The following is a 57,671-nucleotide window of genomic DNA, read 5'->3' on the forward strand; positions in this document are numbered from 1 at the left end:
TAAACGAGCTTTCTCGCTGTCGTCGCGCGACAGCGACGTTGTGTATAACGACATGCCCTTAAGAACGCTGTGCTGGCATGCCAATTGATTTGAATCCAGTTCGATTGCCACGCGATCTGGTCTATCCCCATGTTTTCCCAATAATGGCCACTCGCCGCACTTCGGCGGTGCATCCGTATATTCCGGTTTATTACTTTCTTGCTGAAAGTAATTGCTGGAACTTACCGCTTGGCGTAAATCCTCATAATTGAGGATTCGCTGTTGGCGAAGTCACGGTAATGTCGGTTGCTTTGTTAGTGGAGCATGAGCCGTGAGCTTTGACCAGATCGTCCCCTCAGCCCCCCGACATCCCTTATTGATCGAACAGGAGATCGCGCACCTGGCGCGGATCGTTCCACGCTGGACTGACGAAAGGAATTGTTCGGTTCTCGGGCAGGCTTACTGGCGCAAGCGCGTGGTCGATCTGGCGCGTTCTCCCGAACTTACGCCAATCCAGCACGCCAGCGTGCAGCGAATGCTCGAATGTGTGAACACGGCCGTTTGATCATGGCGCCATGAATTCAATTATTCGGGGTTTGGTTTCACGTTTCGGAATATTGATCTGGATGCGCTGCGATCGATAACTCGACAGCTAAAAGGTTTCTGATTCCTTACATCGACTTCCATTGTCTCAAACTGAACAGGGAGAGCTGAATATGGAAATGCAATACCGAGGATCCACGATACAACCGATGGTTGCGCCTTCGCACGGCACCTTTGATTCATCCGTGATTATCCGGGACCCCTATGGAAATCAACGCTCGCACGGCACGCTCGGACGCTTCGCGTCGCATAATGCCGCCACGAATTTTGCCGTCGTCTGGGCCATAGCCTGCCTTGATGGGGACGCAGTACCGCGAGCGCCGTTCGAGGTGGTTGGAAGCTACCGTGATCATCGCGGCCTGGACGAGGTGCGGGTTGCCGGCTCGATTCTACGAATCCGCAGCCAGGCGCTGAGCCCGGTGGCGTAAATAGAGGTTGTTGAGAATCAGGGCCGTGCCCGTCTTCGCCTTGAGATGAGCGAGATGTTGAGAAAGTCTTCAGGAATTGTCTTGCGAGCGTGGAGGAACTGCGTGTGTTCCCCGACGCTCCGCGTCCGCAAACATCTCGCGTAGCCTCTGTCGCTCGTTGTCGGTCAGATGTGAGACCGCGGCCGGCATCGTGAGCACCAGTTGCAGTGTCAGGTCGCCGCGCAAGCCGTTGCGGTCCGTGAGCCCATGCCTGAGCAGACGGATCGTGCTGCCCGGCTGCGCGTTCGGCGGAATCGTCATCCGCAGCGCGCGGCCCAGGATTTGCGCTTCGAAGCTGCCGCCGAGCGTGGCCGTCACGAAATCAACCTGAACCTCGCAAGTGAGATTCAGCCCGTTGCGACGAAAGGCCGAGCCGCACGCAATCACGACCGAGAAGGTAGCGTCGCCGGGCGGACCGCCATTGGGCCCGGCATGGCCAGCGCCTTTGACGACGAGACGCTGACCGTCCCACGCACCCGGGGGAATCCTGACTGTCTCGGACTTCCGATAGGTCATGACAGCCGTGCCGAGACACGTTGGACACCAGTCACTCGCCAGCGGGCGCCCGGTGCCGACACAGGCGGCGCAGCGCATACCCGAGACCGACTGGCCGCTGCCCCAGCAGCGCGCGCACTGCGAGACTCTCTCCTGACATTGGCGACACGGCCCGTTTACCGGGTAGCTCACTTCGACTTCGCCGCCATGGATTGCAGCTTCGAGCGGCACAAAGAGTCTGATCAGACAACTCGCGCCGCGCGTTGGCGGCGGGCCACGGTGTTCGCGTGACGGGGCTTCTTTGCCGCGGCTCCCGGCCGACGCCGACGCGGCCACCGGGTCGGACACCCGCGGCTCACGCTTGCCAATCAGAATCTCGAACGCCTCCTGAACGCGCTTGAACACCGGCTCGACTATTGATTCGCGCCCCTTGTTGCGGTCCGGGTGGTACTTTGCTCTCAGCCGTCGGTATGCGCGTGTGACGTCTGCCAGCGACGCAGTGTCTGGTAGTTCCAGTAGCCTGTAGTATTCGTCGAGGCTCACGCGTTTCCCCCGGTTTCTTTCTGAAAGCGCAAGTCTATCAAGACGGAAACAAAAGGACTGCTGTCGATGACGGGAGATTGTCAGCGCCGATGTGCTCCCAAATGCCGGGGAGTTTGAGACTGCAAAGATAGACCGGCAAACAAACTTTCGCTTTTGAGGCGCACCTTGTCGCGCCACATGACGGGCGCAAAAACAGGATTGCGGCATACCGCAAGATTATGTCTCCCGTATCAAACCGCTGGAAAGGATCGAGCGTCGAACTCATGCATGGACTGGCGGGAGCGCCGAAGTAATCTCATCGTGGCCCGGAACGCTCCTGCGTCAAACCGCTCTGCGAGCCTGGAAGGTCAGCATTCCTGTTCACTTGCCCGACGTTGCTCACCGCCGCAACACCGCGCAAACAGACCCGGCGAACTGCACAGTGACGGTTTGCTCATTGCGCGTGTTGCGCTGAACCAAGCCAATTTCACGCGTGAAGGTCTCGTCGCCAAGAGACAGCGCGCTCACGGTTTCCGGCATGTGCAGCGCGGCCGCCTGCGGGACGAGCGCAACGCCCACCCCGTGGGCCACGAGTCCGACGATTCCCTGCAGTTCGTCGAGTTCGACCACGTCCTGCACCGTGACGCGAATTCGCCTGAGAAAGCGGTCGACAAGGCGGCCTCCAAAAGAACTCCGGTCGTAGCGAATAAACGGTTCCGATTTGAGCAGCGAGCGCCACGGCCGGTCTGCCAGCTTGCGCGGGACCAGCAGGACGAAAGACTCGGTGAGCAGCGTGCGCCAGTGCAATTCGGCGGGCAACGCGAAAGGGGGTTTGATGATCACAGCGACATCGACCTCGCCGGAGTCAACCTGCGCGAGCAGGTTGAGCGACACGCCGGGCACCACGCGGATCCGCCACCCCGGCGAAGTCTGCCGGAACAGTTCGATGGCACTGACGAGAAACGACGCCTGCGCCGAAGCGATAGCACCCACCCGAAGCAGACCGGACTTTTCGGCCTCACCACCGCGGTCTGCCATACGGGCGTAGACGGACAACACTTCTTCAGCCAGATCGACAGTCTGCGTGCCTGCCGCGTTGAGCGTGGCCGAGCGGCCGGTGCGGTCGAATAGCGGGAAACCCAGGTCCTCCTCCAGCCGCTGGATCTGCGCACTGACAGCCGATTGCGTCAGTCCGATATGCGCCCCGGCACTCGCGAACGTGCCGAAACGCACAACGGCCAGAAAGGTTTTCAGCTCTCGCATCATGACTGGATTGATCAATCTCATTGGTTTGAATTGATCGATTTTATTGATGCTGAGCTAGAAAAACTATCATTATTCAACTATTCTCGTTGCCCCTAAACTGTCTTTCGTCGAGTACGACCCATTCAACCGAAATCCGGGCCTTCCCATGAGCGATACCACTGTTGCCATTTCCCCTTTCCATCTCGCCTTTCCGGTTCATGACATTGCAGCTGCCCGGGAGTTTTATGGCGATCTGCTTGGCTGTCCGGAGGGCCGCAGTGCCCCCGACTGGGTGGACTTCAACTTCTACGGCCACCAGATCGTGGCCCACTTGGCGCCGGACGAGATCGGCCATCGCAAGACGAGTACGGTAGATGGCGATGCGGTCCCGGTCCGGCATTTCGGCGTCGTGCTGCCAATGGATCAGTGGCAAGCGGCGTCGGACAAACTCACGGCGGCCGGGGTGGAATTCATCATCGAGCCGCATGTGCGCTTCAAGGGCGAAGTCGGGGAGCAGGCCACCATGTTCTTCCTGGACCCGTCGGGCAATGCACTGGAAATCAAGGCGTTCGCGAATATCGCTTCGCTGTTTGCAAAATAGGCCCCGCAATAATCACGTCGGCCCGTAATGAATAAACGCTGAGCAATGGCGCCCGTCGGGTTATCCGGCCGGCGGGCGCTGCCGTTGGCGCACTTCACTCATCTATCCGTGGATGTGGTCCAGCAGGCATACCGGCGCACCTGTATCGCGGCAATCTACCGCCATTACCGGATGCAGCGCCTGGTTCGCGTTTTCCACGGTCGTTACCCAACATCGCCCAGCACGCCATTCCCGGCGAACCGACCCGACAACAAGCGCCCAAGCGCGGCGAACCGCAGGATCGAGCCTGCGAATACAGGGTATCCGTGAACCGGGGAGCAAGACATGAATAACGAAAGCACCCGCAAGCTGTTTCGGGAGGCCATGGCGTACCTGTCGGCGGCCGTGAACATCATCACGACCGACGGCCCGCGCGGCCGCTGCGGCATGACGGCAAGCGCGGTGTGTTCGGTCACCGACACACCGCCCACCATGCTCGTCTGCGTGAACCAGTCGAGCTCGGCGCATGCGGTGCTCGCTGGAAACGGTAACGTCTGCATCAACGTGCTGCCCGCTGATCACCAGGAACTGGCGCGCCATTTTGCCGGCATGACCAACTTGCCGATGAGCGCACGCTTCGAGCAGCAGACCTGGACGGCTGGCCGCCTGGGTCTGCCCGTTCTCGCTGATGCACTCGCGAGTCTCGAAGGTCGTATTGTCGATACAAAGACGGTGGGCTCGCACTCGGTGATGTTCGTGGAAGTGGCGGACATCGTGGTGCGCGGCGACGGCGACAGCCTGATCTATTTCGGTCGCCACTTTCATCGGCTGGCGCGTACGGTACCGGAGCTTTGCTGAGTTCTATTGAGTCTCGCAGACCACGCTGAACCTGACCAGCGTGGTCGTGCCGAAGGTATTGCTCAACGCGACATCGGCGGCATCGCGGCCTCGCGCGATCAATACGCGGCCGGTACGCGGCGCGTTGTTACGCGGATCGAATGTCTGCCATGTGTTGCCCAGATAAACCTCGATCCAGGCGCAGAAGTCCATAGGTGCGTAGGGCGGCGGCAAACCGACGTCGCTGATATAACCCGTGCAATAACGCGCCGGAATGTTCATCGCGCGGCACAACGCGACGGCGAGATGCGCGAAGTCGCGGCAAACACCCACGCCTTCCCGATACGCTTCGAACGCCGTCCTGGTCGGACGCGCGCAGTTGTAGTCGAACCGTATGTGCCGATGAACAAAGTCGCAGATGGCCTGCACCCGGGGTCGTCCCAGCGGCGTGGAGCCGAACATCTGCCAGGCGGCTTCGGACAACAGGTCGGTCTCGCAGTAGCGGCTGCCGAGCAGGAACTGCATGCACTCGTCAGGCAGTTCTTCAACAGCGTGCTGATAACCGTTGGGCTCCGGCACCTCATGATAAGCCGGTACTTCGACCAACCCTTGCGAGGACAGCGTGAGCCAGCCCTGCGGTGCAACCAGCCGGCTGCACAGGTTGCCGAAGGAATCGTGATATTGCGAGAAGGGCACCCGCGGGTTGACCCTCAGAAGGTCGGGGACAAGAATGTCCTTTGCTCGCGAGGCGTGCATGTTCAGCATCAGCAGCATGGGGGTCGGCTGCACGCATTCATAGACCAGTTCGTAACCAACGCGGAGCTTCATCGGACTGACCTTTTTGGTTGAGCGGACGTGGAAATCCGGACGTGGAAATTGGGCTTGAAACATCGAACTCCTGATGAATCCCTGGTTCAACCAGCAGCGACCGCCTGCGGGCCCTGCGGATCTTGCTCGTGTTGCTGAACTCCGCCTTCCGCTTGTTTCGGGGCATTCGCGTTCGCGATCACGTTATGCACGAAACGCAGCTTCGCCACGACCTTCGGCGACAGCGTGAACGGGTATGCATCGGCCAGACCCAGGCTCCGATTCAAGCTGTTCAATGCATACATCAGTGGAAACCATTGCTCCATGAGGTTATCGAAGCTCGTGCTCTCGATCGGCTCGACCTCGGTAAGCGAAGGTTCGTTGGGCGCTTTCGGATCGAGCTTGAATCCGCATGCGGCGGCGGTGTCGACTGTATCGACGATGTGCAGATAATGTGCCCAGGTCTCCGCCCAGTCCTCCCACGGATGCGTCGTGGCGTAGGCGCTCACATAAGACTCTTCCCAATTGGCCGGCGGCCCATTCTTGTAATGCGCCTGAAGCGCCCGGGCGTAGTCGACGCGCTCATCGCCGAACATTTCGCGGAACGACTCTTCCCAGTGTGAATGAGCCACGAGCCGGTCAAAATAATAATGGCCAATTTCATGCCGGAAATGCCCGAGCAAGGTCCGGTATGGTTCACCCATTTCCGCGCGCGCGCGTTCGCGCAGGGCGTCGTCGGCTTCGGCTATGTTCATCGTAATGAGGCCGTTGTCGTGGCCGGTCAGGACCTTTGGCCCCACGTTGCCGTCTTCGAGGAACTCGAACTGTAAGCCGCTTTCGGGGTTGGTCCTCCTCGAATCCGTGTTTAGTCCCAGCGCCCACAACGCATACAGCAAGCGCCGCTTGGCCATTTCCAACCGATACCAGTAGACGCGGTTTTCTGGCTGGGTGAGATTGGGAATGGTCCGCGTCAAGCTGCATGCGGGGCACAATACGTCGGGCGAGTCGGCCGGGATCATCCAGTTGCAGACATTCTCGAGCGCGTAGTTGTTGCACTGCCGGAACACCGCGCCGTTTGCGGATGGATGCAGGGCGCGCCAAAGCCCCTCGCCGGCCGGTTCGAATGCGCATACCTCGGACAGGTCAGGCACGAAGCCGAGGAGCGCCGCACAGGATTCGCATTTCACGTTTTCGAAAAAAACGTGATGCTGACAACGGCCGCAGTGGAATGTTTTCATATTGAAGAGATAGGCTGGAATGCAGTACGTGGTGGCGTTGAAGCAAGCCACGTGCCGCTGCGGAAACGCGCCAGTCTTGAGGTGGGGGCGGTTTACGCGCCATTTCGGTGCATGACCGAATGGCGCAAGCGGTTCAAACGCAGCATCGAGTGCATTGAAATAGCCGTCAGCCTTGCCCTATGGTCAGTTCGGCCAAAGGGCATAGAGCTTGCTTTTAAAAACTGCCAAAATTCGTCCAGGAGTCAGGTGTGTCAATCCGCGTCGCGTTGAACCATGTCACGCACTACCGTTATGACCGCCTCGTCGGCCTTTCACCGCAGGTCGTGCGCTTGCGGCCCGCGCCGCATTGCCGTACCCCGATCGTCTCGTATTCGATGCGGGTCGAGCCAGTCGAGCATTTCATCAACTGGCAGCAGGACGCGTTCGCCAACTATCAGGCGCGGCTCGTCTTTCCCGAGAAGACGCGGGAATTCAAAATAACAATCGATCTGGTCGCCGAGATGGCGGTCTACAACCCCTTCGACTTCTTCCTCGAACCGTACGCCGAGAAATTCCCGTTCGAGTACGAACCCCAGCTCGTGGCTGAGCTTGCGCCGTATCTGATCAAGCGTGAGCCCACGCCGTTGCTGGCCAAGTTTGTCGACAGCATCGACAAGACGGCTAAAGTAACGGCCGATTTCCTGGTCGAGCTGAACCAGCGGCTGCAGCACGACATTGGCTACGTGATTCGCATGGAACCCGGCGTGCAGACGCCGGAGGAGACGCTCGAAAAAGCGTTGGGATCGTGTCGCGATACCGGTTGGCTGCTCGTCGAAACCTTGCGTCAGCTCGGGCTGGCAGCGCGGTTCGTTTCAGGTTATCTGATCCAGCTCACCCCGGATCAGAAGTCCCTCGATGGCCCGAGCGGCACCGAAGTCGACTTCACCGACCTGCACGCGTGGTGCGAGGTCTTCCTGCCCGGCGCGGGCTGGATCGGGCTCGACCCGACCTCCGGGCTGCTGGCCGGCGAGGGGCATATCCCCGTTGCCTGCACGCCTGAGCCGGGCAGCGCGGCGCCTATTTCCGGCGCTGTCGACGAAAGCGAAGTCGAGTTCGAGCACATCATGCAAGTCCAGCGCGTGCTCGAAACGCCGCGCGTGACGAAACCCTACACGGAAGAAGTGTGGTCCGCGGTCCAGACGATGGGCGCACAGGTCGACCAGCAACTCAACGACATGGACGTGCGCCTGACGATGGGCGGCGAGCCCACGTTCGTCGCCGTGACCGACCGCGACGCGGCGGAATGGAACACGGATGCACTGGGACCGACGAAGCGCGGTTACGCGGTGTCGCTGATGGACAAGCTGCGAGCGCGCTATGGCGTGGGCGGCTTCCTGCATCTGGGGCAAGGTAAGTGGTATCCCGGCGAACAGTTGCCGCGTTGGGCCATGTCGCTCTTCTGGCGCGCGGATGGCGAGCCGATCTGGGAAGACCCGACGCTCTTTGCCGATGAACGCGATCCCGGCCATTACACCGCTGAAGATGCACGTCGTTTCATCGAGCATCTGGCGGACAAGGTCTCGCTGGATCCCTCGTATATCCAGCCCGGCTACGAGGACACTTTCTACTATCTGTGGCGTGAACGCCGCTTGCCGGTGAACGTGGACCCGTTCGAATCGGAACTCGAAGACGAGATGGAGCGTATGCGGTTGCGCCGCGTGTTCGACGCGGGTTTATCGCAGGTGACGGGTTATGTGCTGCCTATCGCGCGGGAACGCGATATCCCGATGCAGGCGCCGACTTGGGTCAGCGGCCCATGGTTCTTCCGCGATGGACGCATGTACCTGATTCCCGGCGACTCGCCGATGGGTTACCGCTTGCCGCTCGAATCGCTGCCGTGGGTGAGCGCCGGGGACTATCCGTATCAACACCCGCACGATCCGTTCGCACCGCCCGTGCCCTTGCGCGAGGCGATGGAATTGCGCATGCAGTATCGCGGCGGCGTGGTGCCTGGGATCGGTAGTGAAGGTCGAGCCGAGGGTGAAGGCGCAACGGGCGCTGGCGCCGGCGCGGCTGCAGGCACAGGACAGCGGCCTGCTACCTCTGCTATGTCCACCCGCGAACCATCGCGCGGCGAGTCCGCTTCGTGGATCCGGCGTACGGCGCTGTGCGTCGAAGCGCGCGATCCGGCGCGTGCGGCGGGACCGGACGTTGAAGAGAAGTCGTTTGGGAGCGGCAAGAGCCTGCTGCATGTGTTCATGCCGCCGCTGACCGAACTCGACGACTACCTCGACCTGCTTGCCGCCATCGAGGCAACGGCCGCCGATCTGCACATGAAGGTGGTGATAGAAGGGTACCCGCCGCCACGCGATGCCCGTCTGAAGATGCTTCAGGTGACGCCTGACCCGGGCGTGATCGAAGTGAACATCCATCCGGCTTCGAGCTGGGATCAACTTGTCGATCACACCGAGTACCTGTATCAGTCGGCGCATGAAAGTTATCTGAGCACCGAGAAGTTCATGACCGACGGGCGTCACACCGGGACGGGCGGCGGCAATCACTTCGTGCTCGGCGGTGCGACGCCCGCGGACAGCCCGTTCCTGCGGCGTCCCGACTTGCTGGCGAGCTTGATCGCGTACTTCATCAACCATCCGTCGATGTCGTATCTGTTCTCGGGATTGTTTCTCGGACCGACGAGCCAGGCGCCCCGCGTGGACGAGGCGCGCAACGACCAGCTTTACGAACTGGAGATTGCTTTCAAGGAGATCGAGCATCAGCTCGAACGTCTGGGCGGGCGCGACAGTGCGCAGTTGCCGCCCTGGCTGATCGACCGTACCTTACGCAATCTTCTTATCGATGTGACGGGCAATACGCATCGCGCGGAGTTTTGCATCGACAAGCTGTATTCCCCCGATGGCCCGACCGGCCGGCTCGGCCTGCTCGAACTGCGAGGCTTCGAAATGCCGCCGCACGCGCGCATGAGCCTTGTCCAGCAATTGCTGCTGCGTGCGCTGGTCGCGCGGTTCTGGGACAAGCCGTACACCACGCGCCTCACGCGCTGGGGCACTGAGCTGCATGACCGTTTCCTGCTTGGCACTTTCATTGAAATGGATTTCCACGATGTCATCGCGGATCTCAATGAAGCCGGTTATGCTTTCGATGCCGCATGGTTCGCGCCGCATTTCGAGTTCCGTTTTCCGCTGGTCGGCGCGGTCCAGACGAACGGTATCGAACTGGTGGTGCGCAGCGCGCTCGAACCGTGGCACGTCATGGGCGAGCAGGGGTCGCCCGGCGGCACGGTGCGTTACGTCGATTCGTCGGTGGAGCGGCTCGAAGTGCGGGTGCTGGGACTCAACGACAATCGGCATGTGGTGACGGTCAACGGCGTGCCTTTACCGTTGCAACCCACGGGCCGGGTGAGCGAGCACGTGGCCGGGGTGCGTTTCCGGGCGTGGTCCCAGCCGACGGCGCTGCATCCGTCGATTGGCGTGGATGCGCCGCTCACGTTCGACATCGTGGACACCTGGAGCAACCGGTCCATCGGCGGATGCCGGTATCATGTAGCCCATCCGGGTGGCCGCAATTATGTGACCTATCCGGTCAACGCATACGAGGCGGAAAGCCGGCGGCGTTCGCGCTTTTTCAGAATCGGCCATACGCCTGGGCGCATGGTCGTGGAGGAACCGAAGCGGAGCCTGGAGTTTCCGTTCACACTCGATCTGCGCCGACGGTAGCCTCATCAACGAAAACAGCTCAATTTGGCCTTCCAATCAACGCTTCCGTTTGAAGCAATCACGAACCGCGCGAGTGTGTCGTCACACCTTCGCGCGGTACCGGCCCGGGAGGGCCATTGGGACGAACTGCGCGACGCGTCCGGCCAGTTGCGCGCCCCCTGGCAGCAATTCTTCGACCTGCTCGGCGACGACGGCATAGCCGATCTCGACCGGGCGACCGCTTCCATTGCGCAGCAGGTCCGCGACAACGACATCAGCTACAACGTCTATGCGGACAAGGGCGAACCTCGTCCGTGGGCGCTGGACCTGCTGCCGTTTCTCATCGACGAGGGCGAGTGGTCGGTGATCGAACGCGCCGTGACGCAGCGCGCCAAGTTGCTCAATGCCATCGTCGCCGATATCTACGGGCCGCAGACGCTGCTGCACGACGGCCTGCTGCCGCCGGCGCTGGTCTTCGGGCATCAAGGCTATCTACGCTCGGTGAAGGGGTTCGTGCCGCCCGGCGCGCAGTATCTGCAGCTTGTTGCCGTGGACCTGACGCGCGCGCCCAACGGCACATGGACCGTGATGGCGCACCGGACGGAAGCGCCGTCCGGACTCGGTTATGCGCTGGAAAATCGCCTGATTGTCTCGGACGTGTTCGCCGAACCGTTCCGCTCGATGAAGGTCCAGAGGCTTGCCCCGTTTTATTCGCAACTGATCGCTGCGCTGGTTCAAGGCGGCCGGGCCACGATGTCGGGCGAGGGCTCGCCGCACATCGCGCTGCTGACGCCGGGGCCTTTCAGCGAAACCTTCTTCGAGCATGCGTTCCTTGCTCGTTATCTCGGCGTTACGCTCGTTGAAGGCAAGGACCTGACCGTACGCGACGACATGCTGTTCCTGAAGACATTCGCGGGACTGGAACGGGTTCATGTACTGATGCGGCGTCTGGACGATGCATTCTGCGATCCGGTCGAATTGCGCGCCGATTCCAGCATCGGCGTGCCCGGCCTGTTGCAGGTGATGCGGGCCGGCAACGTGATGGTGTCGAACGTGCCGGGCTCGGGGTTTGTCGAATCGCCGGCGTTGCATGGTTTCCTGCCGGCCATCTCGCGTGCGTTGCTGAACGAACCCCTGGAGCTCGCTAGCGTACCGACGTGGTGGTGCGGTGAAGAGGCCGCGCGCGAAGCGGTGCTGGGGCGCCTGGACAAGGCATTCGTGATTCCCACCTGGCCCGGCGTGGAACTCAACGGCGGCAGCCCGCGCGGTTTTGGTGACGGCCTGCAATCCCTGGCCGGCTGGCGCGCGCGGATCGAGACCATGCCGGACGCGTTCACTATCCAGAACCTGTTTCCGAGTTCGCACGCGGCGCGTTACGAAGACAACACGTTGACAGGCCGGCCGTCGGTGCTGCGGGTGTATGCGATTGCGAATATCGATGGCGGCTGGTCCGTGATGCCGGGCGGATTCACTCGGCTTGGGGCCGAGCGCCAACCGTCGGTGTCGATGCAATACGGCAGCAGCAGCGTTGACACCTGGGTGTTGTCGAGCAAGCCGGCTTCGAGCCTCTCGCTGCTCCCCACGCCGATGAAACCCGCCGATCTTGCCCGCAAGCATCGGACCGTGTCGAGCCGCGCCGCTGAAAATCTGTTCTGGGCCGGACGCTACGGAGAGCGTGCTGAAAACAACGTGCGGCTGATGCGCGTGATCCTTTCTTCGATCGACAGCAACGACTCCGAGAGCATGCTGGAGACTATGGTGGATCTCGCGTGGCAGTGTGGGCTGCTGCCGCCGGGAACGCCGCTCCAGGGGCATACCGCGCGGGGGCTGGAACGCCTGCTGGTTGCCAACATAGGCGAGAACGGCTCGGCGGCGAGCATCGGCCAGAATCTCGCCAGCCAGGTGCGCGCGAGCGGTGAAATTCGCGGACGTCTTTCGACCGATCACTGGCGCACGATCCTTGCCGCTAGAAACGATTTCCGCGACGCCATCCAGATCTTCAAGCCGGGACCGGGGGTGGAGCGTTATGACCGCGTGAAACTCACGCGCACGCTCGAGACGCTGGGAACACAGCTGCTCTCGATCAGCGGCGCACAGGGCGACCGCATGACACGCGACGAAGCGTGGAAGCTGGTGTTCGCGGGAAGGCACATCGAACGTGTCTGGACCATGACCACCTTTCTGCGGGTCATCGCCGAGCATGGGCAGATGGCCACGCCGGCCGGTTTCGATTTGCTGCTGCAACTGTTCGACAGCACGCTCACGTATCGATCTCTGTATCCGGGGCGCTTCGAGGTGCCTGCGTTGATCGACTTGCTGGTGGTCGAGCCGACCAATCCGCGCGGGCTGTACGGTGTGTACTCGCGGCTGTGCACGAAGCTCAACGAGATTTCGATTGCCGCCGGCAACACAACCCACGGCGCGTTCAGCGACGCGACGCTGCTGCTGAAGTCGTTGCGAGGACTTGAACAACTATGCACGACTGATGAAGAAGGCAACTATGGCGAACTCATTCAGGCTTGCGAGGAACTGGGCGATCACGTGAGCGCCGCTGCACATGAAATCAGCGCGCGCTACTTCAGCCATGCGAATACGCAGGCATTGCAGGTGTCGTCGTGAAGATTCCGAAAACCGTGTTGTGGGTGTCTCATCGGACGACGTACCGCTATTCCACTTATGTGGAGACGGCCCAGCATCTCGCGACTATCCGGCCGCAGAACTGCGCGTGGCAGCGTGTGATTTCCCACAGCGAAAGCATCGAGCCGAAGCCGCTGTACATCAATAATCGCGTCGATACCTTCGGCAACGACGTGCTGTATTTTTCGCTCGAGTCGCCGCACCGGTCATTGCAGATGATCAGCGAAACGACCGTTGAACTGACGCCGCGATGGGCCTCGCTCGATCCGGCCGCGACCCCGGCATGGGACGAGGTCGCGAAGAGCATGCGCTTCAGCGCCCGCGCGCCGTTCCACCCGGAGACGGAGTTCTGCTTCGCGTCGCCGAATATCAGTCTCGGGCAGGACCTGCGGGACTATGCGCTGAAGAGTTTTCCGGCGGGGATGCCGCTGGCGCAGGGAGCGATCGACTTGATGCACCGGATTCATGGCGACTTCAAGTACAAGCCTTTGGCAACGTCCTATGACACGCCGGCGCATCGCGCGTTTGAAATGCGCCGTGGTGTTTGTCAGGACTTTGCGCAGGTGATGATCGGATGCATGCGCGCGCTTGGGTTGCCGGCGCGGTACGTGAGCGGGTATCTGCGCAATGATCCGGCGCCGGGGCAGGAGCGCTTGATTGGCGCGGATGCGTCGCATGCGTGGGTGTCGGTGTTCTGCCCGGGGAGCGGGTGGATCGATCTGGATCCGACCAACGATGTGCTCGCCGATCTGGAGCATGTGACGCTTGCCACAGGGCGGGACTATAGCGATGTGTCGCTGCTGCGAGGGATGATTCTCGGCGGCGGGTCGCATCGGGTCGATGTGGGTGTGAGTGTGCTGGCGCTGGACGCGGATCCTGAGTAATTGAGTGCTTTTCGTTCGCGCCGGCAGTAGTCCAATCCGTCTGTCGACGCGGGCGTGTCGAGTACATTTACTCGTTCGGTTTTCTCGAAAGCGGGTCTTCCGAATTACTCTGGATATTAACGATCCAGTAACGACTTTATGTCAGCGCGTGAGTGTCGTCCGCGACCCACTGCCAGGCGCCATCACGTTGACGACACAATTGCCTGATATGACGCGATAAAAAAATTAGAAGTCGACATTACCCAATCAAGACACCTCTACTGTGCGACGGAATAGGCGATTTGTTTCTGTAGACAAACAAAAACAATTATGCGAAAGTTTCATCAGCACTTACGGGAACTTACCTTGTCTTACTGCGCCACGGAAATCCACGTCGACGCGAACATTTCTCGGTCATCAGTTCACATAGTGCGCAAAACGTCGCTGAAACAGAAATATGACACTTGCAGCGCGGCATAGAGCGTTTGCCATGCCGCGCCGAGAGCACGATCGCAGCACTTCATTCGGGGGCCGGTAATTATGAGTATTCCGGGCAAGACAGTGCAAAGCAAACGTTTGGCACACCAACAATCGCCTTTAGGTAGGCAACTAGCGCTCTTTTGCGCAATGGGCATCGATATGCCGTGGCCCTTCGGCCCTTCATAAGCCAACGGCCCGCTGCAGTCTGCGCGGCCAGGATGCCAGAAAATAGAAACGGTCCAGCCGCCCCTCATCGATACCTTCCTCATGTGAATCCTCCCGGCAGGAGGATGGCGCACGTTCACATTAAGGATGTCTAAGTATCGATGTCGGGCGCAAGGAAATGCAGTTCTCCCGCAATAGATAAATGCACTGCCAATCCTTTCCTTCTGACATATATGTATAGTTATCCTTATGAAAGATTAGGGGTAGGCGCTAGCAATATAGAACAGGAAAAAACATGAACAAGGTATATCGGTCGATCTGGAATAAGGCGCTAGGTGCCTTTGTGGCTGTATCTGAGTTATGTGTGGCGCGGAGTAAAGGCAGGGGTGGGGCGACGCTGGTTTCTTCCGGGGCACATTCACGCAAGGACCACAGTGGAAGTTTCGGTGATCGTGGGTTGAAGCGCGTCCCTAAAAAACATCTCGCTGTTTTGTTGACGTGTATTTTTGTTACCGATGCGTGGGCACAACTCGCTGGCGGGACTGCGACAGGATCTGGTTCATTAGCGGCTGGCCCGGGATCGACAGCGTCAAATACACGCTCCGTGGCTTACGGCAATACCGCAACTGCAAGTGGCGTGGATGCCGTCTCTATGGGGGTCTTTTCAGTGGCTTCCGGAGGTCTGGCAACTGCAATCGGGCAGGCCGCTACTGCGTCAGCAACTAATTCACTCGCCCTGGGCTGGACTGCGGTGGCGTCCGGTTCTAACGCAATATCGATTGGTGAGTTCTCGTTTGCAGGCAATAGCGGCGCTGTTTCCGTTGGACCGGGCGCCTCCGCATCTGGCTTGCTTGCTGTTGCGCTGGGCGACCTTGCCCTCTCCACCGGCACGTCTTCGACAGCTTTGGGCCCGGGCGCCACCGCCTCCGCCGATAATGCAGTGGCACTTGGTCTAAATACCCATGCCTCCGGCGTTTCCGCGACGGCTTTAGGCGCTGGCAGCTCCGCCACAACAAATGCAACGGCCGTTGGCATCAATGCTTTCGCGTCGGGTTCTAACAGCGTGTCAATCGGTGCGGGCGCGAATACGACCGGCGCGCAAAGCTCGGTATTGGGTCAAGGTGCAACGGCAAATCAGGCTAATACGACGGCAATAGGCAGCGGTGCAAGCACGACTGCAGCGGGGGCATCAGCTTTGGGCGTTTCAGCCCAGGCAACCGGTGCCAGTTCCCTGGCGCTCGGTAGTGCCGACTCGACCGCTGAGGGCGGTGCAGGGACGCCGGTTGCGGCCGCTGCTCCAACTGCCTCAGGTATTCGCGCCATCGCAATCGGGGCAGGTGCGAGCGCCACCGGGAGCTCGTCGATCGCCGAAGGCGACGGTGCGTCGACAGGTGCCAACATCAACACAATAGCGATCGGGACTACGGCGAAGACGGCTAGTGCCGACGCCATCGCGATTGGCCTGGGTGCCTCCGCCTCGGGAGGGCAGGCGGTTTCGCTTGGTACCAACAATGTCGCTGGAGGCCTCAACTCCGTGGGTGTTGGCGCGTCGTCAACAGCAAATGGGCAAAGTGCAATCGCTGTCGGCACCAGTAACAGCGCTAATGGAGTCAGTGCTGTTGCCATAGGTACTCTTGCCACCGCATCGAGCTTTGCTTCTATCGCGATTGGTGGAAATGGCTCAGGTGGCCCTGTCGTCTCATCGGGTGTCGGCTCGATCGCGTTGGGTTCCAGTGCATCTGCGTTTAACAATTCCGACGCTGCGTTGGGGCTCGGCGCTATCGCGGGAGTATCCGGATCGACGACGGTAACCAGGGATACGGCTGTTGGCGTATCGGCACAAGCGACGGGCGGTCAGGCATTCGCCGGCGGTAATGCTGCCACGGCATCGGGAGCGTCTGCGGTTGCCTTGGGTAACGGAGCCCAGGCCACGGGCGGCAATTCGATAGCCCAGGGCAGCGGAGCCAAGGCAAATTCGGCCGGCGCGGTAGCGATCGGCCAGACGGCAACGGCGACGGGAGGCCAGGCTGTGTCGATCGGTGTTGCCAATACTGCTAGCGGCAATGGTGCAGTAGCCATCGGCGATCCGAACTCGGCGACCGGTACCGGTGCCATAGCGATGGGCGCGAACAATACGTCCAACGGCCAGGGCGCAATTGCGCTTGGCAATGCCAACACATCGACCGGTCAGGGCTCCGTCGCACTTGGCAACACGAGCAACGCGGCGGCAGCCGGTGCAGTGGCCCTGGGCGATACTGCGGTGGCCAATAACACCAACGACATAGCGCTGGGTTCGCATTCGACTACGGCAGCGCCACACACGGGGACGACTGCCCAGTTCGGCGGGACAGCAGCCGGTGTAGAGGCGGCTGCTTCGACCAATGGTGTGGTGTCGGTGGGTGCGGCGGGCACTGAACGCCAGATCCAGAACGTGGCGGCAGGCGTGATTTCGGCTACCAGCACCGATGCGATCAATGGGTCGCAGTTGAACTCGGTAGTCACCGGCGTCAACAGCTTAGGTGCGTCAACGGCGGCAACGCTGGGCGGCAGCGCCACCTACAGTTCGGCCACAGGCAGCATCACCGGCTTCAGCCAGCCAATCAACAGTGTCAGCAGCACGGGTGCGGTGGGCGCAACCAGTGCGCAGACCACAGTGTCCGGTGCGCTTTCAGCGCTCAACACGAATGTCGACAACACCGCGAATATCGCGGTCAAGTACGACGCAGCAGGCGGTAACACGATTACCTTGGGGGCGACCGGCGGTGCAGGCGCGCCGGCGGGCGGCGTCACGATCACCAACCTGGCCGCGGGAGTCAATCCAACCGATGCGGTGAACGTCAGCCAGTTGACCAGCTCGACCACCTCGGCGGCAAATAGGTGGATCACCGGTAACCCGAGCACATACACGGCGCCGGCGGCTGCCGGTACGAACAGCACTGCGGTGGGTTCGGGTGCGGTCGCCAACGGCGCGGGCGATGTCGCGCTCGGTAACGGCACCACCAGCAACGGCGCGGACGCGACCACCACCTACACGACGGCCAATGCCGTAGTGAACGGCCAGACTTTCACCGTGAACCAGGCTCCGGCCAATGGTGCGGTGGCGGTCGGGCAGCGCCAGATTACCCAACTGGCCGATGGTGAGGTGAGCGCCACCAGCACCGATGCGGTGAACGGCAGCCAGTTGTACAACGTGGGCCATACGCTGAGCGGGCAGGTGACCAACCTGGGCAACAGTGTGGCCTCCAGCCTGGGTGGTGGCAGCACCTATGACACCACGACCGGTACGGTAGCCACCAGCCTGAGCTATGGCGGTAACACCTATACCTCAGTGCAGAACCTGGTCAACGCCGTGACCGGTGGTGGTACCGAACTGGGAATCAAGTACTTCCACGCCAATTCCACCGCCGCCGACAGCCAGGCTACGGGTGCCGACAGCGTTGCGATTGGCCCTCTCGCGGTCGCCAGCGGAGCGAGCAGTCTCGCAGCGGGTAATGGCGCAAGCGCGCAGCTGGCTAACTCCCTCGCTCTTGGCGCGCAGTCCAGCGTCTTGGTAGCGGGAGCCGTGGCCATTGGCTCCGGATCGGTGTCCGACCGCGCGGTTCTCTCCGGGGTTGGCTCCATCGCCAATGGCAGCCACGCGATTCCCTTCAACACGTCGGATCGAACCTTGCTCGGCGCAGTGTCTTTCGGCAGTGCGACCGCCAACACATATCGCCAGCTGACAAACGTCGCGGACGGCACGCAGGCGCAAGATGCGGTCACCATCAGGCAGCTTGCTGGTGCGCTGTCATCTTTCGCCGTTACCGGACAGCTGTACTTTCACGCGAATTCGACTGCGGCCGATTCGTTGGCCGTGGGAGCGCAGTCGATCGCAGTCGGGCCGACGACCGTCGTCAACGGTGACAACGGCGTAGGTATCGGCAACGGGGCAGTGGTCGATGCGACGGCGCCCGGCGGCGTCGCCATGGGGGAGCTGGCGCATTCGGCGCAAGCGGACGCAATCGCGATCGGTAGCGGCGCGGTCGCAAGCGGCGCGCAGTCACTCGCGCAAGGCGTGAACGCGAGCGCGGCTAACGCAGGCGGCATTGCCTTGGGCTCAGGTGCGCAGAGCAGCGCCACGGACGCCGTGGCGCTTGGCGCAGGGGCGAGTTCGACGTTCGCCAATAGCGTGGCGCTGGGCAGCGCTTCGACCACGGCTGCGGCGGTAGCGACCACCGGCGACACCATCAACGGCACGGCATACACGTACGCCGGTACGGCCCCGACGAGCACGGTAAGCGTGGGCAGCGTGGGCAACGAGCGCACGGTGACCAACGTGGCGGCAGGCCGGGTGAGCGCCACCAGCACCGATGCAGTGAACGGCTCGCAGTTGTATGCGACCGATCAGGCGGTCAACAATCTGTCCACGACCGTAACCGCCAATAAGGCGCACTACTACAGCGTCAACGATGGCGGTACCCAGAGTGCTAACTACGCCAACGACGGTGCTACCGGCACCAACGCACTTGCGGCAGGCGTGGCCGCCAGCGCGGCAGGTGCCAGCAGCACGGCCCTGGGTCAGGGCGCGGTGGCAAATAACGTCAATGCCGTTGCGCTCGGCAGCGGTTCGACCACGGCCGCGGCGGTGGCGACCACTGGCGACACCATCAACGGCACCGCATACACGTACGCGGGTACGGCACCGACCAGCACGGTAAGCGTGGGCAGCGCGGGTAGCGAGCGCACGGTGACCAACGTGGCAGCAGGCCGGGTGAGCGCGAGCAGCACTGACGCGGTGAACGGCTCGCAGTTATACGCGAGTGACCAGGCGATCAACAGCTTGGCGACTACGGTGGCCGCCAGCAAGACGCACTACTACAGCATCAACGATGGCGGTACGCCAAGCGGCAACTACAACAACGACGGCGCCACGGGCACCAACGCACTGGCGGCCGGCGTGAACGCCGCGGCGAGCGGAGCAGGCAGCTTTGCCGGCGGTAACGGCGCGCAGGCACAGGCGGACAACGCACTCGCGCTTGGGTCGCAGGCAAGCGCTTCGGTGGCCGGAGGCGTCGCTATCGGCTCGGGATCGGTGTCCGATCGCGCGGTCCTGTCGGGCATTGGTTCAATTGCGAATGGCACCCATGCGATTCCCTTCAATACCTCCGATCAAACTCTGCTAGGGGCGGTGTCCTTCGGCAGTGCTAGTGGAAATGCGTATCGCCAGCTGATCAATGTCGCCGACGGAACGAAGGCACAGGATGCGGTCACCGTCAGGCAGCTTGCCGGCGCTCTGTCGTCGTTCGCCGTAACGGGGCAGTTGTACTTTCACGCGAACTCGACAGCGGCGGACTCGTTGGCGGTGGGCGCGCAGTCGATCGCAGTCGGGCCGACGACCGTTGTCAACGGTGACAACGGCGTAGGTATCGGCAACGGAGCCGTGGTCGACGCGACGGCGCCCGGCGGCGTCGCCATGGGGGAGCTGGCGCATTCGGCGCAAGCGGACGCAATCGCGATCGGTAGCGGCGCGGTCGCAAGCGGCGCGCAGTCACTCGCGCAAGGCGCGAACGCGAGCGCGGCTAACGCAGGCGGCGTTGCCTTGGGCTCAGGCGCGCAAAGCAGCGCTATCGATGCGGTCGCTATTGGCGCAGGGGCGAGTGCTTCTCTCGCAAACAGCGTGGCGCTTGGTGCGGGTTCTGTCACGACTGTCGGGGCGTTGAGCAACTACATCGCGTACGGGCTTAGCACCCCGCAGTCTTCGGCGGGTGAAATCAACGTGGGTAACCGGCAGATTACGGGCGTGGCTGCCGGCAAGGCCGGCACCGATGCGGTGAACGTAAGCCAGCTTGACGCGGTCAGCACGCAGTTGGCCACCCTGATAAATAATCAAAATGGGGGCGGCGGTGGCTTCCCGTCCACATCGGGTTCTTCGACTCCACCCGCGTCCACCGGATCGAATTCGTCGGCGGGCGGACAGGGCGCGGTCGCTTCCGGCTCTAACAGCACGGCGGTGGGTAACACCTCCACAGCGTCCGGTAACGGATCGACTGCGGTGGGTCAGGGAGCAACGTCAACTGGTAGCAACTCCGTTGCGATCGGCACAGGTAGTAACGACGGAGGACGCGCTAACGTGGTTGCCGTGGGAGCGGCCGACGCGCCACGACAACTTATCAACATTGCCCCAGGAACAGGCGGCACGGACGCGGTCAATCTGAATCAGTTAAATGCTGGCGTCGCGCAGGCAAACAGTTACACGGATAGTCAGATCCAGGGGCTCCGGCGTGACGCGGATGCGGGCGCAGCAACGGCGATGGCCGTCGCCGGATTGCCGCAACCGTCCGGTCCCGGAAAGAGCATGGTGTCGATCGCGGGCAGCATTTATCGAAGCCAGTCTGGACAAGCACTCGGCATCTCCACGATCTCGGAAAACAACCACTGGATCTACAAGGCGGCGGTGTCGACGAACACACGCAACAACTACGGTGCGGTCATCGGCGCAGGTTACCAATGGTGATCACGAGAACGCGACTTCCGATGGACATCCGTACCCGTACAGCTATGCAACTTCGTCGTAACTGCTGCCAGCGTATAGCGGATGTCCTGCCAATCATTCGATGCGAGACACAGAAATGAAAAATCAAAGAGTCCTTGCGATGTTCTCCAGTTTTTTCGCGGCAGTGATGCTTGGCGGCTGTACGACCGCCGAATCGCCTCCGAAGTTTCCAGATCCTCAATCAACGACGCTGACAGACGGTACGTTCGTCAACGTGAACAATCTGCGCAACGTCGGCCCCGGGCTGACCAAGGACCAGATGGTCGACCTGCTGGGGCCGCCCCATTTCCATGAGGGCATCGTCGCGGTTCATGTGTGGAACTATCTATTCAGTTTTCGTCGCGGCAATGAGACGGTCACTTGCCAGTATCAGGTTCAGTTCGATAGCCATATGAAAGTGAGCGGCGCCTATTGGCGTGACCCATCCTGTGCTGGCTTTCTTGAGCCAACGGCTTTTGCAACGTCCGCACCCGTTGAGGGGGAGACGAAGCCGATCGAGCAATTTACGCTGCAAAGCGACACACTATTTGCATTCGATAAATCGAGTCTGGACTCTATGCGGCCAGATGGAAAGGCAAAGCTCGACAAAGCAATCGAGCAAATCAAGACTCACGAAGGCGTGAGCGAAATCACCGTGGTCGGCTATACGGACAGGATTGGTTCCGTGGCCGTCAACCAAAGTTTATCGCTTGCACGAGCGAATACCGTACGCGCCTATCTCATTGCACACGGGCTGGATGGCAGTCTTGTCCATGCGCAAGGTGCGGGCTCCAGTCGGCCGATATCGCATTGTCCGGATGGATCTTCGCGTGAAGTCATCGACTGCCTGCAGCCGGATCGACGAGTGTCGATTGTGGTGAAAGGGTGACTGCAATCGATGAGTGAATTGATTCATCGATCGAACCGGTTCGGACTTGAACTGTTTGCTGCGTTGGCAGAAAATCTGAGCGGCATTTAACTCCTGCTCGACGTCTCAAGCCATCTTTCACATGTCCACCGCCATGGTCCTCCACGACACTCCGTTCTTGCGTATTCAGCAGCGCCTGGCCTGCGGCGATCTGATTACAGCGTCGCAGGAAATCGAGCACTGGCTGAGTCTGCAGCCCCACGATGCCGGCGCACTTACAACGTGTGCACATCTGCTGCGGCTACGCGGGCGCTATCAGGATGCAGCCGCGATGCTCGATCGTTCGTTGGCCGTGGCGCCCCGCTTTGCGCCGGCGCTGGTCGAAATGGCCCGGCTTGCGCGCAAGCAAGGGCAATTGAAGCGTGCACACGAATTGTGGGAGCAGGCTTGGCGCATCGAGCCGGAGGCTGGAGACTGGATGGGAGAATGGGTCGAACTGCTGCAGCACCTGCAAAGCCACCCACTGACCGCGCGAATCGCCGAAGCGTGGTGTGAACTGCGTCCCGATTTGCCGGACCCGTGGTTTCAACTTGCGCTCGCGCATCAGCAGAACGGCTCGACGTCGAGCGCACTCGATGCGTACAGGCGCGTGTTGGCGTTGAACGCGGACTACCCGATGCTGCGCAATAACCTGGCCGCACTGCACTATTCGATGCAGGACTATCAGATAGCGCTCAGGTTTTGCGAGGATGCGATTCGTGCCGATGCCAACAACCATCTTGCCTGGACCAACGCAGCGTCGATCTGGCTGAAATTGCGTGAGCCCGGGTTTGCCTGTATCGCAGCGGAACGCGCGTGCACACTGGCCCCCAATTACTTGACGGCGCTGATGGCGCTGATCAACGCGCTCAAGGAACTACAGCGCCCGGACGAGGCGCTGGATATTGCGTTGCGGGCATCACAGTTTGCTCCGGCCGACACAACAGTACAGTGGGCGCTCGCGATGCTGCAATTGCAGCGGGGCGACTATCGTAACGGCTGGGCGAACCACGAGGCGAGATGGGCGGGTTCGCCGGAGCTGAACGGCGCGAAGCGTCTGGATCCGGACAGGCAGTGGCGCGGTGAGGATCTGACCGGGCGCACACTGTTTGTCTGGGGCGAACAGGGGTTCGGCGACGCTCTGCAGTTCGCACGCTTCATTCCGGAAATTGCGCGGCGCGTGCAAGAACGCGCGAAACTGATCTATTGCGCCTTCGCGCCGCTATCTGAATTATTCGAGCGCAGTCTGTCTGACCACGAAGTCGACGTCGTGCCTCACGATACAGCCCGGCTACCCGACTTTGACTTTCATATCCCGGTCGGCAGCCTGCCGCTCGCGCTTGGCGTCACGCTGGACAACCTGCCGGCACCGTCCTCTTACGTCGTCACTGACGCCCGGCGCACAGCGTACTGGCGCGAGAAGCTGCAACGTGGCAGTGGTCTCAAAGTCGGGCTCGTCTGGAGTGGCAGTCGTACGCACCAGCGCAATCCGCTCCGTTCGGTGCCACCCGCGCTCTATGCGCGCGCGTTTGGCTCGCTGTCCGGTGTCGAGTTTTATAGCCTGCAGATCGACGGCGCAGACGAAGTTGCGGCGATGGCGTCCGACGGACTGGAGGTTATCGACTGCACGAAAGAGCTCAAGTCGTTCGACGAATCGGCGGCGCTCGTCTGCGATCTCGATCTGGTCATTACTGTGTGCACATCGGTTGCTCATCTGTCGGGCGCACTGGGTGTGCCTACATGGCTACTGCTCGACGTCAACCCGCATTGGGTGTGGATGCTTGGGCGCGACGACAGTCCATGGTATCCGTCGATGCGGATTTATCGGCAGCGACAGTACGGTGACTGGCTGCCAGTGCTCGAACAGGTTAAGGCAGATCTCATGGCGATGAACTCATAGTGAAACTGGCGTGAACACCGGTCTCACACAGTCCCGACCGTAAACAGCCGCATGGCGTCATCGAGTACATCTGCTCGTTCGGCCAGGCGCTGCGCAGTCGCCGCAGCCTGCTCGACCGGTGCAGCATTCTGCTGCGTCGAGCCATCCAGATGCGCCACCGCTTGGTTCACCTGGCGAATGCCCTCGGCCTGCTCGCTGCTCGCATTCGCCACCTCGCCGATGATCGTCGAAACGCGCTCCACGGCGGCATCGATTGCATGCATCTGGCTGGTCGTGCGCGACACCAGGTCAGTCCCTTCCGCGATCTGCGCAACACTCGTTTCCACCACCGCCTTGATTTCCTTCGCCGACGCCGCGCACCGTTGTGCAAGGTTGCGCACTTCGGTCGCGACCACCGCGAACGAGCGGCCGGCTTCGCCGGCGCGGGCCGCTTCCACCGCGGCGTTCAGCGCCAGGATGTTCGTCTGAAACGCGATGCCGTCGATCACACCGGTAATGTCCGCAATACGCTGCGACGCCGTGTTGATGCCGGCCATCGTCTGCTCCACCTGGATCGCGATCTTGCCGCCGTCACTAGCCGCCGCCTGCGCGTCTTTCACGAGGTCCAAAGCGCGCACGCTCGCGTCCGCGTTGCCCTTCACCGTGGCCGTCAATTGGTCCATGGTTGCGGCGGTCTGTTGCAACGATGCCGCCTGCAACTCAGTTCGACGCGACAGATCCATGTTGCCGCTGGAGATTTCCCGCGTGGCGTCCATTACCCCGCCAATCTGTCCACGCACGTCCAGGACGATGGCGGCGAGGTTTGCCTTGAGCTGGTTCAGGGCGCGTTGGACATCGCCGAGATCGTCGCGAGCGCCGGGTTCCATCGCTCCCGTTAAATCGCCAGCCGCCATTCGCACGGCGAAACCGGACATGGTGCGCACGGGTACCCCGACATGACGCGAGACGGTCGCCCAGCCGAACGCGCCGATCAGGGCGCTCACGCCGAACGCTATCCACAAGGGCAGGGGCAGTAACCCCTGGTACGCGATCAACCCGGTCGCAAGCACCGCCAGCGGGCCGGCCGCATAGCCAATCGCGATGCGTGACGCCACCGGCATGCGCGACAATTCCCCGAGTTGCCTGCCAGTCCGGTCCGTACGAGCGCGCCCTCTCTGAGACCCAGCGAACCCATGGCACCGGCACGAATCCGCCCATACAACTTGGATACGCTCTCAACTTCGTCGCGGCCCGGCTTCACGCGCACGCTTAGATAACCGACTGCCTTGCCATGCTCGATGACAGGCGTCACGTTTGCACGGACCCAGTAATGGTCGCCGTTCTTGCGACGGTTCTTGACGAGGGCCGTCCACGGACGACCCGAGCGAATCGTCGTCCACAGGTCGCCGAAAGCTTCGCTTGGCATATCGGGGTGACGAATCAGATTGTGGGGCTGGCCGATCAGCTCTTCTCGTGAATAGCCCGAGACTTCGACAAAGGCGGGATTGCAGTACTTGATGTTGCCGGAAAGATCCGTGGCAGAAACGAGCATGTCCGCTGCCGGGAAGTCGTACTCGTGCTGCGTGACGGGCTGGTTATTTCGCATTCGTTGTGTCCTTTCTTCAATCTGGAACGTGACGCGAGAACTTGTTTCGCGTCACCAGGACATAACGGCGGTTAACCACTTCTACATTAGGGTTTTTATGCTTAAAGTAATCTGTGTTACGCGGTGGCGAGGGCAGTGTCAGTTGAATCGTGGACTAGGCAGCAACGATCCCTCGCCGGCGTTCACTCAGGCGGCGTGCTGACAAACGCTGGCAGTTGCTCGGCGAAAACCGAGAACGATTGCAGGTTCGGATACTCCCCCGCGATAACAATCTTCGGCACCATCATCTGGGTAAATCTCCAGGCGACCGCGACGGTCACGCCCGCTTGCCCAAGCCGGCCAGCGTCCACGGACAGGGTGCCCGACGCCAGTTCGGTTTCAAGCCCGGCGTGCGCGGCAAGCAATTGGGCGCTGACGCGATCGACCCATGGCTCGTGCTGTTTTTCTATCGGACGCAAGTTGCGTTCATAGACAATCTGAACCGCCTTGTCACACGCGGCCAGCGCCAGACCAGTCAGCCTGGTTGCGCGCAAACGTTCGTCCGCGCGCTGTGGAACCAGCGTCGCGTCTGACCCGACAAGGGACGTCACATAGTCGAGGATCAGCGTTGAATCCATCAGGCTTTGACCATCGTCGAGGATCAAGGTCGGTGCTTTCACGACGGGGTTGAGCTTGCGGAATTCTTCAAAGTCACTGAATACGGAAACAGGGCGATGCTCGAAATCGAGTTCGAGCAGCTTGAGGCAAATGGCTACCCTGCGCACATAAGGCGAGTCCAGCATTCCGATCAGTTTCATACGCTTCCCGTTAGAATATCTATCATGCAGCCGTGTTCGCACGCGACGCCTCGCATGCTTGTTCAAGGATATAAAACGGCTTATTCCGTCAGATTAGCATTTAGCCGACGTATGAAAAGCGACATAAACAAACGTCTTCCGTAAGAAAAACTTACATGAAAAATATCCCGCCTCTAACTGCGCTCAGATGTTTCGAGGCGGCTTCCCGGCTCGGTGGCGTCACGCTCGCCGCGCGCGAACTCCACGTCACGCATTCGGCGGTCAGCCAGCAGATCAGGATTCTCGAAGACACCTTGGGGATTGCGCTCTTCGTGCGCGAAGCCAGGGGTTTGCGCTTGACGGAAGAAGGGCGTCTCTATGCGCTCGAAATACGCTCGGCACTTCGCGACATCGCAAACGCGACCCTTCTGGCCCGGGCCCGCCCGCAAGAGAGCGAACTGGTCATTGCGACGCTGCCGTCGTTTGCCCTGTATTGGCTGCTGCCTCGCCTTGTGAACTTCCGCGAACGCCATCCGTATTATCGCGTTCGCTTGCAGACAAGTCTTGAGATACAGGACGTGCGGCATGGACTCGCCGACGTCAGTATTCGAATGGGCCAAGGGCACTGGCCTGAACTCGCCCAGAAGGCGTTATTCAGCGACGAACTGCTGGTCGTGGCTTCTCCGCATTTCAACGGAGGTAAGCTTCCTCGCTCCGCTGAGGAGATCGTGTCGTGTCCGCTGATAAGAAGCTCCGATGCACCGTGGACCGACTGGTGCCAGGCGGCAAACGTGCGCGAGCCCGTCAACGCGGAAGGGCTGTCCGCAAACGATTCGAATATCGTGCTGGGTGCCGTTCTGCTCGGGCAAGGGATTGCGCTTGAGCGGCGCACGCTCGTGGCCGATGCGATTGCTCGCGGCGAACTGGTTCAGATTACCGATATACACGTGCCGTACCCGTATCCGTATTGGCTCGTCTGGCAGCAGCGTGAGGTGCTAAGCGTCAAGCAGACGCATTTCATGGAATGGATCGGCACGGAGGTGAAGCGATATCTGGACCGTGCCGGTTGAAGGCGCTTTTTCCTCAATGCTCGGGGATTACCAAACGCAGACTTGAACGATGAAGAAAATCGAAACAATAGTACTGGTAGCCGATCTGGCGGGAACAGCCGTCTTCGCCGCCGAAGGCGCGATCTCCGCGATGCAGAGCGGGCTCGACTTGCTCGGAGTGATGGTCTTGTCGTTTGTCGCCGCGCTTGGCGGCGGCGTGATTCGCGATCTGCTGATCGGTGCGACGCCACCTAATGCCGTGCGCGACTGGCGCTACCCGGCGCTCGCTTTCCTCACGGGCTTGCTGACTTTCGTCTTTCACAGCGAAGCACGCAATCTCTCGGCACCTTTGCTCATGGCGCTGGATGCAGCGGGGCTTGCGTTATTCGCTGTCGCGGGCGCGCAGAAAGCGCTGAGCTACGGCATAGGGCCTTTTATATCGACGCTGATGGGAACGATCACCGGCGTCGGGGGCGGCGTAGTACGCGACATCCTGCTGGCTCGCGTACCCATGGTACTGGTCGCCGATATCTATGCGAGCGCCGCCTTCGTGGGAGGGGTCGTGCTGGTCGTCGGCCGCCGGTTCGGTCTTTCACCCATGGCGGCCGCGCTCTTGAGCGGCGTTGCTTGTTTCACCTTGCGGGTGGCTTCCGTCACGTATGGGTGGCAATTGCCGAAGGTCGCGCACTGGTGAAGACGGCGATTTTCGGCCAAACCGGAAGCAATCGTGATCGCCTTCGCCTCAATCTTAGATCAATCGCCTCATTCTTGAATCAATCTCACCTCAAAAATAGCCCATCGAATCAAAATTTGATTCAAGAATGAGCTAAGCGTCATTCTTGAATCACTTCGCGATGATGATCCGCCGCCAAAAACATATACATTGCGGGCACGACGAACAAGGTGAACAGCGTGCCAATCGACAGCCCCGTGAAGATCACCAGGCCCATTGCGTTGCGGCCCGCCGCACCGGCACCGGACGCGATCACGAGCGGCACGACGCCAAGCACCATCGCCGCGGTCGTCATCAGGATCGGCCGTAGCCGCACGCCGGCCGCTTCCTCCAGCGCTTCGCGTTTCGACTTGCCGGCGCGCTGCAATTCATTCGCGAACTGCACGATCAGGATGCCGTGCTTGCTGACGAGCCCCATCAACGTGACGAGCCCGACCTGCGTATAGATATTCAACGACGTCAACCCGATGTTGATGAAAACAAGCGCACCGAAGAGCGCCATCGGCACGGAGATCAGGATCACGACGGGATCGCGGAAACTCTCGAATTGCGCCGCCAGCGCCAGGAACACGATGATCGTTGCGAACAGCAGCGTCAGGACAAAACCGCCCGATTCCTGCACGAACTGCCGGGACTGCCCCGAGTAATCCGCTGAATATCCGGCCGGTGCAACCTGTGCGGTCGCCGTGCGCAGAAAATCGAGCACCTCGCCTTGAGACACGCCCGGCACAATCACGCCGGAGATCGTTGCCGAGTTGAGTTGCTGGAAGTGGTTGATCGATTCCGGCACGACGTTGTGCTGGATATGCGCAACGGTGGCCGCCGGAATAACACTGCCGTCGGGCGTACGCAGGTAATAATCGAGCACTTGCGATGGATTCAGCCGATCCGTCTGCAACACCTGCGGAATGACCTTGTACGAGCGTCCCGCGATCGAGAAGTAGTTGACGTAGCCGCCCCCGAGCGCCGCGCCAAGCGTCTGCCCTACATCGCTTTGCGAGAGCCCGAGCGACGCCACCTTGTCGCGATCGACCACGAGCAACGCTTCGGGCTTGTCGAGTTTGAGATCGCTGTCGACGAAGAAAAACATCCCGCTCGCTCGCGCTTTTTGCAGGACCGCCTGCGACACTTCGTTGAGATTCTCGAACGGCTCGGTCGTGCTGATCACGAATTGCACCGGCAAACCCTGCGAGCCGGGCAGCGGCGGAAACTGGAACGCCGCCACGCGTGCTCCAGCTATCTGATTCCACTTCTGCTGCAATTCCTGCTGCAACGCGGTCGCGCCTTTGCTGCGCTGATCCCACGTCTTGAACAGCACGCCACCGATCCCCTGGTTGAGGGTCGGCGCGCCGGTCAACTGGAACATCTGCGAGTATTCGGGCAGTGCCTTCGAGATCTCGAACACCTGGTCCGCATACATCTGCATTTGCTGGATGGTCGCGTTCGGCGGCCCCTGGATCTGCGACAGCACGATCCCCTGGTCCTCCTGCGGCGCAAGCTCGGATTTGGATGTCATGAACAGGTAGACCGCGCCGCAGAGCAGCAACGCGCCCATCACGACGAACACGGGCCAGGTGTCGAGCGTTGCATGCAACAGCCTCCCATACCCGCGATGAAGACGGTCGAACTGCCGGTCGATGAACTGCGCGAAGCGCCCGGACTCCTGCTCCACGCGGAAAAAGCGCGAGCACATCATGGGCGACAAGGTCAGGGCAATCACGCCGGATACCGCCACCGCGCCGGCAAGCGAGAATGCGAACTCGGTGAAGAGGGCGCCGGTCAAGCCGCCCTGGAAACCGATCGGCACGTATACCGCGATGAGCACGACGGTCATCGCGAGAATCGGGCCACCCAGTTCGCGCGCGGCGATCAACGCGGCTTCGAAGGGCGTCTTGCCTTCATGCTTCATGTGCCGATCGACGTTTTCGACCACGATGATCGCGTCGTCCACCACCAGCCCGATTGCGAGCACGAGCGCGAGCAGGGTCAGCAGGTTGATCGAATACCCGAGCAACTGCATCACGAAGAACGTGCCGATGAGCGACAACGGCATCGCGATCACGGGCACGATGACCGCTCGGAAACTGCCGAGGAACAGGAAGATCACCGCAGTGACAATTAGCAGCGCCTCCACCAGCGTCTTGATTACTTCAACAATGGCCGTGTTCACGAAGTCCGTAGCGTCGTAGACGATATCGCCTGTCATGCCGATCGGGAACTGCTGCTGCAGCGAGGGAAAAAGTCGCCGCACGCGTTTGGCTACGTCCAGGATGTTCGCATCCGGCGCGACCTTGATGCCGATAAACACAGAGCGCTTGCCGCTGAACGCGACGTTGAAGTCGTAGCTGTCGGCGCCGAGCACGACGTTCGAGACATCCTCCAACCGCACGATCGAGCCGTTCTTCTGCTTGACGACGAGTTGCTTGAAGTCATCGACGGTATGCAGGTCCGTGCCTGCGTTCAGGTCGACGCTGACCATCTGCCCCTTGGTCGTGCCGAGCGTCGCAAGATAGTTGTTGTTGCCGAGCGCAGTGTAGACATCGGCGGCTGTCACGCCGTGTGCCGCCAGGCGAGTTGAATCGAGCCACGCGCGCATCGCGAACTGCCGCCCGCCGAGGATCTCGGCCGTCTGCACGCCTTCGATCGAATCGAGCTTGGGTTTGACGACACGCAGCAGATAGTCGGTGACGTTGTTGCTCGGCAGCACGTTGCTGTAGAAGCCCATGTACATCGCGTCAGTGGTCTGTCCCGTCTGGACCGTCAGGACCGGCTGCTGGGCTTGCGGCGGCAACTGGTTGCGCACCGACGCGATCTGCGTATTGATTTCGGTCAGCGCGCGATTGGCGTCGTAGTTCAGGCGCAGCGTTGCAGTAATGGTCGAGACACCGGTGCTGCTTGTTGAAGACAAGTAGTCGATGCCCTGCGCCTGCGCGACCGCCGCTTCAAGCGGTTGCGTGATGAACCCGGCGATAGTGTCGGCATTCGCGCCGTAGTAAGCGGTGCTGATGGTCACGACAGCATTTTCGGTCTGCGGATATTCGCTGACTTTCAAACTCGCCAGCGAGCGCAATCCAAGCACGAGGATCAGCAGGCTCACGACCGACGCGAGCACTGGCCGCTGGATGAAGAGATCGGTGAATTTCATCGCGCGGGCTCTTTATTGTTCCTGAGGCGTCGGGTTCGGGCTATTGGTCGGCTGCACCCGATTATCGATGACAAGCGGCGTCCCGTTCTTGAGCTTCAACTGGCCGCTGGTCACCACTTGTACGCCCGCGTCGACGCCCTTCAGGATGGCGACTTGATCCCCGCGTGTAGGACCGGGCGTGACAAACACCTGTTGGGCGACCGGCAGCGTCTTGCCTTGCGCGTTCGGCTGCGTGCCGGGTCTGACAAGGAACACGGTAGCGCCATAGGGGTTGTAGGTGATGGCGGTCTGCGGCAGTGTCAGATAGCGCTGTTCGGTACCCGCTTCGATCTTCACGTTGGCATACATGCCCGGCAGCAGCTTGCGCTCACGGTTGTCCACGGTCGCTTCCACCTGTACGTTGCGCGTGGCGCTATCGACTTTCGGGCTGATCGACAAGACCTTGCCGGCGAAGGTTTGTCCGCTGTATGCATTGGTATCGACCGCGACAATCTGGCCGATCGCGAGCTGGCCGAGTTGTTGTTGTGGTAACGTAAAGTCCGCATAGATAGGATCGATAGCTTGCAGCGTCACGATCGCATCGCCTGGATTGATGTACTGCCCCGGATTGATCGTGGTGATGCCAAGGCGCCCCGCAAACGGTGCGCGGATAGTCTTCTTTTCGACGAGCGCGGCCTGTCCCACGACTTGGGCCTGCTTGCCTTTCAAGTCAGCGGCGTCCGCGTCGAGCTGCGCCTTGGCGATCGCCTTGATGTCGTACTGCGCCTTATCGCGCTGGTAGACGGTTTGCGCGAGGTCTGCCGCTGCCTGCAGCGAATGGAGCAGCGCCACGTCGGTGTCGGCGTTGAGCCTGACGAGGATTTGTCCGGCCTTCGCTTCCTGCCCCGAACTGAACGCAATCTCGCGCACGAGGCCGGCGACTTCAGTGGTGACATCGACGCCGCGAACGGCACGCAGGCTGCCGACCGCGGCAAGCTGAGGTTGCCATGACTGGTAGCCCGCGACTGCGGCCGACACGGTGGCGGGCGGAGCGGAATTGCCCGCCATGAACTTGGCGAACATATGCGCCTTGAACAGGTTGAAGCCAACCAGCGCGGCCAGCAGCAGGCCGACGCAGATCAGCATGATCACCATTCGCTTCGCCATCCGTCGTTTTTCGATCATCGTCATGTCCTTGAACGGCATGGGCAAAGTGCCGAACGTTGGTTTGCTGACAGCGTGTGTTGTTTGCAGTTTCAGTGTGGCGGTGGCGCGCTGGGTGGCGCGTTCCACCAGCCGCCGCCGAGCGCCTGAAAGAGGGCGGCGGTATCGGCATAGCGGGACGCCTGGGCCTGCGCGAGACTCGTCACGGTTTGCTGGTACTGTCGTTGTGCGTCGAGCAGCGACAGGTAGCTCACGCCGCCCACGCGATACTGCCCGCGCGTCAGGTTCAGCGAGTCGCTTGCGGCGCGCCACGCGTCTGTCTGCGCTCTCAGGCCGGTTGCGTCGTGATCGAGCGCGCGCAGCGAGTCCGCCACGTTCTGGAACGCCAGCAGCACCGTTTCGCGATACTGCGCGCCGGCCTGCTCGTAGGCTGCCTCGGCCGCGCGTTTCTGCGCGCTCAACTGTCCACCGTGGAAGACCGGTTGCAGCAGGCCCGCGCCGAGGCTCCATATCGTGCTGCCGGGCTTGAATACTTGCGAGGGCGCCAGCGCCTCTGCACCGTAGCTGGCGGAGAGCGTGATCTGCGGATACAGCGCGGCGGTCGCCACGCCTATTTGCGCGCTCGCCTGATGCAGTACCGCGTCCGCGGCGAGGATGTCGGGCCGCTGCCTCACGAGCGCTGACGGCAGGCTTACAGGCAGCGTCTCAGGCAACGAGAACATGTCGAGCCGGAATCCGGGCAGCGTCGGGTCGCTGGGCAGCATGCCGGCCAGCACGGCGAGTTGGTGCCTTACCTGATCGAGTGACTGGCGCAGCGGCGGCAGCGTCGCGCGGGTCTGCGCCAAGAGCGTTTGTTGCGCGAGCACGGCTGTGCGGCTCACGCCGCCCAGATCGAACTGCTGGCCGAGGACACTAAGCTGGTCGCCTTCGTCCGTGGCAATACGCTCTGTGGCTTCGATCTGCGCACGCAACGACGCTTCCTTGACCGCCGCGGTCACAATGTTCGCAGTCAGCGCGAGATAGGCTGCCTGGAGCTGATAGTTTTGGTAATCGATTTGTGAATGCAGCGCCTCGAGTTGGCGCCGCGCGCCGCCGAAAATATCGAGCTTGTACGACACATTCACCGAGGCGTTGTAGAGATTGAATTCCTCGCTGACTCCCGGCTGTCCGAACGCAATGCCATTCAGTTTTTCGCGGGTAGCGCCAAGTTGCGCGTCCACGCTCGGAAGCAGGGTGCCACCGGCTTGAGCGGAGAAGTTCTCGCGGGCTTGTCGCAATGCTGCTTGCGCGGCGACTATGTTCGGGCTGTTGGCGAGTGCTTGACGAATCAGCGCATCGAGTGGTTCGCAATGAAAGAGCGCCCACCATTCTGCGGGAATGTCCTGGCCCGGAGCAAAGCGTTGCGGCAAACCGGCGGCGCCCGGCGCGGAGGCTGTCCGCTCGGGCAACGGCGCGGTGGTATAGGTGTCGGTAGGCGGCGCCGAGGGCGTTCGATAATCCGGTCCGACCATGCAACTGGCTAATGTTGCACAGCCGCAAAATGCGACTGACAGGCGCAGTTTCAGGATAGGCCGCTTAACGTTGATCATCGTCAATCATCGATTTACCTTCATCGATCCACCTTGGTCGCCTGCGTTCGGCCTCGACGGGCTAGCTGGCGCGCATAGTCAAACAACCTGTATTTCCGATATTCCTTTTTTGCTCTATTCGGTACGGGTAGCGCTAATGCTGACTGAAGCCCACTAAAATTTTTGCATAGCCTAGCACGGTCGATTCATTCGTGGCGCCTATCTGCTTACGAATGCACGGCGTCCTGAACGCCGGGTGGTAGTGGTTGGGGTTTGTACGCTGAGATGAATGCCGCGGTGCCTGATCAAAACGCTGGATTCGTCGCTGGGAAAGGTGAAAAATCGATGCTAAGAGGCTTACTCTTAAGCCTTTGTTTACCTATCATGTAAACGTAATTGCAGCGGACGCGGGAGGGCATCATGGAGCAGTTTGTCAATACGGTGATGGACCTCGTCGGAGCCGCGTCGCGATTAACTTTGCACAGTTCCGCGATTGATCTTCTCAATGTGCTTGTCGGGCTTGGCGGTCTGGCTCTGGTCGCTGTTATCTTGTTAATTCACGAGTCACATTGGCCGTCTCAAAGACACGGCCACGCGGCTGATCACGCACGGCATTGGTGGGTGCATCATCGGCATTGAGTTGCGCGCGGTCGCTGATTCTCGAATGCCTTAAACAGGACTCTGTGCCGTCGGCCCGAGTCCTGACGTGTTTTACATGTCATTTCACAGAGCCACTAACAATAGAAGTCAGGATACCTATTGTTCATGGTTAAGGCATCATCGACATAGCGGTCATTGCTCGTCTCCGAAGTTTTCATCGTGCGGGACATGTGAGAAAGCTCAGCATGGACCTTCGCGCCTTCCACGTCATCCGATGTCTTTTTCCCGATGCAAAGCAACTTGAGTGACAGGATCAGGATTCAGCATCGAGCCGAAACGAGCCTTCCATGACGCTGACACATTTGCCGCCAATGCGTACCCTTGACTTGCCGTTATACGTATCCACACTGGCAATCAAAATGCTCGGGCGACCCATGTCTACGCCTTGACCAACACGCAATACCAGGTCTGACACGCCTCGAACCTCGGCTAAAAGCGCGGCGGCTGCTGCGGTCGCGCTACCCGTCGCCGGGTCTTCTGTCATGCGTGGCGTGAACATACGTGCTTGCAAATCGCATTCGGTGCCAGTCACAACCGGGCCGATATCGCGCGTATAGGCGTAGATGGACACGGCCCCGTCAATCGGTAGCAAGCCCTTGTAGGCGATAAGGTTTGGCGTACACCTGCGCAGCGCATCTCGGGACGCAAGCTCAACGACGACAAACGGGAGGCCAACCGAGGCCACCTGCGGCGCGTGAGCGTTGACCAGGATGTCGGTGGAATCGAGGGAAAGACAAGCCGCTACGAGGTCTTGTGGTACCTGCGACAGTCGAGCCAATGGCTCCGGCGCAATGAGTTCCGCTCCGACCAAACGCCCGTCCTCTTTCAATTGAGTAACAGGAACCAGGCCGGCGGCCTCCTCGAACACGAGTTGATCCGGAAGAGGTGTCTGACTCGATTCCGCTCTTGCAGCCAGCACGAACGCCGTACCGATGTTCGGATGTCCGGCGAACGGAATTTCGCGACTCGGCGTAAAAATTCTCACCCAGGCAGTGTGAGCAGCATCGCGGGGAGGCAAGACAAAGGTAGTTTCGCTATACGCGAATTCGGCCGCGATCGCCTGCATCTGGTTCGTTGACAGACCGTCGGCGTCCAACACGACAGCGACCGGATTGCCTTTGAATTTTTCGTCTGTGAATACGTCTGCCGTGACATAGCAGCGGTTCATGAGTGTCTCTCCAGTTCGATATTTCTCACCTGCGACGAGCATTATTATTACGTTATAAACCATCCGGGCGCCCGACACAGATGTGCAACGGCGGATCGGGCCAGTACCTCGAATGACCGAAGGTGACCGGACTCCGGGTTTCTGGGGATCGCGACCAGTCGTACCCGACCCGCTTCGGGCGTTCAGCCTCGGAGCGTAAATGTCCGTTTTCCACTTCCTGCCTTGAGACCTGAAATTTCCGCGCGCCAGCGTACTCACACGCTGATCGGGGCTGACGGGCGCCGCAGATTCGGCGCACACTCGTGGTTCTGCGCGGAGTAGCAGATTTGCCTTCAGACGCCGCGAAGACGTGGGTAAACCTGGTTGTCAGGAGGACGAAAAATGGAGACTGCTCTGCTGACGAAACGTGGATTGATCCGTCCCGCCATGGCGATCCTGTCCTGCTTCATGACCACGTGGTCCACGATGACATTCGCGCAAACCATACAGCCTGGCGCTCCCTATCCAGTCGGGATGAAACAGCTGGAATACGTAGACGCCACGCAAGGCAATCGCCACCTGGCGCTCACGCTGTTCTATCCAGCTGTAGTCAATAGTTCGACCGTGCCACAGCGCATGATCTTCTTTACCAACCTGCATCTTTACAAGAACGCTGACGTGGCGTCCGACAACGTGAAGCGTCCACTCGTCATGTTTTCACACGGACATGGCAGCAACGGACTCTACTATGCGTGGTTTGCAGAGTTTCTCGCGTCGCGCGGCTATATTGTGGCCATGCTTTATCACTATCGTGCCAACACCTACGACGCAACGATCATGTACACGAGGAGCAAGCTCTGGCAACGCCCGATCGACATCAGCAAGGACATCACGTTCCTTTTGAACGACAAACTCTGGGGACCGCATATCGATCCAAATCGGATTGGCGTCGCCGGTCATTCCCAGGGAGGCTTCACGTCGCTCTGGATTGGTGGCGCAATGGTGAACCCTGAAAAGTACCTCGCCTACCAACGCGTCTGGAAGAACAACCAGTTGGTGCCGGAGTCACTGCGCAAGGATTTGCCGCTCGATGCCATGCCGGCGCTCAAGGTATACGACAGTCGTGTCAAGGCGGTCTTCGCGATGGCGCCGGGCGACTTGCAGGGTTTCGGAATGGACGAGGAAGGGGTTGCACAGTTGAAGGTGCCTGCCTATATCATCGTTGGCGCGAGGGACACTCAGGCTCCGCCTAAAGAGAATGCCGAGTTCGCAGCCAAGTACGCTCCGCATACCCAACTGGACGTGATGCCTGGCCTTGTCGACCACGAAATCTTCGCCAACGAATGCGACCAGGAGGGGAGGGACACGTGGCCGGAAGCGTGTATCGATGCGCCTGGCATAGATCGCACCAAACTGCACGAGTACATCGGAAATGCAGCGCTGAAGTTCTTTGATACCAACCTGAATGTTCCGCGAGGCCCGCTAAACTAGTCGTCACGATCCATTCTATTGGATGGAGCCGCAGGCCGGCAGCTCGCAAGCTGCACGCGAAACCGGTCATTCAGGCCTGCTTACTCACCCCGAATCAAACCCCGTTTGCGCAACATCGGCTCGGCTCGCGGATCACGGCCGCGAAAAGCGCGAAACGCGGAGCGTTGTTCGCGGCTGTCGCCTGCGCTGTAAACGTAGCGATGCAGCTTCTCGGCTAGCGCGGGATCGAATGCATTGCCGGTTTCTTCGAATGCATCGAACGCTTCGGCCTCCAGGACCTCGGCCCACATGTAGACGTAATAGCCCGCCGCATAACATGCGCCGCTGAAGATATGGCCAAAGTGCGGCAGCCGGTGGCGCATGCCCACCTCCCTCGGCACGCCGATACGCTTGCGCTCGTCCGCCTCAAACCGGGCGATGTCGATACCGGCAGGATCGTTCTGCAGATGCAACGCCATATCGATCAGAGCCGACGATGTATAAGCAACCGTCTCAAACCCGCGGTTGAAAGTCTGCGCCGCCCTGATGCGCTCTATCAACGCGGCCGGGATCGGCTCGCCCGTTGTCACGTGACGCGCATGCTTCGCCAGCACTTCCGGCACCGTGGCCCAGTTTTCCATCAATTGCGAAGGGAGTTCCACATAGTCTTGCGGAACGTTGGTACCCGACAGGCGGCCGTAGCTGACGTCGGAGAGCAAGCCGTGCAGTCCGTGGCCAAACTCGTGAAACAGCGTGCGCACGTCGTCGAAACCAAGTAGCGTTGGGCCATCGTCGACGCGGGCGAAATTGTTGTTGTTCACCACGACCGGCATCACCTTGCCGCCATTGCGTGTTTGCCTGCGATAAATATGCATCCAGGCGCCGCCCTGCTTGTTGGGCCGGGCATAGTTGTCGCCGAGGAAGATGCCCACTCGTTCATCGCCGCGGTGCACTTCCCACAAACGCACGTCCGGGTGATAGAGCGTTACGCCGGTTTGCTCGACGAACTGCACGCCGAACAGGCGCCCCGCGCAATCGAACATGGCGGCAAGCATCGCGTCCAGGCTGAAGTACGGTTTCACTTGAGCATCGTCGAGTGCGTGGCGGGCGACACGTACTTTCTCGGCCAGGTAATACCAGTCCCACGGCTCTATGTCGGTGGGTTCGCCGAGCGCGGCAGCTTGCTCGACCAGAGCCTGCCGCTCCTGTTCGACACTGGCCTTCGCTGGCTCCCAAACCTGACCAAGCAGTTCAAAGACGGCGGAGGCTTTGCCGGCCATGCGATCAGAGAGCGCGTAATCGGCAAAGTTTTCGTAGCCGAGCAATCGCGCCTGCTCCTGCCGCAGAGTGAGTATCTCGCGAGCCAGCGGCCGGTTGTCGCGCGCCGGGGTTTCTCCACGCGTGGTCCAGGCGCGCCATGCGGTTTCACGCAGATCACGGCGGGTCGACCACGTGAGGAACGGCTGCACGAGCGAACGCGAGAGCGTGATCACGTAGCCGTCCACACCGCGCTCCTTGGCGGCGCTGCTTGCCGCCTGGCGCAGGGAAGCGGGTAGGCCGGCCAAGTCCGCTTCGGTCGTCAACGGCAATTGGTAGGTCGATTCGTCGGCGAGTATGTTCTGCGCGAACTGCGTCTGCAGATCGGCGAGCCGCGTGGCGATGACCGCGAAACGCTCACGTGCAGCCCCTTGTAGCGTGCCGCCCGCGCGGATGAAATCGGTATGCAGGCGTTGCAGCAGACGGTGCTGCTCTTCGCTCAGGTCTAGCGTGGCAGCTTGCTGATGAACGGTATCGAGCCTGGCAAAGAAGCCGGCGTGCATTGCGACCTTGCTGTCGTGCGCGGCCAGCAGCGGCGCCATTTCGCGCTCCACGGCCTGCAGGGCGGGCGGTGACTCCGAAGCACACAGGTTTTCAAAGGTCAGCCGGACACGATCCAGCCCGGTGCCGGCGGCATCGAACGCGGCCACGGTGTTGTCGAATGTGGGAGCAGCCAAATTTTCAGCTAGTGCATTGATTTCCGCCAGATGCTGCTCGAAAAGCGCAGCGAAGGCGGGGGCGAAGTGTTCGCACCGGATCCGCTCGAAGGGCGGTAACTGGTAGGGCGTTTGCCAGTCCTGTAACAGCGGATTGCTGTGATCGGTCATGTCGATCTGCCTGTTGGGCGATTATCGTCGAGAAGGGGACATGATATGACATCGTGCACCCGAGGACGGCGAACGGGCGGTTCAGGTTTGACGGGTTGATATCTCGGTGGCGAAGCGCGGTGTCATCGTGAGTAACTGGTTCAGCCGGGGCTTGCACACCCTAAGGAGGCGTTCCTTAATGCTGAACCTCACGGCGTTCACCGGAACCTGAGATGCTCAGAGGAAGACCGGTCGCAAGGATTGGTGCCGATCGCCTGACAATGTCGTGCCGCTTTTTAATGCGTCATTGCACCAATGTCGGGAGACTGGCACCGCAAAGGAATTATGTTGTGTACGCTACTTATCCAACACATTACGAACGTCTTGACGGGATCGTGTTTTCGTTCAGTAAACCGAAGAATATCGACCAATTACAGTGCTATGCAGTTGATATAAAATTATTGCGCCATCAAAGAGGGCTTGGCACACTCCATGCGTCAAAGTTAAAAATAAGACGTGTACGCTCTTTTTGGCTGTGTAAGCTCGAGCGACTGATTCACTTTATCCCGGTCCGGAGTAGCCTATGAATTCATTCATCGTGCGTGCGATCACGTCGCTTGGTGTGTCACTACTTCTTGCCGCTGGTCCTGGACGGTTCAACGTCGCGCACGCTGACGAGATATCGGTGACTCAATGGGGCAGCAGTTTGTACGGTCTTCCCTACGCGGTCGCCATGCACGATGGCCTTTTCAAGAAGGCAGGCGTCGACATCACCGGCATCCTCAGCTCCGGCGGTGGTGGCACAACCGTTCGCAATATTCTCGCGAGTAAAACACCATACGGCGAAGTCGCAGTGTCGGCGGCGCTTGCCGCACAGCGCCAGGGCCTCGATCTTGTCATCGTGAACGTAGGCACTCGTAGCGTTGCGGAGGCGTCGATGGTGACCATGCCCAGCTCTGATGTAAAAAACGTTGGGGACCTCGCCGGAAAAAAGGTCGCGATCACATCACCGAAAGGCGTGTCTGAAATGCTGTTGCTGATGGTGCTCAAGTCGAAGGGAATCGATGCAGGCAAGGTCACGCGGATCGCATCGGGTGGATATGTAAACGGCTTGACGCTGCTGGAACAAGGCGGCGTGTCGGGAGCTGTGCTGATCGAACCGCTCTCCATCATTCGCGTTACCAAGTACCGCACGGTCTATCGTGCCGGCGATGTTCTCCAACCAATGACCACTTCCGTTGGCATCACCACCCGCGAGTTTGCAAAGGAACATCCCGACACCCTGCGCGCGATCATCGCCGGGCGACGAGCGGGCGTCGATGCGACTTACGCCGATCCTGCCGCCGCCGCGGCATTGCTGCAGGAAAGTTTCAAGCTCACGCCTGAAGTGGCGAAGGTGGCGGTGGACAACATGGTCAAGTCGCGCATGTGGAGCGAGGGTGAGTTCGATCGCACAGAACTCGATCGAATGACAGACGGGCTCAAGCTGATCGGCGAGCTCAATGGTGATGTGGATTGGTCCAAGCTGGTAGACACGAGTTTCCTTCCCGCAGATTTGAAGGCTAAAGGAAAGCTATGACCGTACTGAATAGACCTGCGCCGCTCAAGATCCCCGAAGCATTGCCATCGCAGGAGCCAGAAGAGGCGCACGCGACGCTTACCGGCGTCACGCGGTACTTCAAGAAGAACGGATCCAAAGAACTCTTTCATGCACTTGGCCCGATCGACCTGACGCTGATGAAGGGCGAATTCTTCTCAGTGGTGGGGCCCTCGGGTTGCGGCAAGTCCACGCTGCTCGACGCGCTCGCGGGTCTGTCCGAACCCAGCGGCGGACGCGTCATGTTCGAGGCGCGCGCAGTCAACGGCGTACCCGACGGGGTGGGCGTGGTCTTTCAGGAAGACGCGTCGTTCCCGTGGCTGAACGTGCACGACAACATTTCATTCGGATTGCGCATGGCGGGGATGGACGGTGCGGAGATCAAGCGCCGAACCGACTATGCGATGGGTTTCATGGGGCTGAAGGACTTCGCCGGGGCGTATCCGGCGCAACTCTCGGGCGGCATGCGCCAGCGCGTTTGTATCGCCCGCACGCTTGTCACACAACCTCGCCTGATCCTGCTGGATGAACCCTTCGGCGCACTCGACCAGCAAACACGCCTGCTCATGGGGGATGAACTGTTGCGTCTGTGGCGCGAGACTTCCGCCACCGTGCTGCTGATTACCCATGCGCTCGACGAAGCCGCCATGCTTTCGGATCGTGTGGGCGTGATGTCGGCACGCCCCGGCCTGTTTATCGACATCGTCGAGACGGGTTGGGCCCGGTCGCGAGACAGCCGCATTGTCTCGACGCCGCGCTTCGGCGAAGTGAATGCGCGACTGTGGGAGAAGCTACGCGTTGAATCGATGAAGGTGATGGGGACGGCCACGCATTAAATTTACCGGGAGTCCGACGTGAAAACCGAGAGCATTTTGCGCGCGGCCGTGGTGATCAGCTTCATAGTGCTGATCGAATTGCTATGCCGCCTGGGCGTTATTCCCACAAGCGTGCTGCTCGCGCCTTCGACGATGGTGACGCATGGTGCCGAGTTGCTGCGTGCAGGCAAGTTCAATCACGACATTGGCATCAGCCTCATGGAAATCGTGGCGGCGTCGATCGTTTCGGTCCTGCTGGGTTTTGTCATCGGCTTGGTTATTCATGCGTTGCCGCGAATACGGCGGGCGCTCGAGCCTTTGTTGTCCAGCTACTACGCAGTGCCAACATTCATATTTTATCCGGTGTTCATCGTGGTGCTCGGGGTGGGGCCGCTTCCGATCATCGCAATCGCGGTGTTGCTGGCCGTCGTGACAATGATTACAGCCACACTCGACGGCCTCGACAGGATTCCGCGCGCGCTGCACAAAAGTGGGCTCGTCATGCGCCTGCCTGCTTGGCGCTCAGCTTTCTTCATCAAACTGCCCGCTGCGCTTCCGTATCTTTTCACGGGAATGAAACTGGCGGTGGCCTATTCTTTTATCGGAGTGATTGCGTCGGAATTCATCTTGTCCGGATCGGGTGTTGGGTATGCGATTGGCTACGCCTACAACAACTTCCAGAACGACGACATGTACTCGTTGATGCTGCTCATCCTGATCGCGGTAACGGTGGTGAATATGGTGCTGAATCGCATCGATCACCAGTTCCAGTCCCGGCGTCAACGCTGACCAGGCCCCACGCCATTGCTGGAGCGCTCATGAGAAATTACTTCGACACTTTGATCGTCGCAATTGTAGTCGTAGCTTGCTGGGAGGTCTTGCATCTCACGGTTGGCGACGGCTCGCTGTCCTCGCCGTGGTCGACGCTGACGGAACTCGTGCATATGCTCGGCACGCAAGCCTTCTGGTCCAACGCGACCGAAACCGCAAAAGCGCTTGGGCTTGCGCTCGTCATTGCGCTTGTAGGGGGAATACTGCTGGGCGTGCTGCTAGGCGTGAACCGGGTATCAGGCATTGTGGCCGAGCCGATTTTGCTGAATCTCTACTCGTTGCCAAAGGTGACGCTTTACCCGCTGGTGCTGCTTGTGTTCGGTCTTGGGCTGTCGGCAAAGGTGGCGTTCGGCGTCATGCATGGATTGATTCCGATTCTGATGTTCACCATGAATGCGATTCGCCAGATGCGGCCAGTGTATTTGCGCGCGTCGTTGACGATGCGCTTGCCTCTGTATCGCACGATCCTTCACGTGGTGCTGCCAGCTGTGTTCCCCGAAATTGTGTCGGGATTGCGCCTGGGGTTTTCCTTGACGTTGCTAGGTGTACTGATTGGTGAAATGTTCGCGTCGCAACGCGGCCTGGGCTACCTGCTGACGAGCGCCATGAATCTTGGCGATATTCGCACCATCATGGCCGTCGCCTTGTTTCTGACCTTGTTTGCCCTGCTGTGCAATGGCCTGCTGTTGATAGCCAACCGTCGCCTGAACCATCGCTGACCGTGATTGTTTCTTTCCTAACCTGTTTAGTCCAAGCAAAGAAAGGCTGACCACTATGTACGACACATTCCAGACTGACCGCCTGATCGACCTGTGGCTTGCCGAAGACATCGGCTATTGCGATCTGACCGCTCAGGTCATGATCGAGCCGCATGAGATCGGCGCATTCGTGATGAATGCGCGTGAAAAGCTGATCGTTGCTGGCATTGATGTCGCGGTGCGAATCTTCAAGCGCTACGATCCGTCGCTTGACGTGACCGTACACGTAAAGGACGGCGACACGATAGAGAAAGGGACGATCATGCTCACGGTGCGCGGCAACGCACGAAGCGTGCTGACCGCCGAGCGCACCGCGCTAAATATAGTGCAGCGGCTGTCAGGTATCGCTAACCTGACGGCAGAATATGTGGCCGCGGTGGCCGGCACGCGTGCAAGGCTCATTGACACGCGCAAGACTACGCCCGGCCTGCGCATGCTGGAGAAACACGCGGTCACCTGCGGCGGTGGTCTCAACCATCGTCTCGGCCTTGATAACGGCGTCATGATCAAAGATAACCATATCGCGGTGTGCGGCGGCATTGCAAAAGCCGTGGAACGGGCGCGCCGTCAGTTGCCGGTTCTGACCAAGCTGGAGGTGGAATGTGACCGGCTGGATCAGGTAAAGGAAGCGCTGGAGGCGGGTGTCGACGTGATCATGCTCGACAACATGTCTGTGGCTGACATGGCCAAGGCGGTTGACATGGTAGGCGGGCGCACCAAGCTCGAAGCATCGGGCGGTATCAGCCTTGCCACCATCGGAGAGATTGCGAAGACAGGCGTGGATTATATTTCGACGAGCAAGATCAACCAGGCGTCGTCGTGCGTGGATATCGGCCTCGATGAGGCGGAGTAAGCCCGCGATGTCGCCAGGAATCTTGTTCTTCGTGGTTGGCCCCAGCGGCGCAGGCAAGGACTCGTTGATCGAGGGCGCGCGGAGTATCGGCGAACCGTTCGTCTTCGCGCGACGCGTGATCACGCGACCTGCAGGTTCCATAGGCGAAGACCACGATGAGCTCGATGACCCAGCGTTTGCAGAAGTCGAGCAGCGAGGCGGCTTCCTGGTTACATGGTCAGCGCATGACCTGCAATACGGCTTGCGTCGCGAATTACTCGACGTGCTCGCAGAGGGACGGCATGTCGTAGCAAACGGCTCGCGCGCGATGATCGCTGATTTGTCGATGCGTGTGCTTCGGCTGGTGGTTGTCGAGATCACGGCGCCGGTCGAGTTGCTTGCCGAACGTATCCTTGCACGGGGACGCGAGACCCCGGAGCAGGTTCGGCTACGTGTCACGCGGCAGGTCGAGCCGGTTCTGGTCGATGTGAAGACGGTGAGGGTGGTCAACGACGGTACGCTGGAACAAGGCATCCAGCGCTTCACCACGGCGTTGCAGTGCGCGATCCGGCCACCTGGCAGCGAGCCGTTTGTCGCGGCGAAGCTTGCGGGTCATGCGCTTGACGAGGCCCAGTACGCCGAGGTGTTCGACGATATACTCGCGCGACGCTACTCAAACGCCGAGATCGACAAGTTCTTGCTGCATTCGTCGCAGCATCTAAGCGATGCCGAGGTCCTGGCTATCGCAAGAGTGCGCGCGACGCTCATGCCGCGGATTGACTGGGACGAGCCGATTGTCGTCGACAAACATTCAATGGGGGGAATTCCCGGAAGCCGGATAACGCTGATCGTGGTGCCGATCGTCGCTGCCTACGGCCTTGCAATGCCAAAGACGTCGTCGCGGGCTATCACGTCGGCGGCAGGTACCGCCGATGCAATGGAAACGCTTGCTCGAGTCGATCTGACGGTAGACGACGTACGTCGCTGTGTACGCGAAGCGCGAGCGTGCATTGCATGGAATGGGCGGCTGAACCACTCGCTCGTCGACGACCGCATTAACGCATTCACACGTCCGCTCGGGCTCGATTCCAACCGCTGGTCGGTCGCATCCATCTTGTCAAAAAAGCGCTCAGCCGGGTCGACTCATGTGATTGTCGATCTGCCTTGTGGACCGCGCGCCAAGCTGAAATCTACAGAGGAGGCGCGCGCACTTGGCGACCTCTTCGAATACGTGGGCCAAGGCCTGGGATTGCAGGTCAAGGCGCTGATCACTGACGGGACCGGTCCGATCGGACGTGGGATCGGACCGGCGCTCGAAGCGCGGGACGTGAACCTGGTCCTCAACAATCTTCCGGGTGCGCCGGTGGACTTGCGCGAGAAGGCTTTGCTCTTTGCATCGCATGTGCTCTCGTGGGCGCCGGATATTGCCGACGCCACGCAAGGACGGCAAGTGGCTGAATACTTGCTCGCATCGGGTGCGGCATGGACCGCGTTCGAGAGGATTGTCGACGCACAGGGCAGGAGAACACCGCCAGCTGCTCCAGGCACGCTCACGCACCGCGTATGCGCAAGCTGTGCGGGCAGGGTGGCAAGCATCGACGGCTGGCAGATGGCCGGCATTGCGCGCCTGGCGGGAGCGCCGCAGGATCTCGGCGCCGGTATAGACCTGTGTTGCGAGCCGGGCCAGCGGGTGTCGGCCGGACAAACGCTTTATGTTATCCATTCGAATTACGCGGCGCACCTGGATCTGGCTGCGTCGGCCGCGTCGGCAGAACCCGGACTGGTGATCGGGCAGGAAGCCGTGAGCGCTACTCGGGATAATTGACGATGCAAACTATTATTGTGTCGAGTTGGCAAGAGTTCATGAGTCTCACCATCGAGCTCGATGGGTGGGCGTTTCGCGGCCAGCAGGACGAGCGCTGGCCGCTGCAGAGCTCGTTGTCGCGCTACCTGTCCGCATTTGTGCCTGATCGCTCGGCGTGGCGCATTCAAGAGCAGCGTGCTATTCGTATCTTCAGGCGGAAGGCGCATAACTATCTTTCCGACGTTCGTGCGCTGTCCGACGACCTGCGTTGCCTCGGTCTGATGCAGCATCATGGCGCGCCTACCAGATTGCTCGATTTCACCAAGTCGCCTTTTGTTGCCGCTTTCTTTGCGCTTGAGCGCGCGGTGTCCAATGCAGCCGTTTTCGCGGTAAATACACCGGCGTTATGGACTGATCGTGCTGTCCCTGTTTCGGCGCCGCATCTTGTGCGAGAGATGATCGATCCACGCCTGCCAGGGAACTTTGAAAGGTTTTATCTTAGCGACGAAAATCCGGTGATGTGGTTTGGGGAACCCGCCGAGATGGATCAGCGGCTGATCGCGCAAGCGGGCACGTTTGTGTTGCCTGGCCTGTTGCATCAGCCGCTCGACATGATCCTCGATCAATACACTTGCAGCGACGAACTGCTGCGCAAGATCGTGCTGCCATCGGAGATACGGGACGAAGCGATGCGTTCGCTGTATAGAATGAACATCACCAACGCGTCGTTGTTTCCAGATCTTGAAGGACTGGCGCGCTCAATTGCGCTTGAGCTGGAGATCGTGTGGCCGGCACAGGTCGTCAAGACGCTTGCTTGATTTTGATCCATCACGCGGGACGTGACGACTTTGAAGCTTCCAGAAAAATGGCAATTTCCCCCAAGCTGGTGGTTACGACAACGGCAGGCCAGGATTGCGCACCAACTACGGCGCCCACTATTACGCCGCTTACGTCGTCGATCCTGATGGCTACCGGATCGAGGCGCTTTGTGGACAAGCGGTTTGGTAGTGGTGGCTTTACGTTTTACGTAGGAGTTGAGCATAAGCAGTCACGTTACTGAAGCGCGTTCAGGTAACGGTTAACCTCGGTCAAGAGCGCCGTGTGGTATTGCTCCGGCAAACTCCTGTCGTCACTCAGAGACATCAGTTCTTCAATCCGGTCGCGAAATGACTCGACGATACCCGCCCGCATCGCTACAGGCAAATGCGCCAGCATCGCAACTAGCAATTCGCTCATGACCGCAAGGCGCGCGCCGTGTTGAACAACGGCGATACCGTTTCTCGTGGATAGGGTCGTGAGCAGATCGAGTAACGAGCCGTCGTTCGCCGTTTCAGGTTCTGCGGCCGGGACTGTCAGCGGTTGCGGCGACGAATCCGGCAGGGCTTCAATTTCTGAATTGCAGATCTGCATTTTAACGATATTGGACATGATGAGTTTGTGATCAGAACGCTTGCCAGTCCGCGTTCGCCATACCGGCCGCGGTGGGTCTGTCTACAATGATGGCGGGGGTAACCCTCGGCTTTGCAAACTCTGTGCGACGCGTGGCTGGAATCCTTGGAGCAGGCAGGCGAGGTTTGTTTTGCTGGATCACCGCGCGTGCCGGAGATTGCGCGGTCTCGGCGACCCTGAACACGGAAACGGCGTCCTTCAGCCTGGTCGCCTGCTCTTCAAGCGACTGTGCTGCAGCGGCGGCCTGCTCGACGAGCGCAGCGTTCTGTTGCGTCACTTCGTCCATCTGGCCGACAGCCTGATTGACCTGCTCGATGCCGCGGCTTTGCTCTTCGGACGCTGCGGCGATCTCACCGACGATATCGGAGACCTGTTTGATCGCCTGCTTCACCTGCCCCATCGTGGCGCTGACTTCGGTTGCCTGCTTCGCGCCGTCCTGAATCGTTGTCACGGACGAACTGATCAGTTCCTTGATTTCCTTGGCAGCCGCGGCGGAACGCTGCGCCAGGCTGCGAACCTCACTGGCGACCACAGCAAAACCTCGCCCCTGTTCGCCAGCGCGTGCGGCTTCGACAGCTGCGTTCAGCGCGAGAATGTTCGTCTGGAAAGCGATGCCTTCAATGACGCCAGTGATTTCGGAAATCTTGCTTGAACTACTGCTGATCAGACCGATCGTCCCGACCATGGCCTGAACGGAGTCGTTACCTGTATCTGCCATGTCGGTGGCATGGGTGGCGAGCGCGTTCGCCTGACGGGCATTGTCGGCGGTCTGCTTTACCGTCTCGGTCAACTGCGTCATGCTGGCCGCGGTTTCTTCAAGCGACGCCGCCTGTTCCTCCGTGCGGGCAGACAGGTCGGTATTGCCGCTTGCAATTTCGCGTGACGCCACAGCGACTGACTCGGAGGACACCTTGATTCCGCGAACCGTATTGCTAAGCTGCTGATCCATTTTTCTCAGTGCTTCGAGAAGCTGACCAAACTCGCCTCCCGAATCGACTATGACCTGATTTTCCAGCTTGCCGGCCGCGATGTGGTTCGCTACGTCAACGGCTTTGTTGAGCGGCTTCGAAATTGCACGCAGCAGGTACGCAGATGCGCCAACGGCAACAACGATACCCGCGCCAAGAAGGGCGATCGCGATCCAAAAGGTAGTCCTGAACGTTGATTCACCGTCAGCGACAAACTCCTGGGCCTGAGCCAGATTGAGTGCGGCGTCCTGATCCAGAGCGTCGTTCATTGCCTCAGCCACCGAGACGATCTTTTCGATTGTAGAAGAGGCCGCGTCGAAATTGCCCGCGCCCGCGGCAGCTACAGCTTCGTTCGCCAATACCGTGAACTGGGGCAGGGTGTTCTTGATCCGATTTGCGATCTCAAGTTCCTCTTTGCTGGATATGCCGCTTGGATAATAGTGGTTCCATGACTTATTGAGCCGTTCAAATTGTGCCGCAATGGCCGGCCCGTATTCTGCCGTTTTAGCCGGATCGCGGAATATCTGAATACGCCTTAGCAGGAGGCGTACGTTAAGCTGGGCTGCACGAACTTCCGATAGATTGGCAATCGGAAGGGTGTTCCCCGAGTATCCGTCGGTCACGTTCGCATTGAGCCTGGACAGCCCGTGTGCTGCAAACAGTCCGATCGCAGCCATCAGTATCACGCACGCGCCGAACGCCAAGATGATCTTGAATTTGATTGTTTGTACCAAGTTACTCATGTCGTACCCGTCGAAAAGGTGATGTCCGGGCTTTGGCACCACGGGGCCAAAAACGAGGGCCGGATACCAACCGTATCCGTATCGTATACATAAAAATCGGCTCGATCTTTAGCCAAATCACACTAGATATTTCCTGAAATTTCAATAAGAATTTGTTTCTCGAGTAAGGTCGGATTGTCCGGCAGATTTGGGAATTGCTATGGCAAGAAATGCTTCGCCAATAGTGCACAAGATTGCAGTGCTGACAGAACCGTAACTATCACGGCATGCCAGATGCCTGTCACTCTTAAGAGCTCAATCGATGACGCAATACACGCTCGGCGGCGCCTGTGGTCCGGTTGCGGCGAACGAATAGGCCGTTTGAATTTCAACGGCGGCGTTTTGAGCGGCCAGTAGATCACGGGCGTGGATGACGGCGAGGGGCTGGCCGACATCAACACGTTCCCCTAACTCCACGAGGCCCGTCAAACCAACCTGATAATCGATTGTGTCTTCGGGCCGGCGCCGGCCGCCACCCAGGCCGACGACCGCCAGACCCAGCGCGCGGCAATCGATGCGCTCCACAAAACCCGCACGCGGCGCGGCAACGGGAATGACAACCGGCGCACAATCGAGATGACGTTCGGGCGCTTCGATCAGATCGCCGGGTCCGCCTAGCGCGCTCACCATCCGGGCAAAACGTTCGGCAGCGGCGCCGGAGTCGAGCACCGCATTCAGCTTCGCGCAGGCTTCGGTCGTGTTATCGGCGAGACCACCCAGCACGAGCATCTGCGCTGCCAGCGCGAGGGTGACCTCGTGCAGCCGCGCTGGCCGGGCGCGACCGGTCAAGTAGTCGATCGCGCACCGGATCTCCAGCGCGTTGCCGGCGCAGGGCGCCAAAGGCTGGTTCATGTCGGTCAGCACGGCGGTGGTCTTCAATCCGGCACCGTTACCGACATCGACGATACTTTTCGCTAGGTCGACCGACTTCTCGTAGCTCGGCATGAACGCGCCCGAACCCACCTTGATGTCCATCGCCAGTCCTTCAAGACCCGCCGCGAGCTTCTTTGACAGGATCGACGCGGTGATCATCGCGACTGATTCCACTGTCGCGGTAATGTCGCGGATCGCGTAGATCCGCCGGTCTGCGGGCGCTAGCTGCGCCGTCTGACCGATGATCGCAATGCCCGTCTCGCGCACCACGCGCTGGAATGTGCCGATGTCAGGCGCGACGTCATAGCCAGGGATCGACGCGAGCTTGTCGAGTGTGCCGCCGGTATGGCCGAGGCCGCGGCCGGAGATCATCGGCACGAATCCGCCGCATGCCGCGACCATTGGCCCCAGCAGCAGCGACGTGAGGTCGCCGACGCCGCCCGTCGAATGCTTGTCGAGGACCGGACCCGGGAGGTCGAGCGAACGCCATTGCAGCACCTGGCCCGAGTCCCGCTGTGCCAGCGTGAACGCCACGCGTTCGTCGACGCTCATGTCGTTGAAATACACGGCCATCGCGAACGCTGCGACTTGTCCCTCGGTCACGCTGCCGTCTACGATGCCACGAACGAAGCCCACGATATCCTCGTTGGAAAGCGCTTGTGCGTCGCGTTTTTTCCGAACGATTTCCTGTGGCAAGAACATGGATGTCTCCTCGGGAAGAAAAGGCTTGAGCCGGAGTGTTGGTGAACCCGGCTCGCGAATGCTAAGGCATCGAAAGAAAGATACCTGCAATGGCGGCACTCATCAGGTTCGACAGTGTGCTGGCTGCCACCACCCGCAGTCCGTAGCGTGCCACTTCCGAGCGACGTTCGGGCGCGACGACGCTAAAGCCGCCCGCGAGGATGGCGATCGACGAGAAGTTGGCAAATCCGCACAGCGCGAAAGACACAATGGCGAGCGTCCTCGGATCGAGCACCTGCAAGCCTGCCGCGGTGACCTCCGCCGCGCTTTTCAGATAGGGCGACAGGTCTACATAGGCAACGAACTCGTTCAGGATCATCTTCTCGCCGATGAAATTGCCGGCGAGCTGTGCGTCGTGCCAGGGAACTCCGATCAGCCAGGCCAGTGGTGAGAACGCGTAGCCGAGAACACTTTGCAGCGTGATTTGTGGATGTCCGAAGAGGCCGGCAAACCCGCTGACGGCCTCGTTCAGAAGTGCGATCAACCCGATGAAGGCGATCAGCATCGCACCCACATTGATCGCAATTTTAAGGCCGACGGATGCACCCGATGCAGCTGCTTCGATGATATTGGCGGAGCGCTTTTCGTCGAAGCTGAGGCTGTCGAGAACGACCTGGCTCGGCTCGGTGGTCGGGAAGATCATCTTCGCGAACAGCAGGCCGCCCGGCACCGCCATGAACGACGCGGCCAGCAGATACTCGACCCTGACACCGAGACCCGCATAACCAGCCAGCACTGAACCGGCGACCGACGCCATGCCACTCGACATCACGGCGAACAATTCAGCTCCGGTCATCTGCCTGATAAACGGTTTGACGAGGGCAGGCATCTCGCTCTGACCGAGGAAGATAGTCGCCACCGCCGAACAGGCTTCGATACGGCTCACGCCCAGCAGTTTTTCGAACACGATGCCAAGACCGTTGACGATCCACTTCATCACCCCGACGTGATAGAGCACAGCGATCAATGCCGTGACGAAGATGATCATCGGCAGAACCCGCAGGCCGAAGATGAAGCCGTTACCGCCGAATAGCTGGAACATCTTGCTGTCGACGAGTCCGCCGAACATGAAGGAAACGCCGTGATTGCCCATCTCGAGCACATGGTTCACTCCGCGCGCGGTCGCGGCGAGGGTGGCGCTGCCGAGCGGCACGAACAGAACCAGTGCACCGATGGCAATCTGCACGCATAGCGCAGCGACCAGCGTGCGTGGGCGAATGGCTTGTCGATTGGTCGACAGGGCATAGGCGATCAGCAAAAGCAGAAACATGCCGCACAGGCTGCGTACGATAGTCACGGGGTACTCACTCTATAGAGATAGTTGACCGGCGGGGCGCTCATGAAATCCTCACGAAATCCTCACGAAATCCTCACGAGAGCCGCCGGCGATGTGATGCTTGCCTTCGCATCACGCGTTCGTTGCAGCGCGTGGCCTAGTTCGCGGGCACGCCCGTTTTCCAGTGCACCCAGTCCTTGACGATCGCGTTGACCAACGGCGAACCGGCGATGTAGAGGTTGTCGATGGCAGGAACAAAACCGCCTTGTTGCTGGTAATTCAGCAGGTTGTCGACATTCGATCCGCCCTCTGGCGGACGATCGAAGTCCGATCCGGAACGCAATACCGCGACGCGGGCTGTGTCGGCAAGACCCGTGGCCGCTGCACGCTTGATGACCTCGAAGGTCGCGTTGTCTTCCTGCTGGGTCGTGCAATACACGCCCTTGCCGTCGGTCAGCAATTTCGTCCAGTCGCGCGCCCGTTGACCCAGCGCGTTGCCTGAGAACCACGTGTCGCCCGCGAGCGTGTCGCACTGGATCACAGCCGGCGGCTGGTTGGCTGGCGCGTTCGGGTAAGTTGCACGATAGGCTTTCGCAGCCGCGCTATCGGTAAGTGTCACGTTACGCGAGAGCGCATAGGCTTTTTGCAGCAGCGCTTCGTTGAGTTGGAACACTTCGGTGCGATAGTCGAGAGGGGGTTTTTCGGTTTCGCTCTTGGTATTGATCCCGAGATAACCGGCCTTCCAGCCCGTGGGGATTTCACGCGCGTCGAGTTCCCACTGGATCCCGAAATCCACTAGATACCGGGCCCATGCCGCCGAACCGAGCGTACCTTGAGCCGGGTCGATGCCCGCTATCCCCGACACCAGGAAGTACGTCTTGCGCAGATCGAACTTTCTCGAATAAACCAGTGCGGCCACGGAGGCCGCCGCGTTCGAATGACCCATCCCGGTCGTGAGCACGCAGACATCGTCCCGATTGCAGTGCACCGACGGGTAATCCGGCGACAAACCGGGAACCGCGATCGCCTGGGTATGCCCGAGATGGTCGAGCCAGGTCTTTCCCTCGGGGCCGAACATCGAGATGATGAGCACCTTGACCGGGCGTGGCGTGGACGAGCTGGGCGCGGCATGCGCGCCTGTCAGAAGCAGGCACGCGAGGCCGACGCAGGCAAGGGTCCTGCGCAATGTGTTTTTCAACATGAGGGTCCTTGATCGATGAATAATCGGTAAGAGAGTTCGATGAAAGCGGCTCAGAACTGGTAGCCGGCCGAGAGGTAATAACCCCATCCGGTCGATCTGTTCTGGAACGAGCCGGAACCGAAATCGAGCGCGGTACCGTTCCACTGGCCGCCGTTGTGGAAGTACCGTCCGACGGCCACGAAACGCCAGTGCGTGAACGAATAGAGCAGGACGTTGGTGGCTACGAAGGACGTGTCGCTGCGCGAGTTACCACCTGTCTCCTCGGCGAGCCTTGAACCAAAGTCATAGTTGAAGAAACCGACGTAGGTCAGCGAACCGCCGTGAAAAGTGCCTAGCGGATAGATGTATTTCATCTGGGCCCGATAACCATCCCACGAGTCCTGGTTAGCTGCGCCATAGTTCTCCCATTGACGGCGCACATAGAAATTCGCCGATAGCATCAGGGGCGTGTGGGTGTCGATGTCGGTACCAATACCGCTGTACAACGTATTCTGGCGATTGGCCTGGTTATTCCCCAGGTCGTAGATCCAGTCGAACGCGACGTACCATTCCTTGAAGGGACCAAATCCCAGGTGCTTGCCGGTGAGCGAGTCGATCGAGACGCGCGGCTCCTGTTCGCTGAAGAGCGGCGAGCCGTGGTCCCATGCACCCGTGTCGTGTCCATTGCCAACGTTGAACGCCTTCGGAACATCGATGTAGCCGTACAGATCGAACGGTCCCTTGCGGCCGAAGTACTCGTACTCCAGGTAGACGTCGTTATCCCGATAGGGGCCGAACCGTACGTTCTTGTCGCCGATCACGCTCAGGCTCTGGTGGTACCAGGACGAGAGGTAGGGAGAGTCTGTTGCGGACGGGGTTACTTCCGTGGAGCTTTGTATGCTGTCGGCGGCCGATGACGCATCAGCCGTTGCGGCGCGCGCAGGTTGCAAGAGCAGCATGCCGGTTAGCGCCGCTCCAAGACTGGCTTTAATAAAAGGGAAGCGGCCAGTTCTATAAAGGGTGAATAGAAACCTCACCAAATATTTCGGATACCTATTTTTATTTTGCATTCTCTTTCTGACCCATATTTATAAGGCAGTGGATACGAAGTGTTCGATTGACAGCCTCGAATGGCATCGCCGGGACATGTCTTCAACGATGCCTGCCGTGCCCGCGACCGAACAACCCAACCTTGTGCGCAGGCGCTCTGCGATCGTGCGTTAACGAAAGTATTTCGTAATAGTTCGCGCCGATATTGACCAATCGGTCAACTTGGAGAGCCTGCAGGAGCAAGGCGCCGAGTCAAGTGCACACTTCGTGCCAGAACTTGACTGGACGGTCAGGTTTTGAAATTTCTTTGGCGTTGTATTGATGAGGGCGTGGGGCAATGCACTGCCTCCATGACCTCGCGTGGCTATCGGCGCTGCGGTTTTTAAATTGCTTGCGGACTGTCCCCGGGCTCCCGGTACGTTCCGACGGGAAGCGAACCGTTATCGTTGAAACAGCACGATCTGAAGCAACGGCGCGATAAGCCCAGGCAATTGATTGAGATCAATTGGTTTGCTGCCTTTAGTCCCACACTCGGGTTAATGCTTATGCCCGTATCGTCACGATGAGTCGACTTCCTGAGCCGACTGCCACCGCGAGATCCGGAGATTTTCCGCCGCCCCGTGCTTACCTTCAACTTGGAACCCATCATGTCAACCACCTCGATCGACCGCGGTACGCCCTACTCAGAGCCAGGGAGTTTGGGTTTGTCGCTGTTGCACGATCCTATACGCAACAAGGGCACCGCATACACCGTGCAACAGCGCCGCGAATTGGGTATCGAAGGACTATTGCCGCCTGCGGTGGAATCGCTTGAACGACAGGTAGACCGCGTTCTTCAGCAATTGGATGGCAAAACGGACGACCTGGATAAATATTCCTATCTGACCGACCTGATGGACCGGAACGAGACGGTTTTCTACAAGACCGTCATGAGTGATCCGAAGCGGTTCGTGCCGATTCTCTACGATCCGACGGTCGCCGACGCATGCCAGACATTTGGCAACATCTATCGCCGCGCACACGGGATGTACATCACCCGCGACATGAAGGGCCGTATAGCGGAGGTGCTGAAGCACTGGCCCGAGCCTGACGTCCGTTTCATTTGCGTGTCGACCGGCGGGCGCATTCTGGGCCTGGGCGACATTGGCGCCAACGGCATGGGCATTCCGATCGGTAAATTGCAACTGTATACGGCTTGCGCTGCCGTGCCGCCCCATTACATGTTGCCAATCCTGCTCGATATCGGTACATCGAACGAGGCGTTGCGCGCCGATCCTTTGTATATGGGCAGCCGCGAGCCACAACTTTCCGAGCAGGCGCTCGACGAGCTGACGCAGGAGTTCATCGATGCTGTGCAGGAAGTGTTTCCCGCATGCTGCGTACATTTTGAAGATTGGAAAGGTACGGACGCGATTCGCATGTTGGAGCGTTATCGCGACAAGATACTCTGCTACAACGACGACATTCAAGGCACCGCGGCGATTGCGCTTGCGGGCATCGCGGCGGCGTTGAATACCAAGGGCGGCAAGCTGAAAGATCAGCGCATCCAGTTTTTTGGCGCGGGTTCCGCGGCGATCGGCATTGCCGGGCTGGTAGTCAAGGAAATGCAGACCCAAGGCCTGACATTCGACGAAGCCCGCTCGCGCATTTCGATGTTCGACATCAACGGCCTGATAGAACCTTCGCGCACCGATTTATCAGAGGCTCAGAAGGTCTATGCGCACTCCGTCGCACCGACGCAGTCGCTGCTTGCGGGCATCCAGGATTTCAAGCCGACGATCCTGATTGGCGTGAGCACACATGGCGGAGCCTTCGATAAGCACATCATCGAAGCGATGACCCATCTCAATGAGGTGCCGATCATCTTCGCCCTGTCGAATCCGACCCGGAAGGCTGAATGCACCGCGGAACAGGCTTATTCCTGGTCGAAAGGCAAGGCCCTGTTCGCCGCCGGCGTGCAATTTCCCGACGTTGTGCTAGGCGGCAAGACCTACCGGCCGGGTCAAGCCAATAACTTCTACATCTATCCCGCCGCCGGCCTGGCGACCTATGCAGCGCGGCCGACGCGGCTGACCGACGAATGCTTTATCGTGGCCGCGCATGCGATCGCCGACCAGATCGGTCTCGCGCTGCAGGCCAAGGGCATGCTCTACCCCAGCCAGGACGACATCCTGGAAACAGAAGTCACCACAGCGGTGCGTGTCGCCCAATACATGTTCGATGCCGGACTGGCTCAGGCGACGCGGCCAAGCGACATCCGCTCGTGGATCGAAAACATGCTCTACAAGCCGCAGTACTAAAGAACGCGCGAAGTCAGCATCAAGCGGACCGGCGATCCCGCCGGCCGCCTTCTACCCCCAGGAGGGGCGTGTGATCAGTGCGTTTATCAATGTCTTCCGTACCTACCCGGAACTCACTCTTTATCTGACGCTGGCGATCGGGTTCTGGGCAGGCAGCCTGCATTTCGGGAAGTTCAATCTGGGCGTTGTCACCACCACCTTGCTAGCAGGATTGGCCATTGGGCAGATCGGAATCGCAATCCCCGCGATCGTGCAAAACACCTTCTTTCTCGCCTTCTTGTTCGCTGTCGGCTACGCCGTCGGGCCACAGTTCATTCGAGCCTTCAAGAGTGACGGGCTGCCGCAAGTGATCTTCGCCGCCCTGGTCTGCATGGTGGGCTTGGGCACCGCCTACGCCATGGGCAAGTTGCTGCACTATGACACCGCGTTGACCGAGGGACTGTTGTCGGGCGGGTACACGAATTCGACGGTTCTTGGCGTGGCGACATCCTCGATGTCGAGCATCGGGCTGACACCGGATGCGCTGAAAACGGCGCTGGCGTTAATGCCGGTCGCTTATGCGGTGACCTATCCGTTTGGCACTGTCGGGTCCGCCTGGATCCTGTCGAAACTCGCGCCCAAATGGCTGAAAATCGACCTGGTCGCCTCTGCCAGGGAGTACGAACAGGCGCATGTGCAAGCCGCGGGCAATGCGCCAACGGCCTATCGAGATTTTTCCGCACGCGCGTATCAGGTCGTCGAACCGGAACTGTTCGGAAAATCCGCGCGGGAGATCGAAACGCTGTTCGACCATCAGGTGTTCGTCAGGCGAGTTAGGGAAGACGGTGCAATCGTCGATTGCGATGCCGATACGGTTATCCAGCGTAATGCCGTTGTTGCCATCGCTGGCTCTCTAGACACCCTGGTCAAGCGGCAAGGTCAGATAGGACCCGAAATCGACGACAAGGTCCTGCTTGCGTTTCCCACTGAATTGCTCGACGTCATCGTGACGAAAAAGAACCTCTTCGGCACGCAGTTGGCCGCGCTGCGGACCGATGCGTTCGACATCCCCGGGCGTGGCGTCTTTCTCAAGACGCTATCCCGCGCCG

The 57,671-nt window shown here is 60.1% G+C and carries 39 protein-coding genes and 2 pseudogenes (1 of these 41 running past the window's edge); 24 read left to right on the forward strand and 17 right to left on the reverse strand.

What is annotated here, in order from left to right; genetic code table 11:
• Nucleotides 1–310: 310 nt before the first annotated feature.
• Both M0D69_RS11740 and M0D69_RS11745 read left to right on the forward strand, forming a co-directional pair.
• Nucleotides 311–544, forward strand: a complete 234-nt coding sequence (locus M0D69_RS11740; RefSeq protein WP_301782190.1) for a hypothetical protein — start codon at nt 311–313, stop codon at nt 542–544.
• A gap of 151 nt (nt 545–695) precedes the next feature.
• Nucleotides 696–1,010 carry a hypothetical protein gene (locus tag M0D69_RS11745; RefSeq protein WP_301782191.1) on the forward strand — a complete coding sequence of 105 codons (315 nt, stop codon included), beginning with the start codon at nt 696–698 and terminating at the stop codon, nt 1,008–1,010.
• Between the two features lie 69 nt (nt 1,011–1,079).
• On the opposite strand, the gene M0D69_RS11750 is transcribed toward M0D69_RS11745, so the two are convergent.
• Both M0D69_RS11750 and M0D69_RS11755 read right to left on the reverse strand, forming a co-directional pair.
• Nucleotides 1,080–2,087: a DnaJ C-terminal domain-containing protein gene (locus tag M0D69_RS11750; RefSeq protein WP_301782192.1), complete on the reverse strand. Its 1,008-nt coding sequence runs from the start codon at nt 2,085–2,087 to the stop codon at nt 1,080–1,082.
• 378 nt (nt 2,088–2,465) lie between these two features.
• Nucleotides 2,466–3,332: a LysR family transcriptional regulator gene (locus M0D69_RS11755; protein WP_301782193.1), complete on the reverse strand. Its 867-nt coding sequence runs from the start codon at nt 3,330–3,332 to the stop codon at nt 2,466–2,468.
• A gap of 145 nt (nt 3,333–3,477) precedes the next feature.
• Here M0D69_RS11755 and M0D69_RS11760 point away from each other — a divergent pair, with 145 nt between their 5' ends.
• Complete coding sequence (locus M0D69_RS11760; protein WP_047847703.1) at nt 3,478–3,912, forward strand: VOC family protein; 435 nt, start codon at nt 3,478–3,480, stop codon at nt 3,910–3,912.
• 324 nt (nt 3,913–4,236) lie between these two features.
• The gene (gene hpaC / locus M0D69_RS11765; protein WP_301782194.1) at nt 4,237–4,749 is read left to right on the forward strand and encodes a 4-hydroxyphenylacetate 3-monooxygenase, reductase component; all 513 of its coding nucleotides are present in this window, start codon (nt 4,237–4,239) and stop codon (nt 4,747–4,749) included.
• Nucleotides 4,750–4,752: 3 nt separating this feature from the next.
• Here hpaC and M0D69_RS11770 read toward each other — a convergent pair whose 3' ends face one another.
• Nucleotides 4,753–5,556, reverse strand: coding sequence for a transglutaminase family protein (locus M0D69_RS11770; protein ID WP_301782195.1), 804 nt, complete (start codon nt 5,554–5,556; stop codon nt 4,753–4,755).
• 86 nt (nt 5,557–5,642) lie between these two features.
• A complete protein-coding gene (locus M0D69_RS11775) occupies nt 5,643–6,773 on the reverse strand; it encodes a putative zinc-binding metallopeptidase (RefSeq protein ID WP_301782282.1) in 1,131 nt (376 codons plus the stop codon).
• Nucleotides 6,774–7,021: 248 nt separating this feature from the next.
• On the opposite strand from M0D69_RS11775, the gene M0D69_RS11780 reads away from it, so the two are divergent.
• The 6 genes from M0D69_RS11780 (at nt 7,022) to M0D69_RS11805 (ending at nt 23,928) form a co-directional block, all read left to right on the forward strand.
• A complete protein-coding gene (locus tag M0D69_RS11780; protein ID WP_301782196.1) occupies nt 7,022–10,486 on the forward strand; it encodes a DUF2126 domain-containing protein in 3,465 nt (1,154 codons plus the stop codon).
• Nucleotides 10,487–10,510: 24 nt separating this feature from the next.
• On the forward strand, nt 10,511–13,084 hold the full coding sequence (locus tag M0D69_RS11785; RefSeq protein ID WP_301782197.1) for a circularly permuted type 2 ATP-grasp protein: 2,574 nt from the start codon (nt 10,511–10,513) through the stop codon (nt 13,082–13,084).
• A complete protein-coding gene (locus M0D69_RS11790) occupies nt 13,081–13,986 on the forward strand; it encodes a transglutaminase family protein (protein ID WP_301782198.1) in 906 nt (301 codons plus the stop codon). Before M0D69_RS11785 ends, M0D69_RS11790 begins: the two co-directional genes overlap by 4 nt.
• Nucleotides 13,987–14,905: 919 nt before the next feature.
• Complete coding sequence (locus M0D69_RS11795) at nt 14,906–21,103, forward strand: ESPR-type extended signal peptide-containing protein (RefSeq protein WP_301782199.1); 6,198 nt, start codon at nt 14,906–14,908, stop codon at nt 21,101–21,103.
• Nucleotides 21,104–21,203: 100 nt separating this feature from the next.
• A complete protein-coding gene (locus M0D69_RS11800) occupies nt 21,204–22,010 on the forward strand; it encodes an OmpA family protein (protein WP_301782200.1) in 807 nt (268 codons plus the stop codon).
• Nucleotides 22,011–22,131: 121 nt separating this feature from the next.
• Nucleotides 22,132–23,928: a tetratricopeptide repeat protein gene (locus tag M0D69_RS11805; RefSeq protein WP_301782201.1), complete on the forward strand. Its 1,797-nt coding sequence runs from the start codon at nt 22,132–22,134 to the stop codon at nt 23,926–23,928.
• 23 nt (nt 23,929–23,951) lie between these two features.
• On the opposite strand, the pseudogene M0D69_RS11810 reads toward M0D69_RS11805, so the two are convergent.
• Together M0D69_RS11810 and M0D69_RS11815 are read right to left on the reverse strand one after the other, a co-directional pair.
• A pseudogene (locus M0D69_RS11810) lies at nt 23,952–25,513 on the reverse strand (methyl-accepting chemotaxis protein).
• Nucleotides 25,514–25,695: 182 nt separating this feature from the next.
• Entirely contained in the window at nt 25,696–26,310 is a 615-nt protein-coding gene (locus tag M0D69_RS11815; protein WP_301782202.1) for a glutathione S-transferase, read from the reverse strand.
• 155 nt (nt 26,311–26,465) lie between these two features.
• On the opposite strand from M0D69_RS11815, the gene M0D69_RS11820 reads away from it, so the two are divergent.
• The gene (locus M0D69_RS11820; RefSeq protein ID WP_301782203.1) at nt 26,466–27,359 is read left to right on the forward strand and encodes a LysR substrate-binding domain-containing protein; all 894 of its coding nucleotides are present in this window, start codon (nt 26,466–26,468) and stop codon (nt 27,357–27,359) included.
• A gap of 49 nt (nt 27,360–27,408) precedes the next feature.
• Complete coding sequence (locus tag M0D69_RS11825) at nt 27,409–28,032, forward strand: trimeric intracellular cation channel family protein (RefSeq protein ID WP_301782204.1); 624 nt, start codon at nt 27,409–27,411, stop codon at nt 28,030–28,032.
• Between the two features lie 139 nt (nt 28,033–28,171).
• On the opposite strand, the gene M0D69_RS11830 is transcribed toward M0D69_RS11825, so the two are convergent.
• The 3 genes from M0D69_RS11830 to M0D69_RS11840 form a co-directional block, all read right to left on the reverse strand.
• Nucleotides 28,172–31,216 carry an efflux RND transporter permease subunit gene (locus M0D69_RS11830; protein WP_301782205.1) on the reverse strand — a complete coding sequence of 1,015 codons (3,045 nt, stop codon included), beginning with the start codon at nt 31,214–31,216 and terminating at the stop codon, nt 28,172–28,174.
• A 12-nt stretch (nt 31,217–31,228) separates the two neighbouring features.
• The gene (locus M0D69_RS11835; protein ID WP_301782283.1) at nt 31,229–32,380 is read right to left on the reverse strand and encodes an efflux RND transporter periplasmic adaptor subunit; all 1,152 of its coding nucleotides are present in this window, start codon (nt 32,378–32,380) and stop codon (nt 31,229–31,231) included.
• Between the two features lie 71 nt (nt 32,381–32,451).
• A complete protein-coding gene (locus M0D69_RS11840; RefSeq protein WP_301782206.1) occupies nt 32,452–33,948 on the reverse strand; it encodes an efflux transporter outer membrane subunit in 1,497 nt (498 codons plus the stop codon).
• Between the two features lie 399 nt (nt 33,949–34,347).
• Here M0D69_RS11840 and M0D69_RS11845 point away from each other — a divergent pair, with 399 nt between their 5' ends.
• Nucleotides 34,348–34,566, forward strand: coding sequence for a hypothetical protein (locus M0D69_RS11845; RefSeq protein WP_301782207.1), 219 nt, complete (start codon nt 34,348–34,350; stop codon nt 34,564–34,566).
• Nucleotides 34,567–34,840: 274 nt separating this feature from the next.
• Here the strand turns inward: M0D69_RS11845 and M0D69_RS11850 are convergent, their stop codons facing one another.
• Nucleotides 34,841–35,797 (reverse strand): PhzF family phenazine biosynthesis protein, encoded by a 957-nt coding sequence (locus M0D69_RS11850; RefSeq protein WP_367619703.1) that lies wholly within the window; start codon nt 35,795–35,797, stop codon nt 34,841–34,843.
• A gap of 339 nt (nt 35,798–36,136) precedes the next feature.
• On the opposite strand from M0D69_RS11850, the gene M0D69_RS11855 reads away from it, so the two are divergent.
• A complete protein-coding gene (locus M0D69_RS11855; RefSeq protein ID WP_301782208.1) occupies nt 36,137–37,225 on the forward strand; it encodes a lipoprotein signal peptide in 1,089 nt (362 codons plus the stop codon).
• A gap of 80 nt (nt 37,226–37,305) precedes the next feature.
• Here M0D69_RS11855 and M0D69_RS11860 read toward each other — a convergent pair whose 3' ends face one another.
• Complete coding sequence (locus M0D69_RS11860) at nt 37,306–39,348, reverse strand: M3 family metallopeptidase (RefSeq protein ID WP_301782209.1); 2,043 nt, start codon at nt 39,346–39,348, stop codon at nt 37,306–37,308.
• Between the two features lie 562 nt (nt 39,349–39,910).
• Here M0D69_RS11860 and M0D69_RS11865 point away from each other — a divergent pair.
• From M0D69_RS11865 to M0D69_RS43730, 8 genes and pseudogenes are all read left to right on the forward strand, one after another.
• Nucleotides 39,911–40,906, forward strand: coding sequence for an ABC transporter substrate-binding protein (locus M0D69_RS11865; protein WP_301782210.1), 996 nt, complete (start codon nt 39,911–39,913; stop codon nt 40,904–40,906).
• A complete protein-coding gene (locus M0D69_RS11870) occupies nt 40,903–41,760 on the forward strand; it encodes an ABC transporter ATP-binding protein (RefSeq protein WP_301782211.1) in 858 nt (285 codons plus the stop codon). Before M0D69_RS11865 ends, M0D69_RS11870 begins: the two co-directional genes overlap by 4 nt.
• 18 nt (nt 41,761–41,778) lie before the next feature.
• Nucleotides 41,779–42,528, forward strand: a complete 750-nt coding sequence (locus M0D69_RS11875) for an ABC transporter permease (protein WP_301782212.1) — start codon at nt 41,779–41,781, stop codon at nt 42,526–42,528.
• Between the two features lie 29 nt (nt 42,529–42,557).
• Nucleotides 42,558–43,289 carry an ABC transporter permease gene (locus M0D69_RS11880; protein ID WP_301782213.1) on the forward strand — a complete coding sequence of 244 codons (732 nt, stop codon included), beginning with the start codon at nt 42,558–42,560 and terminating at the stop codon, nt 43,287–43,289.
• A 55-nt stretch (nt 43,290–43,344) separates the two neighbouring features.
• Nucleotides 43,345–44,181, forward strand: coding sequence for a carboxylating nicotinate-nucleotide diphosphorylase (gene nadC, locus M0D69_RS11885; RefSeq protein WP_301782214.1), 837 nt, complete (start codon nt 43,345–43,347; stop codon nt 44,179–44,181).
• Between the two features lie 7 nt (nt 44,182–44,188).
• A complete protein-coding gene (gene phnN / locus M0D69_RS11890; RefSeq protein WP_301782215.1) occupies nt 44,189–45,985 on the forward strand; it encodes a phosphonate metabolism protein/1,5-bisphosphokinase (PRPP-forming) PhnN in 1,797 nt (598 codons plus the stop codon).
• 2 nt (nt 45,986–45,987) lie between these two features.
• Nucleotides 45,988–46,782 carry an FRG domain-containing protein gene (locus M0D69_RS11895; protein WP_122176993.1) on the forward strand — a complete coding sequence of 265 codons (795 nt, stop codon included), beginning with the start codon at nt 45,988–45,990 and terminating at the stop codon, nt 46,780–46,782.
• 61 nt (nt 46,783–46,843) lie between these two features.
• A pseudogene (locus tag M0D69_RS43730) lies at nt 46,844–46,972 on the forward strand (VOC family protein); the annotation flags it as partial.
• A 45-nt stretch (nt 46,973–47,017) separates the two neighbouring features.
• On the opposite strand, the gene M0D69_RS11900 reads toward M0D69_RS43730, so the two are convergent.
• From M0D69_RS11900 to M0D69_RS11925, 6 genes are all read right to left on the reverse strand, one after another.
• The gene (locus M0D69_RS11900) at nt 47,018–47,392 is read right to left on the reverse strand and encodes a hypothetical protein (protein ID WP_301782216.1); all 375 of its coding nucleotides are present in this window, start codon (nt 47,390–47,392) and stop codon (nt 47,018–47,020) included.
• A 13-nt stretch (nt 47,393–47,405) separates the two neighbouring features.
• Complete coding sequence (locus tag M0D69_RS11905; protein ID WP_301782285.1) at nt 47,406–49,124, reverse strand: methyl-accepting chemotaxis protein; 1,719 nt, start codon at nt 49,122–49,124, stop codon at nt 47,406–47,408.
• Nucleotides 49,125–49,418: 294 nt separating this feature from the next.
• Nucleotides 49,419–50,738 (reverse strand): thymidine phosphorylase, encoded by a 1,320-nt coding sequence (deoA, locus tag M0D69_RS11910; protein ID WP_301782217.1) that lies wholly within the window; start codon nt 50,736–50,738, stop codon nt 49,419–49,421.
• Nucleotides 50,739–50,799: 61 nt separating this feature from the next.
• Nucleotides 50,800–52,074: a NupC/NupG family nucleoside CNT transporter gene (locus tag M0D69_RS11915; RefSeq protein ID WP_301782218.1), complete on the reverse strand. Its 1,275-nt coding sequence runs from the start codon at nt 52,072–52,074 to the stop codon at nt 50,800–50,802.
• Nucleotides 52,075–52,210: 136 nt separating this feature from the next.
• Nucleotides 52,211–53,254, reverse strand: a complete 1,044-nt coding sequence (locus tag M0D69_RS11920) for a purine nucleoside permease (protein WP_301782219.1) — start codon at nt 53,252–53,254, stop codon at nt 52,211–52,213.
• Between the two features lie 50 nt (nt 53,255–53,304).
• Nucleotides 53,305–54,192: a nucleoside-specific channel-forming protein Tsx gene (locus M0D69_RS11925; RefSeq protein ID WP_301782220.1), complete on the reverse strand. Its 888-nt coding sequence runs from the start codon at nt 54,190–54,192 to the stop codon at nt 53,305–53,307.
• Between the two features lie 738 nt (nt 54,193–54,930).
• On the opposite strand from M0D69_RS11925, the gene M0D69_RS11930 reads away from it, so the two are divergent.
• On the forward strand, nt 54,931–56,583 hold the full coding sequence (locus M0D69_RS11930; RefSeq protein WP_301782221.1) for an NAD-dependent malic enzyme: 1,653 nt from the start codon (nt 54,931–54,933) through the stop codon (nt 56,581–56,583).
• Nucleotides 56,584–56,653: 70 nt separating this feature from the next.
• Nucleotides 56,654–57,671, forward strand: the 5' portion of a protein-coding gene (gene aspT / locus M0D69_RS11935) for an aspartate-alanine antiporter (RefSeq protein ID WP_301782222.1). It continues 662 nt past the right edge of the window; only the first 1,018 of its 1,680 coding nucleotides appear in the window; it begins with the start codon at nt 56,654–56,656; the stop codon falls past the right edge of the window.

The organism is Caballeronia sp. SEWSISQ10-4 2 (assembly GCF_030464885.1).
Classification (GTDB): Bacteria; Pseudomonadota; Gammaproteobacteria; order Burkholderiales; family Burkholderiaceae; genus Caballeronia.

Excerpts from the sequence above, each read along its gene's own strand:
- M0D69_RS11745 (WP_301782191.1), top strand. The coding sequence starts at position 696 with ATGGAAATGCAATACCGAGGATCCACGATACAACCGATGGTTGCGCCT.
- M0D69_RS11755 (WP_301782193.1), bottom strand. The coding sequence starts at position 3,332 with ATGATGCGAGAGCTGAAAACCTTTCTGGCCGTTGTGCGTTTCGGCACG.
- M0D69_RS11760 (WP_047847703.1), top strand. The coding sequence starts at position 3,478 with ATGAGCGATACCACTGTTGCCATTTCCCCTTTCCATCTCGCCTTTCCG.
- hpaC (WP_301782194.1), top strand. The coding sequence starts at position 4,237 with ATGAATAACGAAAGCACCCGCAAGCTGTTTCGGGAGGCCATGGCGTAC.
- M0D69_RS11770 (WP_301782195.1), bottom strand. The coding sequence starts at position 5,556 with ATGAAGCTCCGCGTTGGTTACGAACTGGTCTATGAATGCGTGCAGCCG.
- M0D69_RS11775 (WP_301782282.1), bottom strand. The coding sequence starts at position 6,773 with ATGAAAACATTCCACTGCGGCCGTTGTCAGCATCACGTTTTTTTCGAA.
- M0D69_RS11795 (WP_301782199.1), top strand. The coding sequence starts at position 14,906 with ATGAACAAGGTATATCGGTCGATCTGGAATAAGGCGCTAGGTGCCTTT.
- M0D69_RS11800 (WP_301782200.1), top strand. The coding sequence starts at position 21,204 with ATGCGAGACACAGAAATGAAAAATCAAAGAGTCCTTGCGATGTTCTCC.
- M0D69_RS11805 (WP_301782201.1), top strand. The coding sequence starts at position 22,132 with ATGTCCACCGCCATGGTCCTCCACGACACTCCGTTCTTGCGTATTCAG.
- M0D69_RS11815 (WP_301782202.1), bottom strand. The coding sequence starts at position 26,310 with ATGAAACTGATCGGAATGCTGGACTCGCCTTATGTGCGCAGGGTAGCC.
- M0D69_RS11820 (WP_301782203.1), top strand. The coding sequence starts at position 26,466 with ATGAAAAATATCCCGCCTCTAACTGCGCTCAGATGTTTCGAGGCGGCT.
- M0D69_RS11825 (WP_301782204.1), top strand. The coding sequence starts at position 27,409 with ATGAAGAAAATCGAAACAATAGTACTGGTAGCCGATCTGGCGGGAACA.
- M0D69_RS11830 (WP_301782205.1), bottom strand. The coding sequence starts at position 31,216 with ATGAAATTCACCGATCTCTTCATCCAGCGGCCAGTGCTCGCGTCGGTC.
- M0D69_RS11835 (WP_301782283.1), bottom strand. The coding sequence starts at position 32,380 with ATGATCGAAAAACGACGGATGGCGAAGCGAATGGTGATCATGCTGATC.
- M0D69_RS11840 (WP_301782206.1), bottom strand. The coding sequence starts at position 33,948 with ATGATCAACGTTAAGCGGCCTATCCTGAAACTGCGCCTGTCAGTCGCA.
- M0D69_RS11845 (WP_301782207.1), top strand. The coding sequence starts at position 34,348 with ATGGAGCAGTTTGTCAATACGGTGATGGACCTCGTCGGAGCCGCGTCG.
- M0D69_RS11850 (WP_367619703.1), bottom strand. The coding sequence starts at position 35,797 with ATGCTCGTCGCAGGTGAGAAATATCGAACTGGAGAGACACTCATGAAC.
- M0D69_RS11855 (WP_301782208.1), top strand. The coding sequence starts at position 36,137 with ATGGAGACTGCTCTGCTGACGAAACGTGGATTGATCCGTCCCGCCATG.
- M0D69_RS11860 (WP_301782209.1), bottom strand. The coding sequence starts at position 39,348 with ATGACCGATCACAGCAATCCGCTGTTACAGGACTGGCAAACGCCCTAC.
- M0D69_RS11865 (WP_301782210.1), top strand. The coding sequence starts at position 39,911 with ATGAATTCATTCATCGTGCGTGCGATCACGTCGCTTGGTGTGTCACTA.
- M0D69_RS11870 (WP_301782211.1), top strand. The coding sequence starts at position 40,903 with ATGACCGTACTGAATAGACCTGCGCCGCTCAAGATCCCCGAAGCATTG.
- M0D69_RS11880 (WP_301782213.1), top strand. The coding sequence starts at position 42,558 with ATGAGAAATTACTTCGACACTTTGATCGTCGCAATTGTAGTCGTAGCT.
- nadC (WP_301782214.1), top strand. The coding sequence starts at position 43,345 with ATGTACGACACATTCCAGACTGACCGCCTGATCGACCTGTGGCTTGCC.
- phnN (WP_301782215.1), top strand. The coding sequence starts at position 44,189 with ATGTCGCCAGGAATCTTGTTCTTCGTGGTTGGCCCCAGCGGCGCAGGC.
- M0D69_RS11895 (WP_122176993.1), top strand. The coding sequence starts at position 45,988 with ATGCAAACTATTATTGTGTCGAGTTGGCAAGAGTTCATGAGTCTCACC.
- M0D69_RS11900 (WP_301782216.1), bottom strand. The coding sequence starts at position 47,392 with ATGTCCAATATCGTTAAAATGCAGATCTGCAATTCAGAAATTGAAGCC.
- M0D69_RS11905 (WP_301782285.1), bottom strand. The coding sequence starts at position 49,124 with ATGAGTAACTTGGTACAAACAATCAAATTCAAGATCATCTTGGCGTTC.
- deoA (WP_301782217.1), bottom strand. The coding sequence starts at position 50,738 with ATGTTCTTGCCACAGGAAATCGTTCGGAAAAAACGCGACGCACAAGCG.
- M0D69_RS11920 (WP_301782219.1), bottom strand. The coding sequence starts at position 53,254 with ATGTTGAAAAACACATTGCGCAGGACCCTTGCCTGCGTCGGCCTCGCG.
- M0D69_RS11925 (WP_301782220.1), bottom strand. The coding sequence starts at position 54,192 with ATGCTGCTCTTGCAACCTGCGCGCGCCGCAACGGCTGATGCGTCATCG.
- M0D69_RS11930 (WP_301782221.1), top strand. The coding sequence starts at position 54,931 with ATGTCAACCACCTCGATCGACCGCGGTACGCCCTACTCAGAGCCAGGG.